This is a genomic window from Myxococcus sp. CA056 (genome assembly GCF_013336715.1).
Lineage (GTDB): Bacteria > Myxococcota > Myxococcia > Myxococcales > Myxococcaceae > Myxococcus > Myxococcus llanfairpwllgwyngyllgogerychwyrndrobwllllantysiliogogogochensis.
Map to the genome: position 1 here is coordinate 747,114 of NZ_JABUMT010000003.1, position 56,585 is coordinate 803,698.

Genomic DNA, 56,585 nt, shown 5'->3' on the forward strand with positions numbered 1-56,585 from the left:
ACGGATTGACCGACGTGCTCCTTCCCCGTCGCGGGCGTAAGGCCCGTGGCCCATTCCCGAGGTGCGCATGGCAGGCCCTTACTCGTATTTCTTCTTCAAGCCCGACAGCGTGACCATCCTGGAAGGCTTCAGCACGAAGCTCTCGGTGTGGGGCGTCCCCACGCAGTCTCCCGACAAGCTGGAGAACGTGACGGACCAGATGACCTTCCGGGTGGAGACCGGAGATGGCTCCATCGCCATCTCCCAGCCCAACCCGTCCGTCGTGGAAGTCACCGGCCTGGTATCCAGCGAGAAACACTCCTGGGTCATCGCCCAGCCGAAGCCCAAGGACTCCACGTTCCCGCCCATCGAGGCTCGCGCGGAGTGCGTCGTGGACCAGTCGGACCTGCTCATCTACGCGCCCGATGGGAATCTCTACTGGGTGAAGCCGGAGATGTGGCAGAGCGCGGAGAGAATCTCCCTCGACAGCGAGAGCCTGAGCAGCGCCCTCAAGCCGCTGCTCGAGAACGAGGCGGTGGTGGCCAACCTGCCCGAGCCCCGGAAGCCCGCCACGAGCAGCGAGAGCCCCGTGGGCGGGAGGGCCGAGCCCATCACCTGCTTCCTGCTCAACCTCAACAGCATCCTCCTCAGCTACTCGCCGGACATGCGGCTCAAGGCTGGCCAGCAGGACCCCGTCTCCCGCCCGCCCACCTCCCGCCTCTCCGACTCCAAGCCTTGATGCGCACCGCGGCCCTCGACTCCTCTTCCCCGTCCGCCTCCTCCGGGACGCCCAAGCCGTTCCGACACGGGACACATCGGGTGATGTCGCCCGAGCAGACCCTGGAGCGCGTGCGACGCCTCATGCCCGTCCTGGGCATCACCCGCATCGCCAACGTCACGGGGTTGGACACGATTGGAATCCCCGTCGTCATGGTGACGCGGCCCAATGCGCGCTCGCTGGCGGTGTCCCAGGGCAAGGGCGTCACGCTCGCGGCGGCGAAGGCGTCCGGGGTGATGGAGTCCGTGGAGGGCTACCATGCCGAGCACATCTCGCTGCCCCTGAAGCTGGCCACGTACAACGAGCTGCGCTTCCGCTCGCCCGTGGTCGACGTGGCGGGACTGCCGCGCCTGTCGGTGAGCCTGTTCCATCCCAACTGGCGCATGCTCTGGGTGGAAGGCGTGGACCTGCTCGGCGGCGGTCCGCTGTGGGTGCCGTTCGACATGGTGCACACCGACTTCACGCTGCCGCTTCCCACCGGGAGTGGCGCGTTCCTCATGAGCAGCAACGGGCTGGCCTCGGGGAATCACGTCCTCGAGGCGACGCTCCATGGGTTGTGCGAGGTGGTGGAGCGTGACGCCACCGCGCTGTGGCACGCGGGTGGAGAACGGAGCCAGGCCGCCACGCGGTTGGACCTGGGCACCGTGGACGACGCGGCCTGTCGCGAGGTGCTGGAGACCTATGCGCGCGCGGGCATCGCCGTGGGCGTCTGGGAGACGACGAGCGATGTCGGGGTGCCAGCCTTCGCCTGTTACATCGTCGACCGGGAGTCGGAGCCTTTGCGTCCCGTGGCGGTGGCGGGCGGCATGGGCTGTCACCCCTCGCGGGGCGTGGCGCTGCTGCGGGCTCTGACAGAGGCGGCGCAGAGTCGGCTCACGCGCATCAGCGGGGCGAGGGATGACCTGCACCGCAAGGCGTACGAGGAGGCTCGGGAAGGCGTGGTGGCGGAGCGGCTCCGGACGCGGCTGCGCGAGGAGCCGCCGGTGCGCCGCTTCCAGGATGCTCCCCATCAGGATGCGGAGACGTTCGAGGAGGACCTCGAGTGGGTGCTGGCGAAGGTGCGCGCGGCGGGAGTGACACAAGTGGTCGTGGTGGACCTGACGAAGCCGGAGCTGGGGTTGCCCGTGGTGCGCGTGGTGGTGCCCGGACTGGAGCCCACACATGAAGCACCGGGCTATGTCCCGGGCCCTCGCGCACTGCGCGCCATGCGAGGGGATGGGGCATGAAGGTGTTCATCTTCACGGGCCCCACGCTGCGCCCCGAAGAGGCGAGCCAGGAGCTGGACGTGGTGTACCTGCCTCCCGTGCAACAGGGTGACGTCTACCGGGCCACGTTGGAGAAGCCGGTGGCCATCGGCATCATCGACGGCTTCTTCGAGCATGTGCCCGCCGTGTGGCACAAGGAAATCCTCTGGGCCCTGGCGGAAGGCATCCACGTCTTCGGCGCCGCGAGCATGGGCGCGCTGCGCGCCGCGGAGCTGACGTCCTTCGGAATGGAGGGAGTCGGCGCCATCTTCGAGGACTTCCGGCGAGGCGTGCTGGAGGACGATGACGAGGTGGCGGTGGCGCACGCGAGCGCCGAGGACCACTGGCGGCCCCTGTCCGAGGCGATGGTGAACATCCGCGCCACGCTGGCGGCGGCTCGATTGGGCAACGTGGTGAGTGAGAGCACTCGCGCGGCGTTGGAGCGACTGGCCAAGTCCCTCTTCTACGTGGAGCGGGTGTGGCCCACGGTGTTGACGCGAGCCGCGCAAGAGGGGCTTCCTGGCGCGGAGCTGGAGGCGCTCAAGGCCTGGCTGCCGCGGGGCCGGGTGGACGCCAAGCGCGCGGATGCGGTGGCGCTGCTGCGCGAGATTCGGGCGCGGATGGAGGCGGGGCTCTCGCCCAAGCAGACGCGCTTCCCCTTCCAGCACACCGACGCGTGGGAAGAGGCACGGCGGCGCGCGGGCAGACAGCCGCTGCGCTACGCGGCGAATCCCCTGGAAGGAGTGTCGTCCGAGGCGCTGCTCGATGAACTGCGACTGCGTGGCGGGCTGAAGGAGGCGCAACGGTCGAGCATGGCGCGTGCGCTCGCCGTGGAGGAAGCGCGACGGCTGGGCCGGGAGCCGGGCGTGGCGGAGCTTCGCGCGACGGAAGAGGCGTTGCGGCAGGAGCGGCAGCTCACCCTCGAGACTTTCGAGCAATGGAAGTCGGAGCAGTACATCGACGATGCCCCTCGCCTTCTGCGCGACGAGTCTCATGTGCGCTGGGTGGAGACCCTCTTCGAGCCAGATGTCCTGCGCCACCTGGCGGACCACCTGCGCCTGACGGGCGAATACGGCGCGCTGGTACAGAGAGCCCGAGACAAGGAACAAGTGCTCACGGAGGCGGGCCTGTCAGCGCCACGCCTGGAGGACGCGGGCATCACCGAGGGCGCCCTGTGGGCCTGGTACTTCGAGGAGCATCAGGGACGGATGGTTCCAAGTCCCATCCAGCAGGCCGCACGCGACGAGGGATTCCCGGACGTGGACTCCATGCGACGGGCCGCGTTGCGTGAGCTCTGCTACGTGCTCGCGAAGGCGGGGGCGGACGCCTGAACACAGACCCAGCCTTCGCTGGGTCTCGTTTCGCCAGGACTTCAGCGCCCGCTCCGGAGGCTTCGTCCGTGACGAAGCCAGTGCCTGCTTCGGAGTCAGCTTCGTCGGCGGGTCGGCTTCTTCGTCGGAGGAGTCGCATCCGGCGCCGTAGCCAGCTTCTTCGTCGGAGGAGTCGCATCCGGCGCCGTGGCCAGCTTCTTCGTCGGAGTAGTCGCATCCGGCGCAGTGGCCACCTTCTTCGTCGCGGCGACCTTCCGCGCCGGAGAGGTCTTCCTCGGCGCAGCCACCTTCTTCTCCGGAGTCACCTTCGCTGCCGGCTTCTTCGCCGCGGCGGCGACCTTCCGCGCCGGAGAGGTCTTCCTCGGCACAGCCACCTTCTTCTCCGGAGTCACCTTCGGTACCGGCTTCTTCGCCGCGGCGACGACCTTCCGCGCCGGCGCGTTCTCGGAAGCCCCCTGCTCCACCGAGCCTGCATCCGGCCGCAGCACGAAGACACGGTCCAGCCGCCGACTGCCGCGTGCCACGGGTGAGCTCACGTCGTAGTCGAAGTCATACGCGGCCACCACGCTCAGCCCCGCATCGCGGAACAACTTGCCCGCCTGCGCCGCGTCGTACGTGCGGAAGAACCACGTCGTCTCGATGAGCCAGTCCTTCCCTGGACCGGTGATGCGCAGTCGGTTGCGCATGGGTGAGCGCCGCGCGCGCCGGTCCGGCAGCCCCTCGTGGGTGTTGCAGACGACCTTGTCCTTGCCCACGCGCCCCAGCCACCTCTCGTGCTCGGGCACGCTCCGCGAGTAGTCGGTGAGGTGGAAGCCGAGCACATAGATGCCGTTGGGCTTGAGCAGCCGTCGCGTGCCCTTCAAGTGCGCGAGCGCCGCCGCCTCGCTGTCCAGGTAGCGGAAGGTGGAGACGAGGTTTTGCGCGACATCCACCTTCCCCTCCAGCGCGGGCTCGAAGAACTCCTCCATGCGCGACGGGGCCAGCTTCACCCGACGACGCTCCGCCGGAGTCAGCCGATTGCGCGCATGCGCGAGCATGGCCTCGGAGATGTCGTAGCCCGCCACCTTCATGCCGCGACTGGCGGCCTCGGCCACCAACCGTCCCGCGCCACACGCGGGCTCCAGCCACTGCGAGCCTCCCGTGCCATGACGCGCGCTGAGCGCCTGGAGGAAATCCGCCTCCCGCACGGTGTCCGTGCCGAAGATGGCCTCGTAGTACTCCGGGTGCTCGTACCAGTCAGTGCGTTTTTCCATGGATGGGTGCCCGCTCGGGCGCGCGCATCCTCAGGTCCCGCGCGGCGAAAGCCAAGCCAAAGCGTGTCAGCCCCTCACGCGGTCCGCTGTTCTGACGACACCACGGGCGAGGCCGACGACTCGGACCCCGGACTCGACATCGCATCACGCAGCCGAACCCCGAGCATCCGACGCAGCAGCACCACGCCCAGCGGCAGCGGCAACCACAGGGTGAAACCTCGCAGCAACATCACCGCCGTGAGCCCCACCTCCACGGGCACTCCCAGCGAGGACAGCGTCCCCACCGCGGTGGCCTCGAACGTCCCCACCCCTCCCGGGATGATGCTCAGGGTCATCACCAGCGTCGCCAGCATGAACGCGGCGAATACATCCGGAAAATCCACCGGGTGCCCCACGGCGAAGAACATGCACGAGAGCGTGAGCGCATCCAGCACGAAGGTCGCGAACTGCAACGCGCTCGCACGCACCAGCAGCCACTTGTTGCGCACCAGCTCGGGCGGAACCTGGGAGATGGACTCCAGCAGGCCACTGAGCCCGGGGATGCGCCGAGCCCAGCGCGGCGGCTGCCAGCCTCCGTGCCGCGTCAACCAGAGGATTCCGAAGGGCACCGCGCAAGCGAGCGCGGCGAACGCCGTGGCCAACCCCAGGATGGCCGCGTGGAGCTGCGCGCGGAACCAGATGATGAGGATGGAGATGACCACGGCCACCGCATGCGCCGCATAGAAGGACACCATGTCCACCAGCAGCGCGGCGGTCGCCACCCGAGGGGGAGCCCCTTCCTTCTGAAGCCCCTTCATCACCACCACCGAGCCACCAATCCCCGCCGTGGGCACCAGTTGGTCGAAGGAGAGCTTCATCAATGCCAGCCCCGCGGTGCGCATCCACGGCGCCTTCACCCCCGCCGTGCTCAGCGTCACCAGCCAGCAGCCCGCCATCGTGAGATACGAGAGCACCTGGAGCACGGCACCGGCCAGCAGCCACTCCGGCCGCGCGCGCTTCAGCATCTGGGCAAACTGTCGCTCCTCTCCGAAGCGCAGCACCACGAACGCGATGAACGCGCCCAGCAGCACCACACCAGGAAGCCAGCCCCATACGCTGTGATGTCGCGACGAGCCTTCCGCCGACGCGGAGGGCGGACCACCACCTGAGACGGCGTGTCCGTCATGCATGCGCCCACCCTCCCGTTCAAGGAGCGGAGACTCCCGCCGAGTCATCCCTGCGCGCCGAGGCCGCATCCAGCAGCCGCGCCGCCATGCGCATGAAGTCGGCCTCGGTGACGATGCCCACCAGTCGCCTGTCCCTGTCCACCACCGGAAGACAACCGAAGCGGTGGTCCAGGAGCTTGTAGATGCCGTCCCGCACGGGCAGGTCCGACCTCACCATCTCCACATCCCGCGACATGATGCGCGCGACGGAGATGGGCTCCGACTGATGCGCCGCGAGCTGACGCGCCAACGCGCGAATCAAGTCACGATGACTCACCAACCCCACCAGCCGTCCCTCGCGCACCACCGGCAGGTGACGGATGTGGTTGAGCTTCAGCAGGTCATCCACGCGGACCAGGTCATCGGTCTCTTCCAGCGTGACGACATCCCGGGTCATCAGGTCGCCCACGGTGAGCATGACAAGGCCCCTTTCGCCGCGGTCCACGAGCCTCGCGCGCACCATGCGCCGCTCGGGCCGAGTCCCCTCAAGGGTGCGCCCGCGCCCCGGTTCGCGCAGCGACAGGGCGGGCAGGCGGGCGGGGGCCGGCGTCCCTTCATGCCCCGGGCGTCACGCGCTGGAAATCAGACGGTCATCCCGCGCCAGCTCACGCAGCCGCTCCTTCAGGCTCTTGAACTGTTGACGAAGGACGGCCGCCTTCCGCTGGAGCCCCTCCGAGGACTGGGTGCCCCCCAGCTCCCGAGCGACGTCGAGCCAGGACATCCGACGGTCCACGCGCAGCAGCAAGAGGTTGCGCTCTCCCGGCTCCAGCTGCGCGCGCAAGGAACGGAAGCGGTCCTTCACGGAGGTCTGGAGCCAGGGTGCCGTGCCTGAACGCTCGACGTGCATGAGGTCGACCATCTCCCGGCTCGCCACCCGCTCCCGCCCCGGCGAGAAGGCGGTGGCCATCCGGTACGCGACATTCCGCGCCACGCGATAGGCCCACGTCCTGAAAGTACTCTCCCAACGAAAGCCTGGCAGGTCCCTCACCAGGCTCTCGCAGAAGATGCTGAAGGCCTCTCGCGCCTGCTCCGGCTCTCGCAACAACGTCCCCAGGAGTCTTCGTATCTCCGGGCCATATCCCTCCACCGCGGCTTCCACGGCGCCCGCCGTGTCCTCCAGGGTGCAGCGCTCGCGAATCCTCTGCTCCAGCGCCTCTCGTTCCTTCGGCGACATTCTTCACACCTCCGAGCGGATGGAATGGCTTGCACCGTCATCGTGACGAACGCGGAGTCCCGATGAATTCACATCCATGTCGTCGCGTCCCCATCCCAGTGGAACAGCGGCATGGCCGCCTCACCCCGAGACACCCGCATGCCTCTCATCCTCCTCGTCGACGATGATTCGACCCTCCTCGAAATCTACACCGAGGCTCTCGGAGAACTGGGCTGTGAGGTCGCCTCCGCGCCGAATGGTGAGGTGGCCCTGTCGCTCGCGCAGTCGCTGAAGCCAGACCTCATCCTCACCGACGTGATGATGCCGGGAATGAGCGGCCTGGAGCTTTGCGGGAGGCTGCGCACCGATGAACGGCTGTGCCGCATTCCGCGCATCGTCCACAGCAGCATGGAGTGTGGACCTGGCGCCGCGGATGAAGTCTTCCTGCGCAAGTCCGGTGAGCTGTCCGAGCTTTTGCGGTGTGTCACCAGGTGTCTCGCGCATGGCGACCCGCCGCCCTCCGAGCTGTCATCGGCGGCGTGAGCCGTCAGTCCCACTCCGCCAGCAGCGCACGCGCGGCCCAGGCATCCGCGAGCGCCTGGCTCCCTGAAAAGACTTCCTTCAGCGACTCCAGCAGCACGCGCGCCTCCGCCGCTTCGTCGGTGTGCCGCGCAAGCCTCGCCAACTCCACCGCCGCGCCCAGCTCATGCAGTCGCGCGCCCGTGTCTCGAGCCACCGCGAGCGAGCGTCGGAAGCACTCGCGCGCCTCGCCCATGTCCCCTCGCAGCAACAAAAGCTGCCCGTGGACTCGCAACAACGTCGCCAGGGGATGGCGCGCCACGCGCCCTTCCACATGGACCCGCGCCTGACTCAAGGCGGCCAGCCCCTCGTCGACCTTCCCTCCCGCGAGGTATGCGCGAGCCAGCGTCGTCAGGCACGCGCCCTGGAGCAGCGTCGCGCCCAGCGAGTTCATCAACGCGATTCCCTCGTGGACACGCGCGACGCCGCCCTCCGCGTCTCCGAGGACCGCCAGGGAGAGCCCGTGCAGGCAAATGCTCCCCACCAGGGGCAACGGAAAGCCGTACTCGACACAGAGGCCCACGGCCCGCCCTGACACCTCCAGCATTGTCGCCGGGTCTCCACGCTCCAGCGCCAGCATCGCTCCGAAGACGGACACCGTGGCGATGGCATAGGGATGGCTCATGGACTCGGCGAGGGCGAAGGCCTGCGCCTGCGTCGCGAGCGCGGTGTCGGTGTGCCCCAGCACCAGCTCGCTCACCGCCAGGTACATCAGCGCATGCAGGCACTGCTCGGAGGCATGGCCCAGCCGCCCACCGCGAATCTGCGCGAGCTGCTCCGCCACTCCCTCCCGGCCCAGCAGGGCCTTCACCTCCAGGCCATGGCTTCGACACGACGTATAGTCCGCGCGCCAGAACGCCTGGCTGTTGAGCGCGCCGTGCAGCACCACGCGCGCCTCCAGGTCCGCGTGCTCGTCTCCCTGACAGCGGAAGAGCTCCGCGAGACGGTCCATGCCTTCACCATCCCCTCGCACCAGCGCGATGTTCCACAGTCCCCAGAAGAGGGACGTGGGGATGCACTGAGACGGGTCACACAGCGCGGCGGCCCGCGTGAAGGCGTCCTCCACCTCGCGCGTTCCGAAGCCCTTCGAGGCCACCAGCGCCTGTCCCAGCTCGACGCGCAGCACGATGTCGAACTCATCGCGCTCGCGAGAGGGCGGCAACAGCTCCAGTTGTCCCAGCGCCCGCGAGTAGTGGCTGATGGCCTCCGGGAAGGCCGACTTCGCGCCCGCGAGCTGGCCCGCGCTCCGCCAGAACTCCGCGGCCTGGCGCGTCAGCCCCGCGAGCGTGGCGTGGTGGGCCACCAGCTCCGGCTGCTCCTCCACCACCTCGGGGAACTGCTCGGAGAGCACCTGCACGACACGACCGTGGTAGCGCTGGCGCGTGCTGCGCAGGAGCGACTGGTAGGCCGCTTCCTGGATGAGCGCGTGTCGGAAGGCGTACGTGGTGCATGGCGGCTGGCCCTGCCGGAAGAGCAGTCCCGCCTCTTCCAGTCGCTCCAGCTCCGGCTCCAGCTCGTCTTCCCGGAGGAAGGACACCGCGCGCAGCGTCTCGTAGTTGAACTCTCGCCCCAGCGTGGCCGCGAGCTGCACCTGGGAGCGCTGCCGGGGAGGAAGCTGGTCCAGGCGCGCGAGGAGTAGCTCGTGCAACACCGCGGGCACCGCGGAGAGCGTCTCACCCGAGTCCCCTCGCACGGCCTCCTGCTCCACCACCACCCGCGTCAGCTCCTCGACGAAGAGGGGGACTCCGTCAGTCCGTGACACCAGTCGCGCCACCGTCTTCGGCGTCAGGGCGCGCTGGCCCGCGACCTCGCGCACCAGCGCCGCGGTGGCCTCGGGAGGCAGGGGCTCCACGTCCAGGAACTGGAGCGCCGCGCGCTCGCTCCACACCTGCGTGACGCCCGGGCGCGCGGTGAGCAACACACACAGGCGAGTCCCCTCCAACCGCTCCAGCAGCACTCCGAGGAACTGGAGGGTGGAAGGGTCCGCCCAGTGCAGGTCCTCCACCACCAGCACCACCGGCCTGCGCACGTCCTCGTGACGGAACACCTCCACCAGGGCCTTCATCATCGCGGCCCGCTGCCGCTCACCGGACAGGTGCAGGAAGGGCGAGCCTTCCGGAACAGGCAGCGACAAGAACGAAGCGAGCGGACACGAGAGCTCCACGTCCAGCACGCCCAGACGCTCCACCAGACGCGCGAGCTTGCGCTCGGGAGCGTCATCACGGGCGAAGCCCAGGAAGCGATGGAACCAGTCGATGAGCGGATGGAAGGCGCTGCCCGTTCCCCGCACACCACACTGACAACGCGCCCAGGTGCTCGTCCCCGGTGCCTCCCGGTCATGCAGCTCCTGGACGAGTCGCGACTTGCCGATGCCCGCGTCCCCTCGCACCAGGACGCCCACGCCGCGTCCACTCAGCGCATCGGCCCGCCACGTCGTGAGCCGCTGGAGTTCCCGCTCGCGGCCCACCAACGGCGACAACGCGCCGACCACCAGGGCCCGGTCGAACCGGCTCGCGCCCGGCCGCTCTCCCAGCGCTTCATGCACGTCCAGCCATGACGTGCCCGACAGTCCCTCGAAGGCCCAGGCCCCCAGTGAGCGCGTGCGGATGCGGCCTCTCACCAGCGCATGCGTGCCCTCGGTGAGCAGCACCGCGTCGGGCCCTGCCTGCGCGGCCAGCCATGAGGCCACCTTGGGCGCCTCGCCCTGCATGGGAGGCGCCGTGCCGTGCAGCAGCGGCGAGGCATCCGCCAACGCCACGCGGTCCGTGTGCAGCCCCACCTTCACCACCACACCCGGAGGCCCCAGCCCCGCGAGCTCACCGGGAAGCACCTCTTGCAGCCGCAGCGCCGCGCGCACCGCCCGCTCCGAATCCCCCTCGCGCGCCACGGGGAAACCGAAGCACGCGAGCACCTCCGCGCCCACCGCGAGCGTCATCGCGCCCTCGTGCTCGTGGATGATGCGCGTGCAGCCCTGGTGGAAGGCGCCCTCCAGCTCGCTGCAATCCTCCGGATCCAGGCGCTCCATGCCACCGCGTTCCTGCGCGAGCCGGCACGACACCAGCGTCACCAACCGACGACCGGAGATGCTCGAGCGCGAGGCCGAGTTGACGTCCAGCGCCAGCAGCCGACGCAAGCCGCGCAGTCGCTCCAGCAACTCGCCTCCATTCGCCGGCCGCTCCGCCGGGTCCTTCGCCAGCGCCGAGGCCACCAGACGCACGAGTTCCTCCGGCAACCCGGGACATCTCCAACTCACCGAGGGCATGGGTTGGGAGGAAGGGATGTGCAGGCGCAGCTCGGCGGCCTTCGAGCGCGGCAGCGGGTGCTCGCCGGTGAGCAACTCGTAGAGCAACAGCCCCGCGGCCCACACGTCGGCCCTCGCGTCCGGAGGCTCGCCCCGCCACTGCTCCGGAGCCATGTACGCGGGAGTCCCCGCGCGCGCGGCTTCGGGCGCCAGGGCGGGTCCGGCCGGTGAGCGCGCGAGGCCGAAGTCGAGCAGCTTCGCCCTGCCATCCGCGAGCACGAAGACGTTGGCGGGCTTGAGGTCGCGATGCACCAGGCGCCGCTCATGCGCATGCGCGAGCCCCGCGGCCACGTCCGTCATCAGGTCCAACGTGCGCCGCAAGTCGGGCCGCTCCCGGCGCAGCATTCGCTGCAGCGATTCGCCCTCCAGGAACTCCATCACCAGGAAGGGCACGCGCAGCGGCACCTCCTCGCCTTGCGCCAGCGTCCCGGTGTTCCACGCGGACACGTCATGGATGCGGACGATGTTCTCGTGGTCCAGCCGGGCAATCGCCTGCGCCTCCTCGCGCAATGCGGCCAGCAGCGAGGGCGTCGCGAGGCCCCGGTGCGCGGCGAGGAACTTCAGCGCCACCGTGCGCCACAGCTCGTGGTCCACCGCGCGGAACACCTGCCCCATGCCGCCGCCGCCCAGCAGACCGAGGACCTCGTACCGACGGCCGTCCAGGCCTCCCAGCCTGTCTCCCGGGAGAGGCACCGGACTCGCGGAGCCTCCATGGATGAGGCCCTGGAGCACCGCGTCCTCGAACTCCGAGCCCGCGTGCGTGGGGGCATTCCCCGCGCCGGGGGAGACCATGCCCGGGCCCTCCGCCACGCCACTGGGTGTGCTCATCGCTTCCGGCCCTCCGTCGAGGCACCGTCCGCCTGGCCGTCAGCCCAGGCGCGTGCGGCCCCTCCTTGGTGGAGAGAGCACCGAAGGACTGTTTGTGACGAAACTCCGGAGCGCGAGGCATTAGCGCACGAGCGACCAGGCTCAGTGCGCCGGATGCCCCATCAGACGCGCGAGCCCGAACATCAGGGCCAGTCCCACGAACAGCGCCAGCACGTTGCGGCCCGGCTGGTCCTTGCCGTGTCGATGCACGTGCGGCAGCAGGTCCGACACGGCGATGTAGAGGAACGTGCCCGCGGAGAAGGCCAGCGCCTTGGGCGCCATGCTCTCGAAGCGCAGCACCGCGTCGAAGGCGAAGTACAGCAGCGCGCCCGCCGGCACCATCAACCCGTACAGCACGGAGAGCAGGAGGATGGAGCTTCGCGAGCGCCCCTCCGTCTTCAGGATGGAGGCGAGCGACAGCGCGGAGGGGACCTTGTGCGCGACGATGGCCAGGAGCGCCATCAACCCCACGCCCTCCTCCACCGCCGAGCCCAGGGCGATGCCGTCGAACAGCGTGTGCGTGGACAGCCCGAGGAACGCGGTGAGCCCCAGCACCTGCCCGGCCTGCGCGGGGGAGCGCCCGCTGCCGGACATGTGGTCTCCGGGCAGGTCCTCACCCGCGTGCGCCACCAGGTAGCGCTCCAGCACGAGCAGGAAGACGAAGCCCGCGGGCACCAGCGCGAAGGCCCACCAGCCCCCGCCCTCGTACGCCTCCGGCAACATGTGGAAGAAGGCCGCGCCCAGCATGACGCCCGCGGCGAAGGCGAGGAAGCGGACCAGCTGCGTGGGCCGCTGATTCCACAACACCACCATCGCGCCAAGCAGCGCGCCGATGACGACGATGAGGGAGTAGAGGGCCACCGTGGCCAGGACCGACATGGGGCGCGCACCCTACAACAAAACCGCCACAACAAAACCGCCGACTCAGTAGCGCCGCACCACCACCAACCCTACCCGGCCCGGCTTCACGTCCACCGTGTGCTCCGACACCCGTCCCCCCGCTTCTACACGGACCGTGTGGCTCCCCGCCGGCACCCGGAAGCGCGCCACCTGGAACTCAGCGGGCAAGGAAAGCCAGGAGCGCAGGTCTGGCGCATTGCCAGCGTTGAGCAGGAGGAAGGCCAGCACGCCCAGCTCCTCGCTCTTGGTCGCGGCGCCGAGGCCCGCCGCCAGGCCCGCCTTCACCGCCACGCTGGCGAGCTGCTTGGCCAGCATCCCGCCGATGCGGGTGTCCAGGTGGAGCCGCGCGACGTCCGCCAGGGACGTCACCGTCACCGCCCGCTCGTCCTGGTCGCCCAGCTGCACGCGCACCGACGGCGCGCTGCCCCGGTCCCGGTAGACGGGCACCTCGATGAGGTTGCCGCCGGTGCCGTAGTCGCGGGACGTAGGCTGCTTCTCCGGCGACAGCCCCGCTTCCACCACCACCACGACCTGGGACTCGTCACGGGCCAGGGGCGGATGGGCCACCTCCGGGTACTTCTCCTTCAGCGCCGTGTAGACGTCATCGCGGCCGGTGTACTTCGACAGCCGCAGCAGGGGCTCCACCAGCGCGCCCAGCCGGGGCTCCAACTCGTACGCCTTCGCGTAGTCGATATAGGCCGAGTCCCAGTCGCGCTGGTCCTCGCGGATGACACCGCCCAGGTAGCGGGCGATGGCGAGCTGCTGGTACGGCTTCTTCTCCTCGGTGACCATCTTCTGGAGGCGCTCGTTGACCTGACGCACCTCCACCATGGCCGCCTCGTCGTCTCCCAGCTCCGCGTAGTTGAGCGCCTGGACGACGGAGATCATCAGCTTCTCGAAGTCCTCGCCGCGGTAGGCGCGCTGACGCTCGTTCGTCACGAGCGCCCCCGCCTCCTCGCTGACGGAGACGCCGTCGAGCCGTGCGCTGAGCTGCTCCGCCTCCTCCATCACCTTGTTGCTCTCCGCCCACTCGCCAGCGGCGTGCAGCACCATGCCCTTGTCCAGGAGCACGAGCAGCGCGTCCTTCTCCGAGCCCTCTTTCGAGACGGCGTCGAGCCCCACCAGCGCGCCCGGATAGTCTTCCGACTGATAGGACACGCGGACGCCGCGCGTGCGCGCCACGTAGTCGCCCGCGCAGCCAGTCAGCAGGAGCACGCTCGCCAGCGCGAGCACGCCCCCACCTCGAGGGCGCGCCAGGTGGCGGAGAAGAGAGGTCATGAGCAGTCGAGCCTTCGCGTGGAGCCAGCGGCTTGCGTCAGCCTGCTACCAGCTGACGCCGCGCTTCTCGAACTTCTTGCGGATCTGCTTCTCGTCCGTCCACTCGATGAGGCCGGTGCGCACGTTGCTCAGCTTCGCCGTCATCTTGTAGTACACGAGCTTGTCGCGGCCGACCTCCTGGATGATGGAGGCCAGGTCTCCCGTCATCATGAAGTCCACGGACACCTGCGCGCCCGGGCCCTTGGCAGCGTTCGGGTCCACGTAGCCCGACTGCTGGTACTCGTACTCCTCCGCGATGTCCTGGCGCGCGGCCTGGTCCACCATGGCGAAGCGGCCCGTCTGCGCGAGCGCCGTCTGAATCTTGTCGCCCAGCGAGCGCATGTCGATGTGCTCGGACGTGCTGTTCTTCAGCTTGCCCACGAGGACGATGGGCAGCGAGCCGTCCGGACGCGGCGTGGAGAAGCGCGGCGAGTTGGCCAGCGACTCCGCCATCTTCTTGGCGATGAGCTGCAGGTCGTTCTCGTTGAACTGGTCCGACAGCATCTCGATTTCGTTCGGGTCTTCGTACGACCCGCGCGTGTACGCGCGCGGGCCAGTGCACGCGACGAGCGAGGCGGCGAGGCAGGCGGTCAGGATGAGGCGATGGGTCTTCATGGTGCGTATGACTCCTAGTTCCATTCGCATTCGAAGCGGCTGCCCTCGAAGTTCCATTTGTAGTTGAGCACCGCGTCACGGCGGTACCCCGCCGTCAGGCGGCACAGGCTCATGAGCGAGGCGCGGGGATAGTCGAAGGTGTAGCTCTGCGACTTCGCCCGTTCCTGCGGAGTGAGCTGGGAGGGATGGGTGAGCGTGGGGCTGGCGCTGGCGACCACCAGCACGTTGTGCTTGCCGTACGTCTTCAGCGGCACCCGCCCGGAGAGCTGAACGCGGCGCACCGTGCGCGCGACGAGGATGTCGCTGCGGTCCACCGTCGTCTCGTGGCGGTTGCGGCGCTGGAGCAGGTCCGTGATGTTGGCGCTGAAGACGCGGGTGAGGTCCCCGTCGTCGACGAAGAAATAGAGGAACGCCTCGCGCGCGACACGGCTCTCACCCGTGAAGTCCATCGTCACCAGCAGCTCCAGCTCCCGGTTGGGCGCGATGCCATGGCGCGACACCGCCGCGAGCACGTTCTTGTCCACCCCGGCCTTCTTCAACTTGATGAGGCCGTCCGCGCTGGCGTCACATGCGCAGCGCCGCTCTTCAATCATCTTCACCAACTGCGCGGGCTCGAAGCCGGCCTGGGACAGCTTGGTCAGCTCCTCGTCCGTGAGGGGAAGCTGGTCCGAGCGCTCGTAGATGCGCGGCAGCTGGTTCGGGTCCCACTGGATGATGTTGTAGGTCTGCGTGGTGCCCGTGGGGAAAGGCAGGGAGACCTGCGGACCTCCTCCCGTGGAGGAGAGGCTGACGGGGGCCTGACTGGAGGCCAACGCCAGCGTGGCTGCGAGCACTTGGGCAATCATGGCGAGCGACCTCCCCTAGAACCTGTAACCGATGGACATGCCCAGCCGGTGCGTCACGCCGCCACCGCCAATGGGGATGTCCGGGTTGTAGTTGAGCCCCAGCAGGATGTTGTCCCGGTGGCCCATCAGAATCTCGGCGCCCACCTGGGGGGAGATGCCGAAGCGCAGCCCCTCCGCCTCGGGAATCACGATGGCGCCAGCCCTCAGGCCCGCGGTGAACACCAGCGGCCAGCCCCAGGTGCGGAACTTCGGTCCCACCATGCCGATGAAGCGCCCACCGTCGAAGACATAGGCGGCGCTCGCGTCGAGCGAGAACCAGTCCGCGCCCCACAACGACAGCGTGGCGCCCACGTACAGCGGCGGGCCCGACGGCGCGTCCTCGGGGGGCTCCTTGTCATTGATGGCCGCACCCCAGTCGAGCTGGAGCGACACGCCCTGGCTGTTCGAGCCCGAATAGCCGCCCTTGCCATACTCGGATTCCTCGGGCCCATCCGTGCGGCCCCGGTCCTGCGCGGCCGCGGTCAACGGCGCCGCGACGGCCAGCGACAGAAGGGCTCCGCACAACCTGGAATGACGCTTCATCTCGAAGACTCCCACATGCGGTAGGTGCGAAAATTCCAACGCAACGACGGTGCGGCATCACCAATATTCAAAACACCCTTCCGGCAGGCAAGGGCTCCCTGTCTCTGTCGCACCCTCTCAGGAGGTGCGAGGGCCCGTGGGAGGGAGGTCCTGGGGGGCATCCGGCTGGGGGTCCCGAGCCTCCGGGGGCGGCAGCGCGGTGGGGGCCTGCCGGGACTCGGTGCGAGTGAAGGGCAGCCACTCGGGATGGGCCCGCAGGAAGGCGACCAGCCGCTCGCGGACGAGGGCGCGCAGGTCGAAGAGCTTGTCCGGGTTGGCCGCGCTGACGAGCGCGCGGACGGTGAGCGTGCGGTCCTGGGCCTCCAACACGACGACGGACTGGAGCCGCCCGTCCCACAGGTGCTTCGCGTCCTGCTCGACGATGCGCCGCAGCTCCCCGCGCACCGCGTCCACGTCCGTGGAGTAGTCCACCTGGAGGGTCACGGCCCCGAGCATCTCCGTGCTGGACTTGCTCCAGTTCTGGAAGGGCTTGTCCAGGAAGTAGGTAATCGGGATGACCATGCGGCGCTGGTCCCAGACGCGCAGCACCACATACGTGAGGGTGATTTCCTCCACGGTGCCGAACTCGGTCTCCACCACCACCTGGTCGCCAATGCGCACCGGCTGGGTGATGGAGAGCTGGATGCCGGCGAGCAGCGTGGCGATGGACTTCTGCGCCGCGAGGCCGATGACGATACCGGCGATACCGGCGGACGCGAGCAGCGACACGCCCACGTTGCGCACCACCTCGAACTGCATCAGGAGCAGCGCGGCGGCCACCACATAGGTCGCCGCCTCGAAGACGGCGCGCAGCACCGCGAACTGGGTGCGCAGCGAGCGGGCCCGGCCCGCGTCGCGCATGTCGCCCGACACGCGGTTCTGCACGAAGTTGGCGAACACCCGCAGGAAGCGCAGGATGAACCACGCCACCGCGATGATGATGAGCGAATAGCTCAGCCGGTTGAACAGCGTCTGCACCGGGCGCGGCAGCAGCAGCAGGGACGTGCCCGCCGCCAGGAGTATCGCGAAGTACGGCAACCGCAGGGGCCCCCGCCCCGCCGCCACCAGCTGGTCATCCAGGGTGAGGTGCGTCCACTTCGCCAGTCGCAGCCCGAACGCGAGAGACAGCCGCTCCAGGAGCAGGGCCAGTCCCACCGAGCCCAGGAGCGTCACCAGCAGGCCCAGCCACTGCCAGGGCTCCAGGCCGAACACGGTGCCGGAGAAGAAGAAGGGCGGCAGCCACTCCGCCACGCGGGGGCCGTAGGTTTCGAAGAGGGGGTCCACCATCCGCACGGTGGACTCGCTGAACACCCAGACCAGGGAGCCGTCCTGGGCCACCCGCTGGACTCGGATGGACACATTGGCGCCCTCCAGCGGGATGATGCCCAGCAGGTCGAAGCGGGGGTCGGCCGGGTCACCCTCCGCGACCTTGCTCAAGAGGGACAGGTCGATGGAGAGCTTGCGGTCCAGGACGAACTTGAGCCGGCGGGCCAGCTGGGCGCCCCGCTCGGGCTGCTGGGCGCGGGGGATGAAGTCCAGGTCCAGGTAGTGCGCCGCCGTGGCGTAGTCCCCCCGGTGGGCCGCGGCCAGGAACCCCTGGGTGGTGGAGTGGGGGGACTGCCGGTCCACGGGGGACGAGGGGGACCCCAGGCCCGAATTGAGCGCCGCTACGGGCAGCGTCCAGAGGAGACTCCCCACCAGGAGAAGGGCCGTCCAGGCTCGGCGGTCTGGGTGCATCATGGCGCCCTGCATACTCCTTTTCGGTGGGTTTGCCGGAAGAAGTCAGGCCCCGCCCCCCGCCCGGACGACCGGGAGGGGGACGTCCACGACACCACCCCGTCTTACCCCGTGGGAAAGGCGTTGGTGCGCCGGGTGGGGGTAGGATAGAAACGGAGCCCAAGGAAGGTCGACGTGTCCGAGAAGCGAAGAATCCTCCTGATTGACGACAGCGAAATCACGCTCGCCATGGAGAAGGCCGTGCTGGAAGCGCGCGGCTACGAGGTCGTCGCCACCTCCACGCTCATGGAGTTCGAGAAGACGCTCCAGAGCTGGCGGCCGGACCTCATCCTCACGGACATCCACATGCCCGAGGCCAAGGGCACCGACATCTGCCGCACGCTGAAGAACGAGTACGGCACCCAGGACATCCCCATCGTCCTGTTCTCCAGCCTGCCCGACGACGAGCTGTCCAAGCTGGCCGAGCAGGTCGGCGCCGACGGCTTCCTGTCGAAGATGAACGGGCTGGAGGCCATGGGCGAGAAGATCGACGAACTGGTGCAGAGCATCCTCTGGTGAACCGCATGCCGCGCCCCGCCCTCCTCGCCGCCCTCTGGGGCCTGGTGCTGGTGCTCGGTGGGTGCATGCGCAAGGAGCCGCCGCCCCACCCGCCCGAACCCGAGGCGGGTGTCGGCACCGCGTCCAGTTCGGCGCCCGGCGCCATCCTCTTCGTCTCCGCGGATACACGCGGCTACCTGGGCCCCTGCGGCTGCAGCGAGAACATGCGCGGCGGCATCGCCCGCGCGGCGTTCCAGGTGCGCGAGGCACGCCAGGGCACCACCCTGCCCGTGCTGTACGTGGACGGCGGCAACAGCCTCTTCGGGGAGACGACCCTCAAGCCCGGACAGGTTCCCCAGGAGGAGCTGAAGGCGAAGGCGCTGGCGGATGCCATGCGGCTGATGGGGCTGTCGGTGCGCGCCACGGGGCCGCTGGATGACACACGCGGCGCGGACTTCCGCCAGGGGCTGGGTCTGCCGGAGGTCGCGGACGGCGCAGTGAAGCTGTTGCCGGCGGGCGCTCGCAAGGTGGGCGTCGTCGCGGGGGAGACGCCCGCGCAGCTCGTGGCGGCCAGTGCCAAGGCCCGCGCGGAGGGCGCGGACTTCGTGCTGGGGCTGCTGGATGCGCCGTTGGAAGAGGCGCAGAAGGCCGCGGAGACGCCGGGGCTCGCGGTGGATGTGCTGGTGGCCACGCGCTCCGCCACGGAGATGAGTGGTGAGCAGAACCGGCTGGTGAAGGCGTCGGTGCCCGTCGTCGCGCCGCAGAGCAAGGGCCGCTCGCTGGTGCGCGTGGACCTGAGCTACGCGCCGAACCCGGGACGCTTCGCGCTCCAGAAGGGACAGGCCGACCTGGAGCGCGAGGTGGCCGCCCTGGAGCAGCGCACCGCGCTCCTGGACAAGGACATCAACCTCCCGGGCATCGACCCGAAGCTCAAGGCGCTCAAGCAGGCCAAGCGCGACGAGTTGGTGGCGCGCAGGCAGGCCCTGGTGACGGCGCCTCCCGCGGCGGCCACGGACGTCAACGGCTTCACGGTGCGCTTCGTGCCGCTGGAGTCGGGACTGCCCTCGCTGCCGGACGCGCAGGCGCTGGTGGCGCGCTACGACGCGGAGGTGGGCAAGCTGAACCTCGCCTGGGCGAAGGAGCACGGCCAGGATTGCCCTGTTCCCGCCAAGGGTGAGTCGGGCTTCGTCGGCAACGAGCCGTGCCGCGCGTGCCACGAGGAGTCCTTCCCGGTGTGGGAGAAGTCCAAGCACCACCACGCCTGGGAGACGCTGGAAGAGGTCGGCAAGCAGCACCACCTCAACTGCGTGGGGTGCCATGTCACGGGCTGGGAGCAGCCCGGTGGCGTGTGCCGGCTGGACAAGGTGGCCGGACGCGAGGACGTGGGGTGCGAGAGCTGCCACGGGCCTGGCTCCGCGCACTCGGACGAGCCGAGCGCCGACAACATCCTCGCGTCTCCTGGTGAAGCCGTGTGCGTCACCTGCCACAACCCGGAGAACTCGCCCCACTTCGACTTCGCGACGTATCTGCCGCGAATCCTGGGGCCGGGGCATGGCAAGCCGGTGGACGCTCAGCCGTCGAGCAAGCCAGCGGACACCCGGAAGCCCGCCAAACCGTAATCACGCGTCAGCGCCTGGCAGGCCGCACCCACGGAGCGTGCAGAGTTCGGCCATACCGCGCGACTCCTTGTTTGACTGTCAAGAAAAAGGGCGAATACTTCGGCCTTCGCCTGCTTCTGGGCGCACTCTTCCTGCGACCAAATGCTGCCTCTCTGCCTGCTCGTGCTGAACCTGGCCTCGCTCCCTCTCTCGGAGGGAGTGCCACCGCCCATGCCCCCGCCTCCGCCCGGCATGCGCGTGCTCGCCGCGGATGAGACGCGCGCCGTTGCCCCCACCCCTTCGACGGTGAAGGACACGCCGCCCACCACGGGCGGCAGCGTCACGAAGGCCCAGCCCACGAACACCGGTGCGGTGAAGACCGAGGGCTCTGCTTCCTCGCCTGCTGTTGGCTCCACCGCCCAGGTCGATGCGCCCACGGGCGCCGGCACTGTCTCTGGCAACTCCGTGAAGGCTCCTGCCTCCGCGAGTGCTGGTGCTACCGCGAGCCCGAGCGAGAACAACGCGGTGAAGGCCCCGGCCGCCGCGAGTGCTGGTGCTGCCGCGAGCCCGAGCGCGAACAACACGGTGAAGGCCCCTGCCTCCGCGAGTGCCGGCGAGGCAACGAGCCCCGTCGCTGGCAACGGGGTGAAGCCCGCGACGCCCACGAACTCCGGTGGCGAGAAGACGCCCCCCGCCACTGCGAACTCGGCGCCCACGAATGGAGAGAAGACAGCCCCCGCCACTGCGAACTCGGGCAACGCGGCGAAGACGCAGGCCGCGCGCACGACGCCGGTGCCCCCGAGCACGGCGCAAGCCGCTACCGGCAACACGGTGTCCGCTGAAGAGAAGTCGTCGACACCGGGCAACAGTGATGCGCCGGAGCTCGACGACAAGCGCGCCATCGCGAACGGTCAGGACGCGGAGGACGCGGACGGGGAGCCCGAGGCGACGCGCGAGGTGGTGGAGTCCGAGTCCGCGGAGATGGAGGAACTGCGCGCGCTGGAAGGCGTGACGCTGGACCCAGCGGCCCGGCCGAGCGCGGAGGTGATGCAGTCCCTGCGTCGACTGGGGCTCGCGAACCCGCTGCGCATGCGCATGCTGGACGCGCTGGAGGAGCCCACCTTCCGCGAGGACGACACGCCGGAGCAGCTGCCGCTCATCACCAACCTGGCCGCGTTCGACGTGGGGCTGATTCAGGACCGCTACGACATCCCGGTGGAGATGCAGCCGCTGGTGGCGCAGTACATCCAGTTCTTCCAGGGGCCCGGACGGCGCTGGTTCCGCAAGTGGATGTCCCGCTCCGCGCGCTACCTGCCGGTGATGCAGCCCATTCTGGAGAAGCACGGCCTGCCTCGGGACACCGTGTACCTGGCGATGATTGAGAGCGGCTTCTCCGCGCACGCGTACTCGTGGGCGCACGCGTCCGGTCCGTGGCAGTTCATCTCCAGCACCGGCAAGCAGTACGGCCTCAAGCAGGACTTCTGGGTGGACGAGCGCAGGGACCCCATCAAGGCGACCGGCGCCGCGGCGACGTACCTCAAGGACCTCTACAGGGAGCTGGGCCACTGGTACCTCGCGTGGGCGGGCTACAACACCGGCTCCTACCGCGTGCGTCGCATGGTGGAGCGCCACGGCACGCGCGACTTCTGGGTGCTGTCGGAGGAGAAGGGCCTGGCGAAGGAGACGAAGCACTACGTGCCCAAGCTCATCGCCGCCGCGCTGGTGGCGAAGAACCCGTCGGCGTTCGGCTTCTCCGAGCAGGAGTTCGACTACGAGCAGCCCCTCGAGTTCGACGTGGTGGAACTGACGGACGCGACGGACCTGGACGTGGTGGCGCGCGCGGCGGGGGTGAACATCCAGGACGTGCAGGACCTGAACCCAGAGCTGAAGCGCTGGTGCACGCCTCCGGCGAGCGCGAAGAACCCCTACAAGCTGCGGCTTCCCCCGGGCTCGTCGCCCCGGTTCGTGGAGGGCTTCAAGAAGCTCTCGCCGGCCGAGCGACTGACGTTCCGGGTGCACACCGTGAAGCGGGGCGACACGCTGTCGCAAATCGCGGAGCGCTACGGCACGGCGTCGGAGGCCATCCTCCAGATGAACCGGCTCAAGAGCGCGCGGACGTTGAAGCTCGGCACGGATCTGGTGATTCCGGTGCCGGCGAGCAAGGCGGGCCCCACGAGTGGCGGCGCGCTGGCGAGCAAGGTGGCGCAGGCCCGCCGCAGCGGCGTGGTGGTGCACCGGCCCGAGGACGAGGTTCCCGCGGGGACTCCGAAGGGCCCCGTGGCAGCGGGTCCGGTGAAGACGGAGACGCTCAATGGGCGCAAGCGCGTGACGTACGGCGTGCAGTCCGGCGACAGCCTGTGGGTCATCGCCACGAAGTTCAACGTGTCGGTGGATGACCTGAAGAAGTGGAACAACCTGCGCCGCCGCAACCCGACGTTGCAGGTCGGCTCGTTGGTGTACGTGTGGCCCGAGGGCACCTCCCAGGTGCAGGAGCGCGCGGGCACGGTGGTGGTGGCGAAGCAGGTGGCCGCGAACGTGGGGACGCCGGGCGGAAAGGTGCACGCGCTGGCCGAGGGCGAGACGCTCTGGTCCGTGGCGCAGCGCTACGGAATCACCGTCGAGGACATCATGCGGTGGAACAACATCAAGGACCACCGCTCCATCCCCACGGGGAAGGTTCTCTCGCTGAGCGCACCCTAAGCCTCCGAGCGAGGACGTCTTCGGACGTCCCGCCGTGGGACGCGTCGTTGCCATGTGGCGAGGGATGACCTCGACGATTCGCTGAGTTCACCGTGGGCATCCCGCGAGGGCAGATTCGGATCTCCCCTCCTCGGTCGCGCGGTTGCAGGTTGACGGGGCTCACGTCGCCCCTTCGTTCAGCGCGCCCTGGGCATCCACGCGAGGGGTGCATCGGGCTTCCCATTGTCGGGCGAGTGAATTGCACAGGGGCTGGGGATGACCTCGCCCATTTCGCGGAACGACTCACCCACCCTGCCCTTCTCGCTCGACGCCGACGACGTCCCTCTCTCGAGGGATGTGGATGCCGGATGGGCTCACACGCATCCCCCGACGCGAGCCCGAGACAACTCCGTGGAGACCGCCCCACGCGCGGCGTTCTCCGTCCAGGTCTCGCGACGCCCGTCCCACGAAGTCCGGACGGCACAACGTGGTGAAGGGGCCGGTAAGCTCGCCCACGATTTCGTAAACATCCCGCTGGGTTCGAGCAGCACACTGGCAAAAGACTCGGCCTCACTCGGGACGACAGAGCGAGCCATCACCACCGCCCACGACTTCGCTAACACCCCGCTGGGGCCGAGCGGAGCACTGGCAAAAGACTCGGCCTCACTCGGGACGATAGAGCGAGCCATCACCACCGCCCGCGACATCGCGACCTCACCACGACGTCCGAGCAATCCGGCAACAGTCGCGCCCCCTTTCGGGACACCAGAGCGCACCAGCACCACCGCCCGCGACATCGCAACCGCTCCACGAGGCCCGAGCATCCTCGCAACAGACTCGGCCTCACTCAGGACTCCGGAGCGCACCATCCCCTTGCGCGGCGACGCCCTCGTCAGCGGCAACGCGGTCCTTCCCACTCCCGTGCAGCCCACCACCACGAACGGTTGGGGAAGCTCATCCTGGCTCTCGGTATCCCCGCCCCTCGGCAACGCCCGCTTCACCGGGCTGCCCCAGCTCGTAGACGTTGCGTCCGGACAACAGGTCCTCGGTTCGGGCTCGCGAGGTGACGGCCCGCGCGCGGTACAGACAGCGCTGCTGAAGATGGGCTTCGCGCTCCACGGCGGCGCGGACGGACAGTTCGGTCCGCAGACGGTGCGCGCCCTGCGCAACTTCCAGGTCCACGCGCGTCGCGACTTCCCCTCGGTTAAACCCACGGGCGTCCTGGACGCCCCCACGCTGCGCGCGCTCGATGCCCTGGCCCCCGAGCCCGGCATGCGCGGCCAGTCGCGCGGGACGCCTCCCGCCCTCTATGACGGCCAACCCGTGCGCGTCGTCGTCGCGCTGCGCGAGCACCGCACGTTCCTCTACGACGCGGAGGGCCGCCTGCTGGACATCTTCCCGAATGCCTCGGGCACGTCCGCGACGCCCACGCGCGCGGGACTCAAGGTCATCCGGGCCCGACTGGACCAGGCCGCCGCCGAAGCAGCGGGCGCGCGCCTGTGGAACGACCGGCACGTCTTCGGCACACGCATCCTCGACCTGTCCTGGGCCGACGGCCGGCACTCCGCCGAGGAGCTGCATGGAACCAACGCCCCCGCCCTCTTGGGCGCGGACGTGTCCCATGGCTGCATCCGACACTCGAACGAAGCCATCATCGTGCTCCACGACGCGCTCTCCGCGGGAGACCGCGTGGCCATCGTGGAGCACGTGGACGACCCACACCTGGGCGGAACCCGGGTGCCGGTCTCCTGAGGTGCTACCCCGCTTCGAGCAGCGCCTTCAGCTCGCGCACGCGACGGGTGATAGCATCACGGTCCACCGAGCGGTAGACCTCCGGCAGCAGCTCCCGGCTGGTGCATTCCTGCACCGCGACCAGGTTCTGGAGCTCGATTTCCAGCGGGTAGCTGGGGGGCACGAAGTCCGCCAGCACCGCCGCCAGGTCCTCCTTCGCCACGGACTCCCGGCCCTCCGCCAGCGCGCGGAACTTCGAGCGCACCATGACGGCCTCGATGTCCGCGCCGCTGAAGGCCCGAATCCCCTCCGGAATCATCTTGGAGAAGGAATCGATGCCCTCCACCGACACGCCCGTCTTCTTGGACATGACCTGGAACAGCTCGTCCCGCTCCGCGTCCGTCTGCGGATAGAAGAGCGCCAGGTGCTCCTCCGCGCGCCCCTGACGCTTGAGGTCGATGGGCAGCAGGTCCGGCCGCGCCGTCATCAGGAACCAGACAATCTTGCCGCGGTACTGCGTGTTGCCCATGAAGGAGGCAATGGAGCCGAACACGCGGCTGCTCGTCCCCGAATCTCCACCCGAGTCACGGTTGCCGAGGAAGGTGTCCGCCTCGTCGATCATCACCGCCACCGGCCACAGCGCCTTGAGGAGGTTGAAGATCTTCTCGAGGTTCGCCTCGGTGACACCCTGCCACTGGCTGCGGAAGTTCAGGAACTTCACCACCGGGATTCCAATCTCCCCGGCGAAGCAGCTCACCATGAACGTCTTGCCGGTGCCCACCGGGCCCGACAGCAGGTAGCCCATGGGCATGACCTCGATGCGCCCCTTCTTCAGCGCGGAGGCCGCCTGCCGCAGCATCTGCTTCGCCTTGGCATGTCCGGCGACCGCATCCAGCGTGTGCGTCGGCTCGATGAACTCCAGAAGGCCGTGGCACTCCGCCTGGATGATTTCCTTCTTCTTCTCCTTGAGAAGGTCGGAGGTGATGCGAATCTCCCGCTCCAGCGCCTCCGTCAGCACGCGGTCCAGGTTGATGCGCGACAGACCGGCCGTCATCTTCGCCAGGCCCGCCAGCGGCACCTCCGACAGCGACTGGAGCCGCTTGCCCTCCAGCTTGTAGCGCACGTACTCCAGCCGCTCCTCCTCGGTGGGCAGCGGCAGTTCAATCGGCGCCACGTACGGGTTGCGGGAGATGCGCGGAGAGATGTCCGCCAGGTTCTCCGCCAGCAGCACCACGGACACGTCGCCCGCGAGGAACTGCGGGTCATGCGCCCACTTGTCCAACGTGGCCAGCACGAAGCGGTCCTCGGACGACAGGTGGGAAATCTCCCCGCCCGGCACCAGCGTCTCCGCGAAGTCGATGATGAGCGCCAGCGAGCGTCCCTCGCTCAGCCGCATCCGCAGGAAGTTCTCCAGAATCTGGAGCGCGCGGCCTGGGTCTCTCGGCGTCACCTTCGCGTAGTCCGTGCCGTACATCGCGTCGTAGCCGGACATCGTCCGCGCCAGGTCCTTCTGCGTCTCCGGCGTGGCCGAGCGGATGCCCGACGAGCGGTCGTAGAAGAGGACGTGGTCCCGCCCGCCGAACAGCTCCTCGGAGAGGAAGGTCTTCAGCGTGCCGAAGCCCCGCCCGCCGTCCTCCAACTGGAGCGGCTGGAGGTCCCTCACCGCCCCGTAGAGCAGGAAGGTGCTGACCGTCTTCGTGTAGTACTTGCGGGCCAGTTGCTGCGCCCAACGGGGGAGGTCCGCCAGCGGATCTTCCTTGTGAACCTTGCGCACCTTGCTCACGGACACACGCCTCCTGTCGCTCCCCGGTTCGAGGAGCTGACGCACCCGCTTCCCACGAGGGAAGCGGGGCTCGATTTCATGAAATCTAACGGCAGCGGGGCTGACGCTTGAGGGAAACCGTCGCCGTGGCGATGGATTCTCCGGCCTCCGGCGCGGGAACGTCCACCTCCGCGTCGTTGTGGCACTTCAGCTTCAGGGTGAGCTGACGCACGTTCGGGGACACCAGCACCGTGGCCGGCGTCTCCCCCAGCTCCTGGCCACCCGCGAAGATGACCGCGCCCGCCGGCTTGGAGTCGATCTTCACTGACACCTTGGACACCACCGGCTCCAGCTTCAGCGACACCTCGAACGGACCGTCACCCGTCAACGGCACGCGCTTGGAGGCGGGCTTGTGCTGCGGCGCGCTGATTTCCACCACCCACTCCTGGCCGGAGATGGGGACGCCCTTGATGAACGCGTCCGAAGCGCCCTGCGCCCGGATGACCTTGCCGTCCACCTTCACCTGGGCATCCGAGGGCTGAGTGACGAGCACCAGCGACGCGGTGCGCACCAGGCTCTCCAGTGCGACTTCCACCGGCTCCACGCCCTTGCCGCTGTTGACCTGGAGGGTCCGCGTGAAGGTCTTGTAGCCCTCCGCGCTCACCGTCACCATGACCTGCCCCGCCGTCACCTCGCGCAAGAGCGTGGTGCCACCGCTCTCCACGGGGATGGGCTGGGTGTCCAGCGTCACCTGCATCCGACCTCGCACCTCGGGCGGCACGCGCTGGAGATCCAGCATGACGTAGCCAACCCCTGGACGCGTCGCCACCCACCCCACGAGGAGGAGCACCAGCAGCGCCACGGCTCCGCCCACGCCATAGAGCACCCGCTTGTCCAGGCTCCGTCGGCCCAGCGCGGGCACGGCGGCGGTCGGCCGGTCCTCCTGGTCGTCGTCCTCGTCCTGCTCGACGTGACGCGGCGGAGGCGGCCTCGGCGGAGTCCCCGCGCCGAGCATGGGAGGCGGACGCGAGTTGTTCTGCAGCCCCTCCGCCAGCGCCGCGCGGGAGAGCCCCTGCGAGACCTCCGGCGGGAGCGCCGAGCGCGAAATCCCCTGCGAGGTGTCCGGCGCGGGCCCGTCCCGGACGATGCGGGGCAGCCCATCATTTCCGCCACGGCTGCTACGCGGCCCAGGGGCCGACGCGGCGACTTCCGAGGGCATCAGCGTGGGCACCGTCACCGAGGGACGTGGCGGCGCGCCCGCGGGCGTCAGCACGGGCATCGGCTGGGACATCCTCGGGGGGGCCTGGGGTGGGACGATCGACGTCTTGCCCGTGGTGGGCTCCTCGTCCTCGTCGCCCTGGGACTGGGCGCGCGTCTCCAGCGGAGTGACGGTGCGGCCCACCGTCGCTCCAGGCTGCGTGGTCGGCTCCGGCCTGTCGTCGAAGACGTGGTCGCTGGACACCAACTGCGTGGCCTGGATCTCGTCCTCCTTCGGCGCGGGCGCGGCGGTGGCCGCCGTCAACCGGGGCAGCGCGGCCAGCGTGGGCGAGCGCCGCACGCCGGTGGGCGACACGGACCCCATCGTCGCGGTGGCCCGGGGCGGCGCGGCCATCGGCTGCACCACGGGAACCGCCTGCGGAGGCGGAGGCTGCGGAGCCGCCGCGGGCATGGCCATCATCCCGCCCGAGCCTCCCGTGCTGAAGCCCGTCGCCGCTTCGAGCGCGGCGAGCATGCCATCGGGAGGACGGATGTCGGCGTAGTCGGACAGGCGCTGCTTCTCGCGCTCCACTTCCTCCGCGAAGGTGGACTTCATGTACTGCATGAGGTCCTTGCGGCCGAAGATGGTCTCGCTGGTGATGAGGAAGCGCTGCAGGTCGTCGCCCAGCTCGCTGGCGTACTGGTAGCGCTCGTCCACGTCCTTGGCGAGCGCGCGCATGACGATCTTCTCCAGCACCTCCGGGATGCGCCGGTTGTACGTGGACGGCGGCGGCACCTCCGCCTTGCGCACCTTCTCCAGCACGCTGAAGTCACTGTCGCCCACGAAGAGCCGCTCGCCGGTGAGCATCTCGTAGAGACACACGCCGATGGCGAACACGTCCGAGCGCCGGTCCAACGGCAGGCCGCGGATCTGCTCCGGGCTCATGTAGCCGAACTTGCCCTTGAGGATGCCCGCCTGCGTCTTGGTCGCCTTGCCCGCCGCCTTGGCGATGCCGAAGTCGATGACCTTGACCTCGCCCTCGAAGGAGATGAGGACGTTCTGCGGCGAGATGTCGCGGTGGACGATGTTCATGTCCCGCCCCATCCCGTCCTTCTTGCGGTGGGCGTAATCCAGGCCCTCGCACATCTTCGACAGGCAGAAGGCCACCAGCGGCACGGGCGCGGGCTCACCCTTCTTCCGGCACCGGTCGAAGATGGCCCGCATGTCCTTGCCGGGGATGTACTCCATCGAGATGAAGTAGCTGCTGGCGATCTGCCCCAGCTCGTAGATCTGCGCGATGTTGGCGTGGCTCAGCTGAACGCTGATCTTCGCCTCATCGATGAACATCGAGATGAACTCTTCGTCCTCCGCGATGTTCGGCAGGATGCGTTTGATCGCCACGAGCCGCTCGAAGCCGCTCGCGCCGAACTGCTTGCCGCGCCACACCTCCGCCATGCCGCCGATGTTGACGCGGTCCAGTAGGAGGTACTTCCCGAATGGGATGGGCTGACGCTTCGGTTGAGAGGTCGTCACGTGGGGGAGGGTCCGTTCGACGGGAGCCTAGCGATCGCCCCTCTGTAGGGTCAACCTCGCGGCGACCCTCACGCGCTCTCCAGGCGAGCAGGCAACAGGCGCGTAGCAGCGCCATTTTTCTCAAGGTTGAAGACTGGAGGTGCCGCCGTCCGTGCCGTCCTCGGCCGCGGGCCCCGGAACCTCCCGGAACGCGTCCCCCGGTTCGGCCTGTTCCTCGTCGGAAATCGCGGGCTGGACGAGCAGGAAGCGCAGCTTGCCGCCCGCGGACAGCAGCTCCGGCGCGCCGAAGCGATTCTCCTCGGCCAGGCCCACCATCGTCACCCAGGCCCCCTTGCGCTCCGGCGCGACACAGTACAGCAGCGTTCCGGGCCGCACCCCTGGGGCATCCCGCACCGGGCCCTCGCAGTCCTTTCGGACCTGGAGGGCATAGGCCGTGAGCGGCTCCCCACGCACCAGGTAGGGAGGGCGGCCGAGCTCTTCCAGCAGGGGCTGGAGCACGCGAGGGTCCTCGGCCACCGCGTCCTGGGTGGACAGCGCCTGGGCGAGCTTGTGGAAGCGCTGCAGGCTCATGGACGCCATGTCCGTGGAGTCGATGGGGATGCGGCTCTCCGACAGGACCAGGTCCGCGAAGAGCGCACCGACCAGGAGGATGGGCAGGAGCCGGTAGCCCTTGAAGTCCTCGACCTTGCCCCGCGCCAGTCCGCCCAGGACAACGACGGCGGTCGCCAGGGCGGCCAGCGCCAGCACCACCGCGGGGCGCACGGGCGAGGGCAGCTCGACGAGGGCCGAGACATCCGCGGTGCGAGCTCGCAGCGCGTCCGCGAGGTCCCCTCCGTAGATCCAGGCGATGGCGGCCAGGCTGAGCACATTGCCCAGCAGCGTCTTTCGGGAGGGAAGCTTCATCCGGCGAGTGTCCGTGCGGGGTCGGTGGCGGCGGCGCGGCGGCTGGGAAAGTAGGCCCCGGCCAGCGCGGCCAGGAGTCCCAGCACCACTCCACCCAGCACCACCGGCCAGGGGAAGGAGAAGAAGCTGTCGGGCTTGTACGGGAAGTTGGGCAGGTAGCCCGCGGCGAAGTGGTTGACGCCGAAGGAAGTGAGCAGCGCCACGGCGGTGCCAATGGCCCCGCCCGCGAGTCCCACCACGGCGGCCTCGGCCAGGACGATGGCCCGGATGTCCGAGCGCGACGCCCCCACCGCCTGCATCACACCAATCTCCTTGGCGCGCGCGCGCACCGAGGCCGACAGCGCGTGGGCGATGTTCACCGCCGCCAGGATGCAGATGAGGATGGACAGCAGCGCCAGCGCGGAGGTCGTGAGCGCGACGGCCGCGCCCGTGTTCTCCGCCATGCGGCGCTCCTGGTCGTCGATCTCCAGGCCCATGGCCTTCACCGCGTCCACCAGCGCGGGCACCTTGGACGGGTCCGTGGCGACGAGCGTGACACCCGTGAAGGTGTCCGCGTCCACGCCCGCCTCGCGGTTGATGCGCATCGCTGTCTCCAGCGGAATGGTGATGCCGGCGAACATGGCCCGGTCCGACGCCCCCACCACCTGCGTCTGCGCGGAGCGGCTGGGCCCGGACGCGGAGTTCGCCGCCACGTAGGAGCGGTTGAACTCCACCGGGAAGCCGAAGCCGACAAGCATGCTCGCGGAGAGCTGCGGCAGCTTGCGCGCCGGGGCGAACGTCTTGTTGTACAGCTCCAGGAGCCGCGTGGAGACGAGCGCCGGAATCGGCTGACCCTCACCCGGGTCCTTGAACTCGCCCATCTGCACGTCGCCCTTCACGAGCGCCGGCTCCACGCCCACCGCCAGCACCTCCATGCCCATGCGCAGCTTGGTGCCGAAGAAGGCCCCGTCGTAGCGGGTCACCGCGGGCACGCGCACGCTCATCTTCCGGTGCGCCGCCTCCACTCCGGGCAGCGAGCGCAGGCGCTCCACCGCCTCCGCGTCCAGCTTGCCGCCCCCCAGCAGCGAGCCCAGCGACACCGCCGGGGGCACCACGTCCAGCAGTCGCGCGTCGGTGGGGAAGATCTTCTCGCGGATGACGCGGCCCACGCCCAGGCCCAGGCCGATGAAGAACACGAGCGTGCCCACGCCCATGGCCACGCCGAACGCGGAGAAGAAGGCCCCCCGGCGCTCGCGCGCGAGGCTCAGCCGCACCAGTCGAGACAGCGCGTCCAGTCTCACGGAGCACCTCCCAGGGCCGCGCGCTCCGGTGCGGGCTCTTCCACGAGCTTGCCCTCCTTGAGTCGCAACACCCGCCGCGCGGCCGCGCTCATCCGTTCCTCGTGTGTGACGGCGAGCACGGTGAGTCCCTCGCGGTGCAGCTCACGGAAGAGCTGGATGACCCCGTCGCCCGTGGTCGCATCCAGATTGCCGGTGGGCTCGTCACACAAGAGCAGCCGAGGTCCACCGTAGAGGGCGCGGGCGATGGCCACACGCTGACGCTCTCCGCCGGACAGGCGCACCGGGGCGCGGTCCTTCTTCGCGCCCAGGCCCACGCGCTCCAGCAGGGCCTCCGCGCGCTTGACGGCGTCGGGAGTGCGCGGCCCGAAGTACGAGGGCAGCAGCACGTTCTCCAGCGCCGACAGGTTGGGGATGAGGTGGAAGGACTGGAAGACGAAGCCCACGTGCGTGTTGCGGAAGCGCGCCAGGTCCTTGTCCTTCAGGCCCCCGAGCGTCACTCCGCCCACCTTCACCTCGCCCCGGTAGTCGACATCCAGGCCGCCCAACAGGTGCAGCAGCGTGGACTTGCCGCTGCCGGACGGGCCCACCACCGCGACGAAGTCCCCGGCTTCGACGTCCAGGGTCATTCCGTCGAGCACCCGCACCCGGGTGCCATCTCCATCCAGATATTCCTTGGTGACGTCTCGAGCGTGAATCACGGAGTGGCCGGCTGGGTCGTGGTGGAAGACGGCGAGGTGGGGGTGAGGCGCAGGGACATCTCCGCCTGGAGCGCGCGCTCCTTGCGAGACACGGACAGCGTCACGGCGCGAAGGTCATCGGTGGCCTCCAGCCAGCGCACGGTGGTGGCCTTGATGGCGAAGCCGCCAATGCCCCACGCCTCAGACGGGAGGTTCTTCACCGAGTCCGCCAGCCGGCGCAAATCCAGCACCGCGCTGAACGCGGCGTCCTGGCCCACGTCCTTCAGGTCCGAGGTCAGCGGCCCCTCGCCGGCCTTCGCCGCGAGGGCGGTGAGCGAGGCCTCCAACTGCGACTGGGGCGAGGCGACCAGCAACTTGCCGTTGGGCCCGAGCGCGAAGTGGGCGCCCTCCCCCGCGCGATACGAGGTGAGGTACACGCGCTGGCCCTTCAGGTCGGAGGCCTCCACCTTGGCGCCGAAGTCGCTGGAGATCTGCGGCAGCTTCTCCAGGAGGGCCTGCGTCCGCGTGGCGTCCTCCAGCTCCGACAGGGCCACCAGGTTGACGAAGCGGAAGGGGTTGGTGCGGCGCAAATCGAGCGCGGGCATGCCGGAGCCCAGCTGCACCTTGGGCGACAGCGACAGCCCCAGCACCGTGCCCGGCTTGAAGTTGTCGAGCACCTCCGCCTTCACATCGAGCCCGCTCTTCTGCACCGCGCGCGTCAGGTAGTCGCCCACGAGGTAGGGCCACACACCGTCGAGTTGGGACGGGTCGCCCCGGAAGCGCGCCACGAAGAAGCTGTCCGGAGGCAGGAAGCCGCGCAGGTCCGCCGCGTCCTTCACCGGGTCCAGCGCGGCCAGCGACTCCTTGGTGTCCGGCCACGGCGCGTCCGCGTGGACGGTGACGGCACGGTCGTCGACGAGCCCGGTGAGCGTGAGCCCCTGCACGGTGCCCGCGGGGAGCAGCAGGCCCGCGCCGCCGGGGATGAACACGTGGAAGTCTCGCTTCGACGGCAGGCGCTGGAGCGAAGCGGCCAGCACGGGCTCCTTCGCGAGCGACTTTTCCTCGGCCTGGCTGGCCAGGGGGCGCAGCGACGCGACGGAGGGCCCCGCGCCCAGGAGCGCGAACTTCCCGCCGCTGATGAAGAGCAGGCCCAGCGCCGCGGCGGGGTGGCCCGGGCGGTTGAAGGTGACGAGCTTGCCGCCCACGCCGCTCTCCTCCTTCTTCTCGGAGGCTCCAAGTCGGGTGCGCGCGAAGCCGGCGAACGTCGCCTCGAGCTTCTCCGCGTCCCTGACACCCACGACGGAGATGGCGCGACCGTCACCGAGGAAGGCCGCGCCAGCGCCCAGCTCGGGAGCGAGGCCCGCGGCCTCCAGGGCCTGACGGCTGCGCAGGTCGACGCCCACCTGCCGCATCACCGCATTCACATAGCCCTCCGCCGAGGAGAAGCTCTGGAGCTGGGCGGCGAAGGAGGCGACCTTCAGGTTCTGGAAGCGCGCCAGCTTCTCTCCGAGCGCTCCCAGGTCGTGGATGACGACGGAGGCTTGCGCATCGCGAGGCAGGTAGCGCGCGGGGCCGGAGGCCGTCGGGGCGACGGGCCCCTCGTCCTTGCCACAGCGTGAGCAGCCCGCGATGGCGAGCACGAGGAGGAGGGTCGGAAGCCAGGCTCGGCGGAACATGACGGCAGGACAGGACGGCTGGGGCGGAGAGTCAATGTATTCCTGTGCGCGGCGTACGTCCGCCTCCCGGCCAAGGGACCCGGATGATGGGCAGGCAACTTCCACGAGACTCGATGCCCGCCACAGAGGCTTCGGAGGGGAGGCCCCACCAGCAACCCGCGACGTCAATGCGACAGCAAGCCATGCCGCCAGATTGCCAATCTGACGGAGTCCCGAGGGCCACTCCAACGTGACCCGTCACGGGGCGCGAGGGCACGGCGCTTGAAACACGAGCGATGCCCATTCGCCGAGGAGTCCCCATGACGCTCATCGAGATGCTGGTGATTCTGAGTGCCCTCGCGGGCGCCGTCGTCGGAGCCGTCTTCGGGTGGCGTATCCATCCCGCCGTCAGCCTCGTGGGCCTCTTCGTCGGCGGAGGGCTGGGCATCTACGCCTGCCAGGGACTTCTCATGGGGGCAGTGACCGTCGGCATCCTCATGACGGAGGGCCCCCGCGGAGTCATTGCGTTCTGGAAGAAGCCCCTTCCTCCGCGAGACAGAGGAAGGGACGAGCAGCCCCCATGATGCGCAACCCAGGCGAAGCTCCTCGACGACGCGTCAGCGCACCCGCGAGCCATGCGGCAGCGGGCCGCGAGTCTCCTCGGTGAACTCCAGGAACTGCTCCATCTGCCGCACGGACTCGTCGGTGGCCTCGGCCTCCGCGCTCAGCATGGTGAGCTGCCGGTTGACGACCTCCGGGTCCCGGATGGCGATCGACTGCTCGTGCGTCAGCCGCATCATGTCTTCGATGCCCGCGAGCTGGTGGCTGACCACTTCCCGGCTCTCGCTCGCCTGTTCGAAGCGCGCCAGCCGCTTGCGAAGAATATCCACCCGGTTCTGCTTCACGTCCTTCAGCCGGGGATTCGTCTCGCGCGCCACGTCCTCTTCCAGCTCCCGCACGTCCTTCTCCAGGTGTCCCCGGTCGGAGCTGTTGAGGTACGAGCGGTACTGGTTCAGCGTGGAGATGAGCCGCAGGAACGACGTCAGCAGTGCGTCCAGGCGCGGCTCGCTGTCGGACTCCAGCACCTTGCCGCCCGGCAGCTTGCGGTAGTTGGCGAGAATCTTTTCCTTGAGGCCAACGAGCTGCTGGTAGTGCTCGCGCTGCGACGGCGCCAGGTCCGCCAGCAGCGAGTCCACCGCCTTGCGCGCGGCCTCCGGGTCCGTGGGCTCCCGCGAGCGGATGGCCCGCTGAAAGCGCGGCATGGACGAGAAGAGGCCCAGGTACAGCCCCTCCAGCCCGAGCGCCAGCAAGGCGGGCAACGGCTCGCCCGTCAGCGCCGCCGAAGCGGCCGCCGTGCCCAACCCCACCAGGTTGGCCGGCAGCATGAATGCGGCCTTGATGTAGTTCGGCGACTTCTTCGCCACGTCCGACCTCCCCTTCCCGGCGCCCGGTCGACTTGCCTCAGGGACCGCGCGCCTCCGACACGTACTTCAACGCTCCCAGGTCCCTCGTATCCTCCGCGAGTGGCACCTGAGGTCCCTGCTTGAGCTTCTGGAAGAGCGCGGCGGCGCTCTGGTACAGCTCGTCATAGGTGACCGGCGCCTCGCCGGAAAGGCCGAAGAACGCTCGATTGTCCGCCAGTGTCGCGGGCGGCGCGCTGCGGATGGCCTCTATCGGGTCACCCAGGTACGGCGCCACCTCGCCCAGCATCCGAGCCCCCGCCGTCGGGTCCTTCAGCACGCTCTGCCCCGCGTCCAGCATCCCGCGCAGCACCCGCCTCACCGCGTCCGGATAGCGCGCCGCGAAGTCCCCCCGCGCCACCAGCACCGTCGCCACCAGGTGCGGCGCATCCGCCGTCGTCGCGAGCACCGCGCCGCCCCGGTCCTTCGCCGCCAGCTCCACGTCGCCCCACAGCCCCACCACCGCGTCCGCGCGGCCCTCGCGCAGCGCTCGCCCGGCATCCAGCGTGGAGGGCAGGTCCACCCAGCGCACGTCCGTCGTCCGCAGCCCCGCTCGCGCCAGCACCCACAGCGCGAAGTAGTGCGTGGAGCTGAACGGATAGACGCCCACGCGTTTGCCTCGCAGGCTCGCCAGGTCCGTCACGCCCACCGCCGCGAGCGCCTCCTGCCCCCGGCTTCGTCCCGCCAGCAATATCGTCCTCGGCGCCGCGTCCCGCAGGCCCGGGGCCCACGACGCCAGCCGGTCCACCGACAGCATGGCCATGTCCACGCCGCCGTTCTCCGCGCCAATGGCCAGGGCCTGCCGCAGCTCCTCCTCGCGGCCGAAGAGCACCGCCCGCGCGTCCAGCGCATAGGCCGTCTTCAGGAAGCCCTGCGCCGCGTTCGGCGGGGGCGCGGGGTTGTCCAGCGTCGTCGCCCCACCGGCCGCCACGAGCAGCCCCGCCGCCGAGCCGCGCGGCGTGAAACCGATGAGCACCGGCCGCAGCGGCACGGACGCCACGTCCGCCACCGGCGCCGACACGCCTGCGGGAAAGTCTCCGGGAGACAGGCGGATCGCCTCGCGCACGGAGGGAAAGAAGCGCGCCTGGAGGGTGTCCAGATATCCCATGCGGGATGCGAGCACCCAGCCCGCGCCCAACGCGCACAGGAACAGGAAGAGAAAGAGACCTGGCCCACGGTGGAGCTTCATCCGTCAGTTCCCAGGTCTCTTCCCTTCATCATGATGCCGACCGCCGGGGCCTACTCGACCCCGACCTTCTTGCCGATGGTCTTCCCCGTCTGTCCACTCACGTCAGACACCGGGGCGGGGCTCTCCATCAGCCCCATCTCCATCTTGAACTGCTTCACCAGCTCGTTGGCCTGGATCTTCTCGGCCTCTTCCTCAATCTGCGCGGACTGGTGGTCCACCGACTCGAGCGCCATCTGCATGCGCGCCTCGTTCACGGCGGTCCGCTCCTCCACCTTGCGCAGCATCTCGTCGTGCGTCGAGTCGATGCCGGCGACGGTGAAGGACTCCATCGTGTCGGCCACCTTGGCCTGCCACTTGGCGCGTCGCGCGTCGCGAATGGCCGTCATGGCCTCCGCCGTCTTCTTGTCCTTCTCCCGCATGAACGCCTTCTTGACGTTCAGCGCCTTCTCGTACGCCAGCCGCGCCGTCTCCAGCTGCGCCTCGTTGCGCGCCAGCGCTTCCTTCTCCACCTGGAGCTTCGTCGCGTACTGCGCCGCCAGGTCGTCGCGACCGGCCTGGATGGCGGCCTTCACCTTGGCCGTCAGCCCGCGCACGTCGTCCTTGTACTTGGTGTTCTCCTTCTCCAGCAGCGTCACATTCGCCCGGACCATGGCGATGGACTCATTCATCTTCGGGACCTGGTCGTTCAGGTCACGGATGTTCTGCTCGAGGATGAGCTCCGGATCCTCGATGGAGGAGACGAAGAAGCCCGCGAAGCTGCGCAACGCCCTCTTGAGTCTGTCCCACATATCGCCGGTCTACCTCCGTCCAGACCTACTTCCAGACACCTTACACGAACTCAGGGGGGAGCAAGCAGCCGCATCCACCCCTCTGATCAGTGCTACGCGAACTCACCTAAGGCGATTGCCCACCACCCACAAGTCCCATCGCGCCTCCCTGCTCGCACGCCGCCAGTGAGGGCCCGCGAGCCGTCCCCTGGCGGCCTCCCCCAAGTGGGGGACTTGCCCCGGCGCCGGGAAGCGGGGAAAACCCTGACCCAGTGGACAGTGCGTTGGGTTGGACCCACTCCTCCTTCGATGACTCGCTGGCGCGCGCCGTGGACGCCCAGCGACGAAGCGTGCTGGGCACGGGCGCGGCGGTGCGGCTCGTCGGCGCGACGCTCTTCCTGATTCTCACCACCACGCTGTGGCTGACCGGCGGCGAGGACTGGAGCCCCTACCCGCTCCTGCTGGTGCCCTATGTGGGCGTGGCGACGGTGCTCTTCGTCGTGCGCAACCGCCCCGAGGCCAGCTGGCTGGGCATCGTCCAGTCCCCCGTGGACGTCGCCCTCGTCTACGGCCTGCAGCACCTGGCCCTCCCCATCTCGCCCTTTCCGGCCGGGGTGGCGGGCTTCAGCCTGGGCCTCTTCGCCCTCGTGGTGACGCTCAGCGGGCTCGCCCTGCGCCCCACCGTCGTCTACGGCACGGCCGCGCTGTCGTCGGTGGCCCAGGCGGCGCTGATGCGCGAGGCGGGCGTCGGCTGGGGCGCGGTGGTCATCGCCGTCGTCACCCTGATGATGGTCGCGGCGGTGAAGCACTACGGCACCGGGAGGGTGCGCGTGCTCGCGGTGGCCCTCACCCGCGCGGAAGTGGACAGCGCCCTGGAGGCCCGCCGGTTCCAGGAGGTCGAGGAGGCCCGGCGCATCATCGCCAGGATGCTCGACGAGGAGCACGCGAAGAACGACGAACTCCGGGCGCTCCAGCACGACAAGGAGCTGCTGACGCAGTTCCTCGTCCATGACCTGCGCTCGCCCCTGTCCGCGCTGACCATGACGCTGGCCTGGATGGAGCAGGAGCTCCCCCAGGGCCACCTCCACGAGTCCGCGCGCACGGGCCTGGCCGTCACCGCGCGCCTGGACCGGATGATCACCGACATGATGGACGTGCCCCGGCTGGAGCAGGGCCGGCTGGAGCCCCGCAAGGTGCCGCTCGACATGGGCCGCCTGCTCGAGGACGTGCGCCGCTCGCTGGAGAACGTGGCCCGCGCCCGCAAGCTCACCCTGGACGTCGTCGCGCCCCGAACGCTGGCACTGAACGGAGACCCGGAGCTGCTCGTCCGCGTGGTGGAGAACCTGGCCACCAATGCCCTGCGCTACGCGCCCACGGGTGGCCGCGTGCGGCTGGAGGGCGGCACCGACGCCCAGGGCGCGTGGCTTGCGGTGCGCAACGACGGCCCGCCGATTCCAGGCGAGCTGCGCGCGCGCCTCTTCGACAAGTACGTGCAGGGCGACCAGGAGCGAGACACCCGCCGGGGCTACGGCCTGGGACTGTACTTCTCCCGACTGGCCGCGGAGGCCCACGGAGGAACGCTCTCCGTGGAGGACACCCCGGACTGGCCCACGTCCTTCGTGCTGCGGCTACCGACCGCCTGAACCCCGGGCGCGCTGCCGACGGCGGAGGATGCGCTCGACGTTGGACTTCGCGCTGGCCATCACCGACGACGCGTCCAGCGTGGTCAGCACACCGTCCTTCAACACTGGCTTGCCGTCGATGAAGACGTGCGTCACGTCACTGCCGCGCGCGGAGTGCACCAGCGGGGCCAGGATGTCCTCGGCCGAGGGACCGCAGTGCAGGCCGCTCACATCCACCACGGTGATGTCGGCGCGCTTGCCCTGCTCGAGCGAGCCCACCTCGTCCTCCAGCCCCAGCGCCCGGGCGCCGTTCAGCGTGGCCATCTCCAGGACGCGCAGGGGCGTCATCGCGCGAGGCCCCACGCGAGGGTTGTGCAGCACCGCCGCGAGCCGCATCTCGTGGAAGATGTCGAGCGTGTTGTTGCAGGGCGCGCCATCCGAGCCCAGCGCCACCGTCACGCCGGCCTCCAGCAGCTCCGGCACCTTGGCGATGCCCGAGGCGAGCTTGAGGTTGGAGCCGGGGCAGTGGCACACCACGGTGTGCGTCTCGCGGATGATTTCCTGCTCCTCCGCGGACAGCCACACGCAGTGGGCCAGCGTCACGTGCCGCCCCGTCAGCCCCAGCGTGTGGAAGAAGTCGACGTTGTCCCGGCCGCCCGAGTACTGGCGCACCGCGTCCGTCTCCTTCGCGTTCTCGCTGGCGTGGGTGTGGATGCGCACGTTGTGCTCGCGCGACAGCTTCGCCACCTCACGCATCAGCTCCGGCGTGCAGGACAACACGAAGCGGGGCGCGAAGGCGTAGCGCAGCCGCCCGTCGTGCGTGCCGTGCCAGCGCTCCAACAGCGCCAGGCTGTGGGCCAGCGACTCCGCGGTGGATTCGCGCAGGCCGTCGGGCACGTTGGCGCCCGCGTCCATCATCGCCTTGCCACCCACCAGCCGGAAGCCGGAGTCCCGCGCGGACTCGAAGACCGCGTCGTAGTGATGCACGCTGCCCATGTCGAGCGCGGCCGTGGAGCCCGAGCGGATCAACTCCGCGAAGGTCAGGTCCGCCGACGCGCGCATGGAGGCCGCGTCGTGGGACGCCTCGAAGGGCCAGATGCGCTCGCGAAGCCAGTCGAGCAGCTCCATCCCATCCGCGCGGCCCCGGAACAGCGTCTGGCAGGCGTGCAGGTGGCCATGGATGAGGCCCGGCAACACCACCTTCCCCGCCACGTCCACCACGCGCCGCGTTCCACGGGCCTTCAGGCCCCGTCCCACCTTCGCGATGCGCCCGTCCTGGACGAGCACATCAGCGCCCACGAGCACCTCTCGCTCGCGGTTCATCGTCACCACGGTGCCGCCGGTCAGAAGCAGATCCACGGGTGCTCAGGCTCTCTTAGAGGAAGTCCTTGGTGAAGGCGTGCGGCAGCAGCTCGCCCAGGGAGTAGCGCATCTCGTCCCCTCGAGGGGTGCGGCTGCGCACCTGCATTTGCGGCGTGCCGAACTCGGCCATCACCTGCCGGCACATGCCGCACGGCGGGACGGGTGTGGCCGTGTTCGCGACGACCGCCACCGCCACCGGCTGGGAGCGGCCCTGCGCCACGCCCGCGGCGAACGCATTGCGCTCGGCGCAGACCGTCAGCCCGTAGGTGGCGTTCTCCACGTTGCAGCCGGACATCACGGAGCCGTCCGCGTACAGGACGGCGGCCCCTACCGGGAAGCGGGAGTACGGCACGTGCGCCCGCTCGCGCACCCGGGTGGCCTCTTCGAACAGCCGCTCCCAGGGAATCTCATCCGCCATGTCGCCGCCTTCCTAGGTGACGGGGTGGGCCTCAGCGAGGTTCGCCCGCGAGCCGCATGTCGTCCAGGTGGCGGGCGATGGCCAGCTCCGCCTCCACCGGCAGGTCCACGAAGCGCACGTGCGCGGCGGGGCCCTGCGGGCCATCCGTCACGTGGAGCACTTCGCCCTTCGCCTCCACTTCGTCGGGAAGGATGGGCAGCGTGAAGCGCACCTCCACCTGCGCGCCCGCCTCCAGTCCGGGGCCATTCCAGGCGCAGCCGCCCAGGGACAGGTCCCCATCCCGTGCCTCGAAGTCCGCCGAGCTGCCCGCCCGGCGCACCTTCAGGCGCATGGGAATCCGGGGGGAGTCGCGCCGGTCCTCGGCCTTGTCGCTCATCGAGTTGTTCCTCTCGGCCATCGCCGTTCCAGTCCTGCCGCTCATGCCCGTACCACCGCCGGAAGCCCCTTGGAGGTGGCCCGCCCCCGGGGCCACGCGCGCGGCTCACCGGGCCCGGCCGGCAGGGCGTCCTCTGGGAGGTCGAAGCCCACCCTCGGCTCCCCCTTCCAGGTCCCCCGGCGAACGGCCACGGCCGCCTGCGTCACGTGTCCATGAAGCACCATCCGCCACCCATCATACGCTTGCCCACCCGCCAGGGAGGCGCCGAATTTCATCCCCCGCGTGGGTTCCCCCAGGAATGTCCTGTACCAGGAGTGCCCCCTCTTTGCGCCCTGCGTCGAACCCGGCGGCCCCCAGGGCCCGCTCACGCCCCCCGGAACGCACCCCGAGGGCTCAAGGGGGGACATCCTCGTTCCGGGTGTCCCACCACTCCTCGCCGTAACTGATGAAGATCTGCTCGCCGGGGTGGATGTCCCTCAGGGCGTAGAAGGTGAAGATGTCGCGGTCCACCGCGCGGTAGTACGCGGCGGTGGGCTCCTTCGCGTGGTTGTAGAGCATGCCGTAGCCCAGCACGAGCGCGACCCAGTCCCCCGCGGGCTGCTGTTCGCGCTCGCCCCAGCGAATCTGGAAGACGTAGTCGTCGAGCGGCGGATGCCGTGTGTGCTTCTGCAGCATCTTGAGGTAGCGACACTCCTCGATGAGTTCGCCCGCCTTGATGAACTCATCGGTGAAGACGCCGAAGCCCCACTCGCAGGGCCGGACCTTCACTCCTGGATGGAGATACAGCGCTTCGCCCGTGTTCATGCGTCCCTGCCGCCGTTGGGGCCAGAAAGATGCCGCGTTCCGGGGCCGACGTGAAGGACCGAGCGAAGCCTCCTCGACCACCGGAGGGGACGGCGAACTTCCTCAGGCGGGCGGCCACGCGAGCAGGGAGGTCCGGGCCACGCGCCGCAGGTCCTCGCGACTGGCTCCCGTGGCGGCCTGGACGGCCATGCCCTGCGAGACGGTGGTGAAGTAGCGCGCCAGGTCCGCGCAGTCGACGTGCGCCGGAACGTCCCCCTCGCGCTGCCCCTGCTCGATTCGCTCGCGAAGGGCCTGCTCTCCCGCCGCGCGCCTCGCCGCCAGCTCCCCCTGGATGGGGGCGGCATCCGCGCCGCTCACCAGCGCGCCCTGCACGGTGATGCAGCCCTTGGGCTCCCGGGGCAGCGTCTGCGCGTCCGCCAGCCCGAGCAGCAGGTGCTCGACGGCGGCGCGGGCCGTGGGCCTCGCGAACGCGTCCCGATAGAGGACCAGATGGCGCTCGACGTAGCGGTCCAACGCCTTGCGGAACAGCGACTCCTTGTTGCCGAACGCCGCGTACAGGCTGGGCCGGTTGATGGCCAGATGCTCCGTCAGGTCCGACAGCGAGGTGCCCTCGTACCCCTGCCGCCAGAACAGGCGCAGCGCACGGTCCAACGCCTCATCCACGTCGAAACCCCGGGGACGCCCCACCTGGGCGGCTGCCGTCTTCGGTTTCATACCGTTCGATACTAATCCCCTTGACGGTTCCGGGCCAGGACTCTACATCTATACCAATCGGTACATATCCCGCGCCCGGGCCCGGGCGGAACCGCGCGGAGCGCGCCTGGGTGTGTCCAATTCAGTACCGATAAGTACACAACCTGGAAGGAATGACGAACATGGCCAAGAAGCTCGCAGGCAAGGTGGCGCTGGTGACGGGGGGTTCCCGGGGGATTGGCGCGGCGACGGCGCGGGCGCTCGCGCAAGAAGGGGCGGATGTGGCCATCAGCTACGTCGCCTCGGCGGAGAAGGCTCAAGCGCTCGTGAGGGAGCTGGAGTCCCAAGGCGTCCGGGCGGCGGCCTTCCAGTCCGACCAGGGGGTACCGGCGGAGGCAGCGAAGCTGGTCCAGGCGGTTACGCAGCGCTTCGGTCGGCTGGACATCCTCGTGAACAACGCGGGAGTGGCCACGCCAGGAGCGGTCGACAGCCCGGAAAGCGATGCGGTGGCGTTCGAGCGACAGCAGAACATCAACGTCCACGGGGTCATCGCGGCCATCCGCGAGGCGGTCAAGGTGATGGGCCAGGGCGGGCGCATCATCACCGTGGGCTCCAGCATCACCGGGCGCGTGGGCATGGCCGGCATGGCGGACTACACGGCGACGAAGGCGGCGGTGGTCGGCTACACCAAGGGCGTGGCGAGAGACCTGGGCCCCAAGGGCATCACCGTCAACGTGGTGCAGCCGGGCTTCACGGACACGGACATGTCCTCCGGCCTTGAGCCGATGAAGCCCGCCATCAACGCGGCCATCGCCCTGGGCCGCTTCGGCCGCCCCGAGGAGGTCGCCGACAGCATCGTGTTCCTCGCGGGCCCGGGTGCCACGTACATCACGGGCACCGTGCTCAACGTCGACGGCGGCCACGGCGCGTAGGCGCACGGGCCATCACCGTCACGAGGGGCCAGGCACCGGACCCCGAGCCGCGCGGGCTCGAGGTCCGAGCCGCCCTACTCCACCCGCTCGCGCACCAGCGGACGGGGGGCGGGGGCGGCATCGCCGAAGTGGTAGGCCGCCAGCAGACGGGCCTTCACGCCCTCCACCGGAGCTTCGTCGTTGTAGTGAACGCGGACCACGGGCTCGCCCTTCACCACGGCCTCGCCCGTCTTCTTCAAGAGGGTGAAGCCCACGGCGGGGTCTATCTTGCTGTCCACCCGCTGACGGCCCGCGCCGAGCGCCACGCCCGCGAGGCCCACGCCCTCCGTGTCGATGCCCGTCACATACCCTCCACGGGGCGCCACCACGTCCACCGTGGAGCGCGCCTGGGGCAGGAGCGAGTAGTCGTCGATGGAGCGCGGGTCTCCGCCCTGCGACAGGACGATTTCCTTCAGCTTGCGCAGCGCGCTGCCATCCGCCACGGACTTGCGCAGCTTCTCGCGCGCCTCGTCCACGGTGGCGGCCTTCTTGCCGAGCACCAGCATCTCCGCCGTCAGCGCGTAGGTGATTTCGGTGTAGTCGTCCGGGGCCTCGCCACGGAGCATGTCCACCGCCTCCATCACCTCCAGGGCGTTGCCGACCTTGCGCCCGAGCGGCTGGTCCATGTCCGTCAGCAGCGCGACGACCTTGCGCCCCATCTCCGCGCCCAGGCCAATCATCGTCCGGGCCAGCGTGCGGGCATCCTCGTCGCGCTTCATGAACGCGCCGCTGCCGACCTTGACGTCCAGCACCAGCGCGTCGATGCCCTCCGCCAGCTTCTTGCTCATGATGGAGGACGCAATCAGCGGGATGCAGTCCACCGTCGCCGTCACATCACGCAGCGCGTAGAGCTTCTTGTCCGCGGGCGCCACCTGCGCCGTCTGGCCAATCAGGCAGCAGCCCACCTCGCGCACCAGCCGGCGGTACTCGGACGTCGACAGATTCACGTTGAAGCCGGGGATGGACTCCAGCTTGTCCAGCGTCCCGCCCGTGTGGCCCAGGCCCCGGCCCGAAATCATGGGCACCGGCACCCCGCACGCCGCCGCCAGGGGCGCCAGGCTGAGCGACACCTTGTCGCCCACTCCGCCCGTCGAATGCTTGTCCACCTTCACGGCCGGGGTGTCGGACAGGTCCAACACCTCGCCCGACTCCAGCATGGCGCGCGCCCAGGCGCCCAGCTCTCGGGAGTCCAGCCCCCGGAAGAAGACGGCCATGCACATGGCCGCCATCTGATAGTCCGCCACCGTTCCCGCCGTATATGCCTGGATGAACGCGCGGATGTCAGCCGGCTCCAGCCGGCCCCCATCCCGCTTCGACTTGATGAGCTCGTAGGGTTGCACGGGGACTGCCCATACCAGGAACCCGGGCCCCCATGCACTTCCGCGAAAGGCGCCTCCGCATCTGGTAGATAGCCAGCCATGACGCTTCGCCTTCAGGTCCTCGCCCTCACGGCGCTCCTCTGTGCCTGTTCCAAGCAGAAGGAAGAGACGCCCCCCTCCGGCGCTTCGGCCCCCGCCTCCGCTCAGCAGGAGGCGAAGAAGCCGCTTCCCGTGGGCCTCGTCATCGACGTGGGCGGCCGGGGTGATCACTCGTTCAACGACGCCGCCCTGCGCGGCCTGGAGCTGTGGGCCGCCGGCAAGCGATACGAGGGCGGCAAGTACGTGGACGCCACGCCCGACGACGTGCGCAAGTCCCTGCCCGGCCACCTGGCCTCCATCGCGTCCACCCTCAAGCCCCTGCCCATCCAGCCCGTCGTCCTCCAGAGCAAGGCCCAGGAGGACTACGTCCCCAACCTCCAGCTGCTCGTGGACCGGGGCTCCCAGCTCACCATCGGCAACGGCTACCTGCTGGCCAACGCCGTGCGCAGCTCCGCCCAGGAGAACCCCCAGGCCCGCTTCCTGCTCATCGACAGCCAGGTGCTGGATGCCCAGGGCAAGACGCTGCGGCTGCCCAACGTGCGCACCGTCCTCTTCAAGGAGCACGAGGGCAGCTTCCTCGTCGGCGCGCTGGCGGGGCTGGTGACGAAGACGAACAAGGTGGGCTTCGTGGGCGGCATCGAGGTGCCCCTCATCCAGCGCTTCGAGGTCGGCTATCGCGCCGGCGTGAAGACGACCAAGCCCGAGGCGGCCCAGGCCCTGATGTCCGTCTACACCGGCAGCTTCAACGACATGGCCGCGGGCAAGCAGGTGGCGCAGGACCTCATCGCCAAGGGCGCGGACGTCATCTTCCACGCGGCGGGCTCGGACGGCATCGGCGTCATCCAGGCGGTGAAGGAGGCGCGCGCGGCCGGCAAGAGCGTGTACGCCATCGGCGTGGACTCCGACCAGTCGCACGTGGCGCCGGAGGCCATCCTGACCTCCATGCTGAAGCACACGGACCTGGTCGTCTACCAGGCCGCCAAGGACCTGGTGGACGGCAAGTTCACCGCCACCGAGCAGGTGCTGGGCCTCAAGGAAAACGGCGTGGCCATGGCCGAGGTCCGGGTGGACTTCCCGGGCAAGGCGGAGGCGCTCCAGAAGGTGGAGGCGCTGCGCCAGCGCGTCGTCTCCGGACAGCTCCAGGTGCCTTCCGTCCCGGCGGACCTCGCCACCTTCCAGGCCGCCGCGCCCTGATTTCCCTTCGACACATCCAGAAGCGTTTCGGCGCCGTCACTGCGCTGGATGACGTGTCCCTCGATATCGGCGCGGGCGAGCTGCTCGCGGTGGTGGGAGAGAACGGCGCGGGCAAGTCCAGCCTGATGAACGTCCTCTACGGGCTCTACCATCCGGACTCGGGCGAGGTGTTCGTGGACGGCAGGTCCGTGCGCCTCAAGAGCCCTCGGGACGCGATTGCCCTGGGTATCGGCATGGTGCACCAGCACTTCATGCTCGTGCCCACGCTGACGGTGGCGGAGAACGTGGTGCTCGGCCGCGAGCCCACCCGCCGGGGGCTGTTCGACTGGGAGCGTGCCGTCAGGGAGGTCGCCGCCACCTGCGAGCGCTTCGGCTTCGTGTTGGACCCGCGCGCCCGCGTGGACACGCTCACGGTGGGCTCGCAGCAGAAGGTGGAAATCGTCAAGGCGCTGCACCGGGGCGCCCAGGTGCTCATCCTCGACGAGCCCACCGCCGTCCTCACCCCCCAGGAAGCCGACGAGCTGGCCCGCGTCATGCGCGGCCTCGTCGCGCAGGGGCGCACCGTCGTGCTCATCAGCCACAAGCTGAAGGAAGTGCTCGGCGTGGCGGACCGCATCGCCGTCATGCGGCGCGGCCGACTGGTGGCGGAGGTGAGGCCCTCGGAGACCTCGGCGACGGCCCTGGCCGCCCTCATGGTGGGAGAGAGCCAGCGCGCCGTGACGGGCCACGCGGCCTCGGGTGAGAAGCTCCCCAGCGACGCCCTGATGGAAGCGGTGGGGCTCCCGGTGCGAGGGGACGACGGAAGGCCCGCGCCAGGCGGCGGTGAGAAGCCCGGCGACGTCCTGCTGGAGGCAACGGGACTCCAGGCACGAGGCGACAACGGGTGCCCCGCGCTGCGCGGCGTGGACATGACGGTGCGCGAGGGAGAAATCGTCGGCATCGCCGGCGTGGACGGCAACGGACAACGCGAGCTGGCCGAAGTGCTCACCGGCCTGCGTCCACTGACCGCGGGTGGCGGCACGCTGCTCGGAAGAGCACTGACCGGGCTCACGCCCGCCCAGGCGCGAGCGCGCGGCGTGGGCCATGTGCCCGAGGACCGGCTGCGCCGCGCGGTGGTGAAGGCCCTCAGCGTGGAGGAGAACATCGCCCTGGGACGCCACACAGGGCCGCCCTTCGCGCGGGGCCTGTGGATTGATTTCGCCGGGCGCCGCGAGCGGGCCCAGACGCTCCTGGCCTCATACGACGTGCGCCCGCCCGAGCCGACCCTGCCCCTGCAGGCCCTGTCGGGTGGCAACCAGCAGAAGGTCGTCGTGGCGCGGGAGCTGGATGCCCGGCCGCGCCTGCTCGTGGTGGTGCAGCCCACGCGAGGCCTGGACATCGGCGCGGTGGCGCAGGTGCATGCGCGGCTGCGCGAGGCGCGGGCCCAGGGGACGGGAGTGGTGCTGGTGTCACTGGACCTGGAAGAAGTGCTGGCCCTGGCGGACCGCGTCTATGTGCTCTTCGAGGGCCGCGTGACGGGCCAGTTCACCCGGGCCGAGTACGACGAGCGGGAGATGGGACGTCGCATGCTGGGAGCGGAGCAGGCCCATGGGTGAGCGGACACGGCAGGCCCTGCCCTCGGTGCTGTCGGTGCTGTTGTCGCTGGTGGTGTGCTGGCAGCTCATCGCCCTCACCCGGGACACGGACGGCACGGCGGTCGCGACGGCGGCCTATCTCGAGATGCTCTGGGGCGGCATTGGCGACTGGCCCCGGTTCCTCGAGGGCGCCGCCGTCACCGTCCTCACCCGGCCCCTGGGCGAAGCGGCGATGAAGGCGGCGCTGCTCACCCTCACCGGCCTGTCCGTGGCGGTGGCCTTCAAGGTGGGCCTGTTCAACATCGGCGCGCAGGGACAGATGCTGCTCGGAGCGCTCGCGGCCGCGGTGGTCGGCGCGCACGTGGCCCTGCCGGGCGTCCTGCACATCCCGGCCGCGCTCCTCGGCGCGGCCGTGGCCGGGGCCGCCTGGGCGGGGATTGCCGGCGCGCTCAAGCTGTACCGGGGCGTGCACGAGGTCATCTCCACCATCATGCTCAACTGGGTGGCGGTGCGACTGGTGGACAACTGGCTCGTCGTCGGGCCGTTGCGCGGCGTGGCCGAGGCCGGCGCCTCCATCTCCGGCACGGCGGAGATCCACCCCACCTCGCAGCTTCCTCGACTGCTGGGTGACAGCTCCCGCCTCAACCTGGGCTTCATCCTCGCCGTCGTGGCGGCGGTGACGGTCTGGGCGTGGCTTGCGCGCACCCGCTCCGGCTTCGAGACGCGCGCGGTGGGCCTGGGTGACGAGGCGGCGCGGGCCGCGGGCATCCCCGTGGCGCGGCGCGCGGGGCTCGCCATGGCGCTGGCCGGAGCGCTGGCCGGACTCGCTGGCGCGGTGCTCGTGCTGGGCACCGAGGGCCGCTATCCGGGCACGCTGGGCGCGCCCTACGGCTTCGACGGCATCGCCATCGCCCTCATCGGCAACAACCATCCGCTGGGCGTGGGCGCAGCGGCCCTCTTCTTCGGTGTTCTGCGAGCGGGTGGCACGCGCATGCAGCTGCTCGATGTGCACAAGAGCTTCCCCGAGCTCATCCAGGGCCTCGCGCTGCTCTTCGTGGCCGGACGCCTCATCTGGCTGGCGGCGCTGCGCCGTCGAAGCACCCCGACAGTCGCCACGGCCGCGCCGCCTGCTCCGGCCGCGCAGGTGCCCCATGCTTGAAATCATCCACCGGCTCCTGTTCGCCACGCTGGACGCGGCCCCCGCGCTCGTCTTCGCCGCCCTGGGCGCGGTGCTCTCCGAGCGCGCGGGCGTCGTCGCCGTGGGCGTGGAGGGGATGATGCGCGTGGGCGCCTTCTGCGCCGCGGTGGCCGCGCTCGTCATGCCCACGCCGCTGGCCGTGGGCGTCGGAATGCTCGCGGGCGCGACGCTGGCGGCGGTGCACGGCTACCTGTGCATCCGCTGGCGCTCGGACCAGGTGGTGTCCGGCATCGCCCTCAACCTCGTGGCCCTGGCGGGCGGCACCTTCCTGCTCGAGACGCACTTCGGGCCCAACGGGACGCCCCCCATCCAACAGCTCGCCCCCTGGAACTGGCCCGAGCTCGCCTCGGTGCCCGTGCTGGGCGCGCTCTCCGGCCACGCCGCGCCCACGTACCTGGCGCTGCTGTTGCCGCTGCTGCTCCAGGGGATGTTGACTCGCACGCCCCTGGGACTCCGCCTGCGCGCCGTGGGCGACAAGCCCCACGCGGTGGCCACCCTGGGACTTTCCGTTCCCGCTTTGAGGTGGGGCGCGGTGCTGGGCGGTGGACTGCTCGCGGGCCTGGGTGGCGCCGTGCTCTCCACCACCGTGCTGGACCGCTTCGAGCAACACACGCCCGCGGGCCTGGGCTTCATGGCCCTGGCCGCCATGGTGTTCGGCCGCTGGACACCCCTGGGTGCCTTCTTCGCCGCGGCCTTCTTCGCCTTCGGCAACGCGCTGCGAATCGGTCTCGCTTCCAGCGCCCCGGGCCTCCTGGACGTCGTTCCCCAGGGCGTCCTGCTCGCGCTGCCCTACCTCCTCACCCTCCTGGTCCTCGCCTTCCAGGGCCAGCGCAACAGCACCCCTGCCTCACTCGGCGTCCCATACGAGCAGGAGTCCCGCTGAGGTCACCAAACCAGTGCGAGTCATTCCGTACCCGGGTATGGAATGATTCCTGGTCAGGAGTGACCCCCAGGTGTCTGGTGGCCAACGTCCTCTCCTTCGGATGATGGAGAAAGACGACACTCCAACCCCCTGCCGTTATTGGATGGAACTCCGGGTTTCTCCGGGATTGAGACACGGGGCGTCGGAAATCACGACGGCACGCGCCTCGCATAATGAGGTCAGGTCGGGCCGCGCCGGATTGGAATCAGGCCACCGGGGGGGAGGCTTCATCCAATCTGTCGCAAGGTCCGGAGGGACTCCTTGTGAAACCCGGGCCCGGTCGGTCCGGTCAACACGGCGGGGGTGGGTGATGCTGGATACGACGGGAACGACCGAGACGTACAGACCCCGCGTTTTGGCGGTGGACGTGGAGTCAGAAGGCATGGAGCGGCTGTGCTCCATCCTGGCCCCCGCGGGCTACGACGTCCTGCCAGCGCGTGGGAGCGGGGCCCGACAGGCCGCGGACCTGGTGCTGCTGGACGTGGAGCGTCCGGGGACGGATGGGCTGGCGGCGTACCGACGGCTCCAGGCGGAGCTGGGTGCGCTGTCTGTGCCGGTGCTGATGCTGACCCGCAGGGCGGACCGCCAGACGCGGCGACAGGTGCTGGAAGCCGGAGTGGATGATCTGCTGACCACGGAGCCGTTGGATCCGCTGGAGCTGAAGGTCCGCGTGCACACGCTGCTGGAGCTCAAGGCGCACCGCGACCGCGGTGGGCAGCGGGCCGAGGAGCTGTTGGATCCACGCACCCGCTGGGTGGAGATGGAGCGACTGGCGCGCGTGGGCACGCTGGCGGCGGATGTCGCGCAGAACCTGGGTCACATCGGCGAAGGACTCCAGCGGGCGCTGGGGCACGTGCGCGAGCGCGCGATGCAGGGCCTGCCACCGGACGTGGAGGAGCTCAAGAAGCTGGGTGTCGCCGGCGAGCAGATGCGGCTGTACGGCCAGCACCTGCTCTCGCTGGGCCCCACCAACCCCAAGGACATCCAGCGCTTCGACCTGCGGGAGCTGGTTCCCGGGGTGGTGGAGCGGGTGCGGGGCAACGGCCGTCTGGGCGCCGCCGAAGTGACGGTGGTGCTGCCGGAGGACCCCATCGCCGTCGTGTTCAACCGCCGCCAGTTGGAGCAGGTGCTGGTGGAGATCCTCGCCAACGCGGCGGAGGCCGTGGAAGACGTGATGGACCGGCCGCGTCGCATCCACGTGGGCGTGGAGCTGCCGGACATGTTCGGCGACTTCGGCCCGCGCCTGTTCGTGAAGGACACGGGCATCGGCATCTTCGAGGACGAGCTGCAGGCCGTCTTCGAGCCCTACTACACGACGAAGCCGCCGGAGAAGGGCGCCGGGCTGGGCCTCACCGTGGCGCGCGCCCTGGTGGAGTCCATGGGCGGCAAGCTGACGGTGCAGAGCCGCGTCAACCTGGGCAGCACCTTCACGGTGGAGCTGCCCGAGCAGACGTCCTCCTGGTAGGCCCGAACCGGCGCGTCGCCTAGAAGCGGTAGGCGATGCCGAAGAGGGCTTCCATGGCGAACTCGCTCTCATCCCAGTCGGGGATGAGAGAGGGGCCCATGCGCAGGTTGAAGGTGGCCGCCAGCCGGCTGTCGATGAAGTACTCCAGCCCGCCGCCCACCAGGATGGGGATGACGGGGCCGATGCCCTCCCCGAAGTAGACGTGGAAGGGCATGTCGATGCCCACGTTCACCATCAGCGCGCTGGACACGGGGATGCCCACGACGAAGGCCACCGGCAGCGCCAGGCCCACGTCCGTGTCGCCGTCGTCGAAGTAGAAGAGCGGCCCGGGCTGGAAGGTGAGCGCGAAGGAGACCTGGTTCGTCTTCGCCAGCTCCAGCCGCATCCACGCCTGCAGCTTGATGCCGGGCGAGGTGTGGCGCACCCAACCCTCGCGGCCCCAGTTGAAGCTGAACTTGCCGCCGATGTCGAAGCGCTCCGAGCTGCCGTGGAGCACGCCCAGCGTGAGGCCGGGCCAGCCAATCTGGCCGGAGAACGCCGTATTGCCCCGCCCCAGCGTGTCGGCGGCGAGCACGGACCAGCCCTGCCCCCGCGCCAGCGCGGTACCAGGAAGGGCCATCAGACAGCAGGCGAGGAGGACTCCAGGAACGAGGCGCTTCACACGAATCCTTTCGACGGGGGCCACGCGAGGCGCGGCCAGGGGGAAACCGAGGCGCGAGATGAGGTGTGAATCAAGACTCAGGTGGGTTGTCCACGCTCACGTGCGAGCGCGACAAAAGCGTCGATGAAGGAGGTCAACCGGGCCTCGGCGCGAGCACGAGCCTGGGCCAGGGGCTCCCCGGCACCCGGCGTCTCCTTGCGCTCGAAGTAGTACTTGATCTTCGGCTCGGTGCCGGACGGACGCAGGGTGACGCGGCCCCCGCCCTCCAGTTCCAGCGCGAGCACGTTGGACGGCGGCAGGCCATTCACGCCCCGCTGGTAGTCGAGCACGGCCCGCACGGCCTCCGTGCCGATGTGGGAGGGAGGCCGGGCACGGAAGGCGTCCATGATGCCGCGGATGACCTGCGCGCCCGCGGCGCCGGGCAGCGTGACGTTGCGCTGGGCACCGACGTAGAGGCCGTGCCGGCGCTGGATTTCCTCCAGGTAGCCGAGCACGGTGGTGCCGCGCGACTCGCACCACGCGGCCAGGTCCGCCATGACGAGCGCCGCGCCGACGCCGTCCTTGTCCCGCGTCACGGTGCCGGCGGTGTAGCCCAGCGCCTCCTCGTAGCCGAAGACGAACTGAGTGCCTTCGGCGTGCTCGCGTTCCAGCGCGCGGTTGGCGATCCACTTGAAGCCCGTGAGCACCTCGTCATACGCCGCGCCGAGCGAGCGGGCGATGTCCCCCAGCTGCGTCGACGAGACGATGGTGGTGACGACATGTGGCCGAGCGTGCTTCGTCCCCTGCGTCAAAAGGTAGTGGCCCAGCAGCACACCCACCTCGTTGCCGGTGAGCATGCGCAGCCCACCGTCCGCCTCGCGGGCCATGACGGCCAGCCGGTCCGCGTCCGGGTCATTGGCCAGCACCAGGTCGGCCTTCACGCGCTCGGCGGTGGCGCGAGACAGGTCCATGGCGCCGGGCTCCTCCGGGTTGGGGAAGCGCACCGTGGGGAAGCGGCTGTCGGGCATCTGCTGCTCGGCCACGGGCGTGAAGCGCGGGAAGCCCGCGTCGCGCAGGGCCCGCTCCGCCCAGACTCCGCCCACGCCGTGCATCGCCGTGTAGACGATGGACAGCGTGTCGGAGCCCTTCTTGTGCACGCGCAGCCCGAGGATGGCGCGCAGGTAGTCCTCGCCCAGAGAGTCCGGGATGTCGCGCCACAGGCCCTGCTCGCGAGCCTGGGCCACCGTCAGCAGGGGCACGCGGTTGGCGGGCTCCACCCGGGCAATGGCGGCGGCGATGCCCGTGTCGTGCGGCGGGATGATTTGAGCGCCGTTGCCCCAATACACCTTGTAACCGTTGTACTCGGGTGGATTGTGGCTGGCCGTCACCATGATGGCGGCGGCGGCGTTGAGGTGGAGGCAGGCGTACGCGGTGAGCGGCGTGGGCACCGGCGGTGAGAAGACGTGGGCGGGGATGCCCTCGGCGGCGAGCACGGCGGCGGTGTCCTCCGCCAGCTCCGCGCTCAGCCTGCGCGCGTCACGGCCCACCACCACGCCCCGGGTGGCGGCGTCCGGCACATGCTCCTTGAGGTAGCGCGCCAGGCCCGCGGTGGTGCGGCGCACCACGGCGCGGTTCATCCGGTTGGGCCCGGCGCCCAGCACGCCACGCAGGCCCGCGGTGCCGAACTCCAGGTCTCCGGCGAAACGGTCCGCCAGTTCAGTGAGGTCTCCCTGGGCGAGCAGCCGCGCCAGTTCGTCGGCGGTGGCGGGGTCGGGGTCCGCCAGGCGCCACGCCTCCGCCCGCTCTCTCAGTCCGGTGTCGTTCATGGAGCCTCGAAGCCTCGTACGGTCTGGGCGCGCGCGGAAGACAAGCCTCGCCGCGCCGGTGGAGTTTTTCAGCTGTAGTCGGTGAGCTTGCGACGCGTGGCGCGGCCCTTGGGGCCGTCCTTGCCGCCCTGGCACGTCACGCACAGCTCCGCGTAGGGCATGGCGCGCAGCCGCCCGAGCGGAATCTCATCCCCGCACTCCTCGCACTCACCGAAGGAGTCCGGCTCGTCGCGCAGCTTGCCCAGCGCCTTGAGCACGCGGGCCAGCACGCCATCCATGTTCCGGTTCCGGTTGGAGGCGATGGCCTGCATCATCTCGTTGAGGGGCTGCTCGTCCTCGTCGCCGCCGATGCGCGCCTCATCGGTGCGGTTGGGCTCGATTCTCGAGGGCGTCTTCTCGGTCAGCTCGGCATGCAGCGCCAGCAGCAGCGCCTTGAGTTCGTCTCGCTGTTTCGCGTTCACGTCGGCTCCGCCGGGTCAGTACTTCGCGGTGGAAACCTGGCCGGTGACGATGGCCACCGACGCGGAAGCGCCCAGTCGGTTGGCGCCCGCGCGCAGCATGTTCATGGCGTCCTCGGACGAGCGGATGCCGCCGGACGCCTTGACGCCCACGTCCTCGCCCACCATGGCGCGCATCAGCGACACGTCCTCCACCGTCGCGCCGCCCGAACTGAAACCCGTGGACGTCTTCACGAAGGCGGCGCCCGCGGCCTTCGACAGCAGGCAGGCGAAGACCTTCTCTTCGTCCGACAGCAGCGCGGTCTCCAGGATGACCTTCACCGGCAACGGGCTGCTGGCCTTCACCACGGCGGCGATGTCCGTGAACACGAGCGTGTGGTCCTTCGCCTTGAGCGCGCCGATGTTGACGACCATGTCGATTTCGCGCGCCCCGGCTTCAATGGCCTCGCGCGCCTCGAACGCCTTGGCCGACGACAGCGCCGCGCCCAGCGGGAAGCCCACCACGGCGATGGGCACCGTGGAGGAGCCCGCGAGGATTCTGGCGACGGTGGCCACGTGCGAGCTGTTCACGCAGACCGTGGCGAAGCCGTGCTGACGCGCCTCCTCGGCCACCTTCACCACGTCCTCCTGGCGCGCCTCGGGCTTGAGCAGCGTGTGGTCGATGTACGGCGCCAGGTCCGAGGCGGACCGGATGGAGTCCGGGTCCACGCGCCCCGTGCCGTGGCGGGTGAAGGCGTCGGGAGCGGCGTCGGTGGGGGGGGCCTCCCGGGCGCCCGTCAACGCCTGAACGCGGCGGCGGGCCTGGTCGGCGATTTCCTCGACGTACTTGAAGAGGTCCTCGGAGTCGGACATGGCGGCCCCTTAGCCCACTTCGAGGTCCTCGGGAAGCGCGCGGGCGACCCGTGCGTTTCCTGCTCGCACCCGAGGTGCCGAGGGTGGGAACGTGGCGGTAGAGTCCGCACCGTGATGTCCCGTCTTCGGCTGTCCAGCTTCCTCGCCCTCCTGCTCGCCGCGCTTCCAGGCATCGCCGCGGGCCCACCCTCCCCTCCCACTCCCAGCACCGACACCAGGCCGCTCACGGTCCACTTCTTCGACGTGGGCCAGGGCGACGCCGCGCTCGTCATCTCCCCCACGGGCAAGACGGTCCTCATCGACGGCGGCCCTCCCGAAGCCCGGGAACGACTCGCCGCCCGCCTGCGCACCCTGGTGACGGGGCCGCTGGACCTGGTCATCCTCACCCACCCACACCTGGACCACCTGGGCGGACTCACGGACGCGCTGCGCGCCGTCGGCGCCCGGCGGTTCATGGACCCGGGCTTCAACCACCCCAGCGAGGCATACCGGGATTTGCTCGGCTTCGTCGGCGAGTCGGTGGGCCAGGTGATGAACCCGGAGCCCAATCCCGCCACGCCGGACTCCCTTCTCACCATCGGCCTGGGTGAGGGCGTCTCGCTCACCGTGCTATGGCCGCGCGCGCCGAAGGAGCCCTTCCTCGTGGGAACGCGCTCGGACGCCAACTCCAACTCCATCGTCGCCAAGCTGACGTACGGGAGGACGGCCTTCCTGCTCGTCGGCGACGCGGAGCCGGACACCGAGGCCGCCCTGCTCCAGCGCCCCCTGGACCTCACCACCACCGTGCTGAAGGTCGCCCACCATGGCGGACGGCACTCCTCCACGGCCGCGTTCCTCGCCGCGGCGAAGCCCCAGGCCGCCGTCATCTCCTGTGGCGCCAAGAACGACTACGGCCATCCCGCGCGAGAGACGCTGGAGCGGCTCGACGCCGTCGGCGCGCACGTGCTGCGCACGGACCGGGATGGCGAAGTGGTCGCCGCCAGCGACGGCCATACCGTCACGCTGCGGGCGAACGGAGGCACCGGCGCGCTGCTCGTCGTTCCGGGCGGAATCACCCCGGGCCCCATCGCGCTCGGACCCGTCGTGCCTGGCCACTCCCGGCCAGGGCGCGGCACCGTCGAACCGCGAGACGAGGTGAAAGTCCCTTCACCTGGAACCGCACCCGGTGAGCGAGGCTCGACGCCCGCGAACACCGAGGGACAAGGCCCCTACGTGGGGCTCAAGGGCAGCAAGGTGTTCCACCGCGAGACGTGCTCCACGCTGAAGCGTTCCAAGTCTGAACGCACGCTCTTCCTGAACCGCGAAGCCGCCCTGCGCGAGCGTCGCCCCGCCGAGGATTGTCACCCATGAGCCCGCGCCATCTCGCCCTGCTGGGGACCCTGCTGGCCCTGGCGGCCTGCAAGGAATCGCCGGACCCGTCCGCCACGCGTGCCACGGAGGCCAAGCGCTACTTCGGCAACGCCCCCGACGGGAAGCTGCACGTCTACTTCTTCGACGTGGGCCAGGGGGACGCCGCCCTCATCGTCTCCCCCACGGGAAACACGGTGCTGGTGGACTCGGGCCCGGAGAAGGCCGCGGGCCACCTGGTGAACCGCCTCCCGGAGCTGCTCGTCAAGCAGTTGGACCTGGTCATCCTCACCCACCCGCACAACGACCATCACGGAGCGTTGGACCCGGTGCTGCGGCGCGTGGGCGCGCGACAGTTGATGGAGCCACAGTTGCCCTCGGCGCCGCGCGAGTACGACGCCCTGCTCACCTCCATCAGCGGGCGCCGCATCCAGGTCGTCTCGCCCGCGCCGCCGACGTCCACGCCCAATGCCCCCCAGCGCATCAACCTGGGGGACGGCGTGTCGCTGACCATCCTCTGGCCCCGAGCCCCCAGTGAGCCGCTCCTGGAGGCGTCCGAGGCCACGCTGGAGATCAACTCCATCGTCATGCGGCTCTCCTACGGCGAGACGTCGGTGCTCTTCGCCGGTGACGCGCTCGCGCAGACGGAGGAGTACCTGCTCGCGCGAGAGGTCCCCATCCAGTCCACGCTGATCAAGGTGGGGGCCCACGGGCTCGCGGGCGCCACCACCGCGCCCTTCCTCGCCCGCGT

The 56,585-nt window shown here is 69.7% G+C and carries 49 protein-coding genes (2 of these 49 cut by a window edge); 19 read left to right on the forward strand and 30 right to left on the reverse strand.

Features of this window, described 5'->3' with window-relative positions; translation table 11 throughout:
* From HUA76_RS17555 to HUA76_RS17570, 4 genes are all read left to right on the forward strand, one after another.
* Nucleotide 1, forward strand: a 1-nt sliver of a protein-coding gene (locus HUA76_RS17555; protein ID WP_174461520.1) for a serine/threonine-protein kinase PknK. Its footprint begins 3,458 nt before the window's first position; a 1-nt sliver of its 3,459-nt coding sequence is all that appears in the window; its start codon lies beyond the left edge, outside the window; only part of the stop codon is in view: it crosses the left edge, with 1 base visible at nucleotide 1.
* A 66-nt stretch (nucleotides 2-67) separates the two neighbouring features.
* Nucleotides 68-718 carry a hypothetical protein gene (locus tag HUA76_RS17560; protein WP_174461521.1) on the forward strand — a complete coding sequence of 217 codons (651 nt, stop codon included), beginning with the start codon at nucleotides 68-70 and terminating at the stop codon, nucleotides 716-718.
* The gene (locus HUA76_RS17565) at nucleotides 718-1,983 is read left to right on the forward strand and encodes a YcaO-like family protein (RefSeq protein WP_174461522.1); all 1,266 of its coding nucleotides are present in this window, start codon (nucleotides 718-720) and stop codon (nucleotides 1,981-1,983) included. The genes HUA76_RS17560 and HUA76_RS17565 overlap by 1 nt, the downstream gene beginning before the upstream one ends.
* Nucleotides 1,980-3,332 carry a TfuA-like protein gene (locus tag HUA76_RS17570; protein WP_174461523.1) on the forward strand — a complete coding sequence of 451 codons (1,353 nt, stop codon included), beginning with the start codon at nucleotides 1,980-1,982 and terminating at the stop codon, nucleotides 3,330-3,332. Before HUA76_RS17565 ends, HUA76_RS17570 begins: the two co-directional genes overlap by 4 nt.
* Nucleotides 3,333-3,427: 95 nt before the next feature.
* Here HUA76_RS17570 and HUA76_RS17575 read toward each other — a convergent pair whose 3' ends face one another.
* From HUA76_RS17575 to HUA76_RS17590, 4 genes are all read right to left on the reverse strand, one after another.
* Nucleotides 3,428-4,585 (reverse strand): methyltransferase domain-containing protein, encoded by a 1,158-nt coding sequence (locus tag HUA76_RS17575; RefSeq protein ID WP_371823490.1) that lies wholly within the window; start codon nucleotides 4,583-4,585, stop codon nucleotides 3,428-3,430.
* Between the two features lie 74 nt (nucleotides 4,586-4,659).
* Nucleotides 4,660-5,754, reverse strand: a complete 1,095-nt coding sequence (locus HUA76_RS17580) for a lysylphosphatidylglycerol synthase transmembrane domain-containing protein (RefSeq protein ID WP_254614270.1) — start codon at nucleotides 5,752-5,754, stop codon at nucleotides 4,660-4,662.
* A gap of 16 nt (nucleotides 5,755-5,770) precedes the next feature.
* Entirely contained in the window at nucleotides 5,771-6,208 is a 438-nt protein-coding gene (locus tag HUA76_RS17585) for a CBS domain-containing protein (protein ID WP_141647889.1), read from the reverse strand.
* 150 nt (nucleotides 6,209-6,358) lie between these two features.
* Nucleotides 6,359-6,964 carry an RNA polymerase sigma factor gene (locus tag HUA76_RS17590; protein WP_174461525.1) on the reverse strand — a complete coding sequence of 202 codons (606 nt, stop codon included), beginning with the start codon at nucleotides 6,962-6,964 and terminating at the stop codon, nucleotides 6,359-6,361.
* Between the two features lie 138 nt (nucleotides 6,965-7,102).
* Between HUA76_RS17590 and HUA76_RS17595 the strand changes: the two genes are divergently transcribed.
* Nucleotides 7,103-7,486 carry a PleD family two-component system response regulator gene (locus HUA76_RS17595; RefSeq protein ID WP_174461526.1) on the forward strand — a complete coding sequence of 128 codons (384 nt, stop codon included), beginning with the start codon at nucleotides 7,103-7,105 and terminating at the stop codon, nucleotides 7,484-7,486.
* A 4-nt stretch (nucleotides 7,487-7,490) separates the two neighbouring features.
* Here the strand turns inward: HUA76_RS17595 and HUA76_RS17600 are convergent, their stop codons facing one another.
* From HUA76_RS17600 to HUA76_RS17630, 7 genes are all read right to left on the reverse strand, one after another.
* Complete coding sequence (locus HUA76_RS17600) at nucleotides 7,491-11,651, reverse strand: protein kinase (RefSeq protein WP_174461527.1); 4,161 nt, start codon at nucleotides 11,649-11,651, stop codon at nucleotides 7,491-7,493.
* A 141-nt stretch (nucleotides 11,652-11,792) separates the two neighbouring features.
* Nucleotides 11,793-12,569, reverse strand: a complete 777-nt coding sequence (locus HUA76_RS17605; RefSeq protein ID WP_141647885.1) for a ZIP family metal transporter — start codon at nucleotides 12,567-12,569, stop codon at nucleotides 11,793-11,795.
* 45 nt (nucleotides 12,570-12,614) lie between these two features.
* Nucleotides 12,615-13,868, reverse strand: coding sequence for a COG3014 family protein (locus HUA76_RS17610; protein ID WP_174461528.1), 1,254 nt, complete (start codon nucleotides 13,866-13,868; stop codon nucleotides 12,615-12,617).
* A 45-nt stretch (nucleotides 13,869-13,913) separates the two neighbouring features.
* Nucleotides 13,914-14,522: a penicillin-binding protein activator LpoB gene (gene lpoB / locus HUA76_RS17615; RefSeq protein WP_174461529.1), complete on the reverse strand. Its 609-nt coding sequence runs from the start codon at nucleotides 14,520-14,522 to the stop codon at nucleotides 13,914-13,916.
* Between the two features lie 14 nt (nucleotides 14,523-14,536).
* Nucleotides 14,537-15,367 carry a hypothetical protein gene (locus HUA76_RS17620; protein WP_174461530.1) on the reverse strand — a complete coding sequence of 277 codons (831 nt, stop codon included), beginning with the start codon at nucleotides 15,365-15,367 and terminating at the stop codon, nucleotides 14,537-14,539.
* A gap of 15 nt (nucleotides 15,368-15,382) precedes the next feature.
* Nucleotides 15,383-15,949: a hypothetical protein gene (locus HUA76_RS17625; protein WP_141647881.1), complete on the reverse strand. Its 567-nt coding sequence runs from the start codon at nucleotides 15,947-15,949 to the stop codon at nucleotides 15,383-15,385.
* A gap of 117 nt (nucleotides 15,950-16,066) precedes the next feature.
* Entirely contained in the window at nucleotides 16,067-17,728 is a 1,662-nt protein-coding gene (locus HUA76_RS17630) for a mechanosensitive ion channel family protein (RefSeq protein WP_174453082.1), read from the reverse strand.
* A 171-nt stretch (nucleotides 17,729-17,899) separates the two neighbouring features.
* Here HUA76_RS17630 and HUA76_RS17635 point away from each other — a divergent pair, with 171 nt between their 5' ends.
* The 4 genes from HUA76_RS17635 (at nucleotide 17,900) to HUA76_RS45375 (ending at nucleotide 24,291) form a co-directional block, all read left to right on the forward strand.
* A complete protein-coding gene (locus HUA76_RS17635) occupies nucleotides 17,900-18,283 on the forward strand; it encodes a PleD family two-component system response regulator (RefSeq protein ID WP_015351808.1) in 384 nt (127 codons plus the stop codon).
* A 5-nt stretch (nucleotides 18,284-18,288) separates the two neighbouring features.
* Nucleotides 18,289-19,881: a cytochrome c family protein gene (locus HUA76_RS17640; protein WP_174461531.1), complete on the forward strand. Its 1,593-nt coding sequence runs from the start codon at nucleotides 18,289-18,291 to the stop codon at nucleotides 19,879-19,881.
* A gap of 141 nt (nucleotides 19,882-20,022) precedes the next feature.
* Nucleotides 20,023-22,560 carry a LysM peptidoglycan-binding domain-containing protein gene (locus HUA76_RS17645; protein ID WP_217439755.1) on the forward strand — a complete coding sequence of 846 codons (2,538 nt, stop codon included), beginning with the start codon at nucleotides 20,023-20,025 and terminating at the stop codon, nucleotides 22,558-22,560.
* A gap of 900 nt (nucleotides 22,561-23,460) precedes the next feature.
* Entirely contained in the window at nucleotides 23,461-24,291 is an 831-nt protein-coding gene (locus HUA76_RS45375) for a L,D-transpeptidase family protein (RefSeq protein ID WP_371823495.1), read from the forward strand.
* A gap of 4 nt (nucleotides 24,292-24,295) precedes the next feature.
* On the opposite strand, the gene HUA76_RS17655 is transcribed toward HUA76_RS45375, so the two are convergent.
* From HUA76_RS17655 to HUA76_RS17680, 6 genes are all read right to left on the reverse strand, one after another.
* Entirely contained in the window at nucleotides 24,296-26,053 is a 1,758-nt protein-coding gene (locus tag HUA76_RS17655; RefSeq protein WP_174453079.1) for an AAA family ATPase, read from the reverse strand.
* Nucleotides 26,054-26,138: 85 nt separating this feature from the next.
* Complete coding sequence (locus HUA76_RS17660; protein WP_174461533.1) at nucleotides 26,139-28,763, reverse strand: serine/threonine-protein kinase; 2,625 nt, start codon at nucleotides 28,761-28,763, stop codon at nucleotides 26,139-26,141.
* Between the two features lie 120 nt (nucleotides 28,764-28,883).
* A complete protein-coding gene (locus tag HUA76_RS17665) occupies nucleotides 28,884-29,666 on the reverse strand; it encodes a hypothetical protein (RefSeq protein ID WP_141648165.1) in 783 nt (260 codons plus the stop codon).
* The gene (locus HUA76_RS17670; RefSeq protein WP_174461534.1) at nucleotides 29,663-30,946 is read right to left on the reverse strand and encodes an ABC transporter permease; all 1,284 of its coding nucleotides are present in this window, start codon (nucleotides 30,944-30,946) and stop codon (nucleotides 29,663-29,665) included. Before HUA76_RS17670 ends, HUA76_RS17665 begins: the two co-directional genes overlap by 4 nt.
* Nucleotides 30,943-31,644 (reverse strand): ABC transporter ATP-binding protein, encoded by a 702-nt coding sequence (locus HUA76_RS17675; RefSeq protein WP_174453077.1) that lies wholly within the window; start codon nucleotides 31,642-31,644, stop codon nucleotides 30,943-30,945. Before HUA76_RS17675 ends, HUA76_RS17670 begins: the two co-directional genes overlap by 4 nt.
* Complete coding sequence (locus tag HUA76_RS17680; protein ID WP_174461535.1) at nucleotides 31,641-33,299, reverse strand: hypothetical protein; 1,659 nt, start codon at nucleotides 33,297-33,299, stop codon at nucleotides 31,641-31,643. The genes HUA76_RS17675 and HUA76_RS17680 overlap by 4 nt, the downstream gene beginning before the upstream one ends.
* Nucleotides 33,300-33,598: 299 nt before the next feature.
* On the opposite strand from HUA76_RS17680, the gene HUA76_RS17685 reads away from it, so the two are divergent.
* The gene (locus tag HUA76_RS17685) at nucleotides 33,599-33,862 is read left to right on the forward strand and encodes a hypothetical protein (protein ID WP_174453075.1); all 264 of its coding nucleotides are present in this window, start codon (nucleotides 33,599-33,601) and stop codon (nucleotides 33,860-33,862) included.
* 33 nt (nucleotides 33,863-33,895) lie between these two features.
* Here the strand turns inward: HUA76_RS17685 and HUA76_RS17690 are convergent, their stop codons facing one another.
* From HUA76_RS17690 to HUA76_RS17700, 3 genes are all read right to left on the reverse strand, one after another.
* Nucleotides 33,896-34,663 carry a hypothetical protein gene (locus HUA76_RS17690; protein ID WP_141648175.1) on the reverse strand — a complete coding sequence of 256 codons (768 nt, stop codon included), beginning with the start codon at nucleotides 34,661-34,663 and terminating at the stop codon, nucleotides 33,896-33,898.
* A 76-nt stretch (nucleotides 34,664-34,739) separates the two neighbouring features.
* Nucleotides 34,740-35,927 (reverse strand): ABC transporter substrate-binding protein, encoded by a 1,188-nt coding sequence (locus tag HUA76_RS17695; protein ID WP_141648170.1) that lies wholly within the window; start codon nucleotides 35,925-35,927, stop codon nucleotides 34,740-34,742.
* A 50-nt stretch (nucleotides 35,928-35,977) separates the two neighbouring features.
* Complete coding sequence (locus HUA76_RS17700; protein WP_141648171.1) at nucleotides 35,978-36,715, reverse strand: PspA/IM30 family protein; 738 nt, start codon at nucleotides 36,713-36,715, stop codon at nucleotides 35,978-35,980.
* Nucleotides 36,716-36,978: 263 nt separating this feature from the next.
* Here HUA76_RS17700 and HUA76_RS17705 point away from each other — a divergent pair, with 263 nt between their 5' ends.
* The gene (locus tag HUA76_RS17705; protein WP_254614271.1) at nucleotides 36,979-38,337 is read left to right on the forward strand and encodes a sensor histidine kinase KdpD; all 1,359 of its coding nucleotides are present in this window, start codon (nucleotides 36,979-36,981) and stop codon (nucleotides 38,335-38,337) included.
* On the opposite strand, the gene HUA76_RS17710 is transcribed toward HUA76_RS17705, so the two are convergent.
* The 5 genes from HUA76_RS17710 to HUA76_RS17730 form a co-directional block, all read right to left on the reverse strand.
* The gene (locus HUA76_RS17710) at nucleotides 38,323-39,675 is read right to left on the reverse strand and encodes a 5'-deoxyadenosine deaminase (protein WP_174453073.1); all 1,353 of its coding nucleotides are present in this window, start codon (nucleotides 39,673-39,675) and stop codon (nucleotides 38,323-38,325) included. The genes HUA76_RS17705 and HUA76_RS17710 overlap by 15 nt on opposite strands.
* 16 nt (nucleotides 39,676-39,691) lie before the next feature.
* A complete protein-coding gene (locus HUA76_RS17715) occupies nucleotides 39,692-40,096 on the reverse strand; it encodes a cytidine deaminase (RefSeq protein ID WP_174453072.1) in 405 nt (134 codons plus the stop codon).
* A gap of 31 nt (nucleotides 40,097-40,127) precedes the next feature.
* Nucleotides 40,128-40,493: a PilZ domain-containing protein gene (locus tag HUA76_RS17720; protein ID WP_141648176.1), complete on the reverse strand. Its 366-nt coding sequence runs from the start codon at nucleotides 40,491-40,493 to the stop codon at nucleotides 40,128-40,130.
* A 372-nt stretch (nucleotides 40,494-40,865) separates the two neighbouring features.
* Nucleotides 40,866-41,276 carry an SET domain-containing protein-lysine N-methyltransferase gene (locus tag HUA76_RS17725; RefSeq protein ID WP_141647622.1) on the reverse strand — a complete coding sequence of 137 codons (411 nt, stop codon included), beginning with the start codon at nucleotides 41,274-41,276 and terminating at the stop codon, nucleotides 40,866-40,868.
* Between the two features lie 102 nt (nucleotides 41,277-41,378).
* Nucleotides 41,379-41,990 (reverse strand): TetR/AcrR family transcriptional regulator, encoded by a 612-nt coding sequence (locus HUA76_RS17730; RefSeq protein ID WP_174453070.1) that lies wholly within the window; start codon nucleotides 41,988-41,990, stop codon nucleotides 41,379-41,381.
* Nucleotides 41,991-42,151: 161 nt separating this feature from the next.
* On the opposite strand from HUA76_RS17730, the gene HUA76_RS17735 reads away from it, so the two are divergent.
* On the forward strand, nucleotides 42,152-42,901 hold the full coding sequence (locus HUA76_RS17735) for an SDR family NAD(P)-dependent oxidoreductase (protein WP_174453069.1): 750 nt from the start codon (nucleotides 42,152-42,154) through the stop codon (nucleotides 42,899-42,901).
* A 74-nt stretch (nucleotides 42,902-42,975) separates the two neighbouring features.
* Here the strand turns inward: HUA76_RS17735 and HUA76_RS17740 are convergent, their stop codons facing one another.
* Nucleotides 42,976-44,280: a thymidine phosphorylase gene (locus HUA76_RS17740; protein ID WP_141647625.1), complete on the reverse strand. Its 1,305-nt coding sequence runs from the start codon at nucleotides 44,278-44,280 to the stop codon at nucleotides 42,976-42,978.
* 78 nt (nucleotides 44,281-44,358) lie between these two features.
* On the opposite strand from HUA76_RS17740, the gene HUA76_RS17745 reads away from it, so the two are divergent.
* From HUA76_RS17745 to HUA76_RS17765, 5 genes are all read left to right on the forward strand, one after another.
* Nucleotides 44,359-45,552 (forward strand): BMP family protein, encoded by a 1,194-nt coding sequence (locus HUA76_RS17745; RefSeq protein ID WP_174461537.1) that lies wholly within the window; start codon nucleotides 44,359-44,361, stop codon nucleotides 45,550-45,552.
* Between the two features lie 53 nt (nucleotides 45,553-45,605).
* Nucleotides 45,606-47,147, forward strand: coding sequence for an ABC transporter ATP-binding protein (locus HUA76_RS17750; RefSeq protein WP_174461538.1), 1,542 nt, complete (start codon nucleotides 45,606-45,608; stop codon nucleotides 47,145-47,147).
* Nucleotides 47,140-48,285 (forward strand): ABC transporter permease, encoded by a 1,146-nt coding sequence (locus tag HUA76_RS17755; RefSeq protein ID WP_174453066.1) that lies wholly within the window; start codon nucleotides 47,140-47,142, stop codon nucleotides 48,283-48,285. Before HUA76_RS17750 ends, HUA76_RS17755 begins: the two co-directional genes overlap by 8 nt.
* On the forward strand, nucleotides 48,278-49,207 hold the full coding sequence (locus HUA76_RS17760; RefSeq protein ID WP_174453065.1) for an ABC transporter permease: 930 nt from the start codon (nucleotides 48,278-48,280) through the stop codon (nucleotides 49,205-49,207). Before HUA76_RS17755 ends, HUA76_RS17760 begins: the two co-directional genes overlap by 8 nt.
* 421 nt (nucleotides 49,208-49,628) lie before the next feature.
* Nucleotides 49,629-50,711, forward strand: coding sequence for a sensor histidine kinase (locus HUA76_RS17765; protein WP_254614272.1), 1,083 nt, complete (start codon nucleotides 49,629-49,631; stop codon nucleotides 50,709-50,711).
* Between the two features lie 19 nt (nucleotides 50,712-50,730).
* On the opposite strand, the gene HUA76_RS17770 is transcribed toward HUA76_RS17765, so the two are convergent.
* The 4 genes from HUA76_RS17770 to deoC form a co-directional block, all read right to left on the reverse strand.
* Nucleotides 50,731-51,372 carry a hypothetical protein gene (locus HUA76_RS17770; protein WP_174453063.1) on the reverse strand — a complete coding sequence of 214 codons (642 nt, stop codon included), beginning with the start codon at nucleotides 51,370-51,372 and terminating at the stop codon, nucleotides 50,731-50,733.
* Between the two features lie 77 nt (nucleotides 51,373-51,449).
* Nucleotides 51,450-53,177 carry a phospho-sugar mutase gene (locus tag HUA76_RS17775; protein WP_174461539.1) on the reverse strand — a complete coding sequence of 576 codons (1,728 nt, stop codon included), beginning with the start codon at nucleotides 53,175-53,177 and terminating at the stop codon, nucleotides 51,450-51,452.
* 68 nt (nucleotides 53,178-53,245) lie between these two features.
* Nucleotides 53,246-53,638: a TraR/DksA C4-type zinc finger protein gene (locus tag HUA76_RS17780; protein WP_141647633.1), complete on the reverse strand. Its 393-nt coding sequence runs from the start codon at nucleotides 53,636-53,638 to the stop codon at nucleotides 53,246-53,248.
* Nucleotides 53,639-53,653: 15 nt separating this feature from the next.
* On the reverse strand, nucleotides 53,654-54,487 hold the full coding sequence (gene deoC / locus HUA76_RS17785; protein ID WP_174461540.1) for a deoxyribose-phosphate aldolase: 834 nt from the start codon (nucleotides 54,485-54,487) through the stop codon (nucleotides 53,654-53,656).
* Nucleotides 54,488-54,601: 114 nt separating this feature from the next.
* Between deoC and HUA76_RS17790 the strand changes: the two genes are divergently transcribed.
* Both HUA76_RS17790 and HUA76_RS17795 read left to right on the forward strand, forming a co-directional pair.
* Entirely contained in the window at nucleotides 54,602-55,837 is a 1,236-nt protein-coding gene (locus tag HUA76_RS17790; RefSeq protein ID WP_174461637.1) for a ComEC/Rec2 family competence protein, read from the forward strand.
* Nucleotides 55,834-56,585, forward strand: the 5' portion of a protein-coding gene (locus tag HUA76_RS17795; protein WP_174461541.1) for a ComEC/Rec2 family competence protein. 544 nt of this gene lie beyond the right edge of the window; 752 of the gene's 1,296 nt are visible here — the first part of the coding sequence; its start codon is at nucleotides 55,834-55,836; its stop codon lies beyond the right edge, outside the window. Before HUA76_RS17790 ends, HUA76_RS17795 begins: the two co-directional genes overlap by 4 nt.

Coding starts and splice junctions, on each gene's coding strand:
- HUA76_RS17630 (WP_174453082.1), bottom strand. CDS start 17,728: ATGATGCACCCAGACCGCCGAGCCTGGACGGCCCTTCTCCTGGTGGGG.
- HUA76_RS17645 (WP_217439755.1), top strand. CDS start 20,023: ATGCTGCCTCTCTGCCTGCTCGTGCTGAACCTGGCCTCGCTCCCTCTC.
- HUA76_RS17620 (WP_174461530.1), bottom strand. CDS start 15,367: ATGATTGCCCAAGTGCTCGCAGCCACGCTGGCGTTGGCCTCCAGTCAG.
- HUA76_RS17765 (WP_254614272.1), top strand. CDS start 49,629: ATGGAGCGGCTGTGCTCCATCCTGGCCCCCGCGGGCTACGACGTCCTG.
- HUA76_RS17700 (WP_141648171.1), bottom strand. CDS start 36,715: ATGTGGGACAGACTCAAGAGGGCGTTGCGCAGCTTCGCGGGCTTCTTC.
- HUA76_RS17575 (WP_371823490.1), bottom strand. CDS start 4,585: ATGGAAAAACGCACTGACTGGTACGAGCACCCGGAGTACTACGAGGCC.
- HUA76_RS17610 (WP_174461528.1), bottom strand. CDS start 13,868: ATGACCTCTCTTCTCCGCCACCTGGCGCGCCCTCGAGGTGGGGGCGTG.
- HUA76_RS17580 (WP_254614270.1), bottom strand. CDS start 5,754: ATGCATGACGGACACGCCGTCTCAGGTGGTGGTCCGCCCTCCGCGTCG.
- HUA76_RS17565 (WP_174461522.1), top strand. CDS start 718: ATGCGCACCGCGGCCCTCGACTCCTCTTCCCCGTCCGCCTCCTCCGGG.
- HUA76_RS17775 (WP_174461539.1), bottom strand. CDS start 53,177: ATGAACGACACCGGACTGAGAGAGCGGGCGGAGGCGTGGCGCCTGGCG.
- HUA76_RS17600 (WP_174461527.1), bottom strand. CDS start 11,651: ATGAGCACACCCAGTGGCGTGGCGGAGGGCCCGGGCATGGTCTCCCCC.
- HUA76_RS17560 (WP_174461521.1), top strand. CDS start 68: ATGGCAGGCCCTTACTCGTATTTCTTCTTCAAGCCCGACAGCGTGACC.
- HUA76_RS17640 (WP_174461531.1), top strand. CDS start 18,289: ATGCCGCGCCCCGCCCTCCTCGCCGCCCTCTGGGGCCTGGTGCTGGTG.
- HUA76_RS17680 (WP_174461535.1), bottom strand. CDS start 33,299: ATGTTCCGCCGAGCCTGGCTTCCGACCCTCCTCCTCGTGCTCGCCATC.
- HUA76_RS17690 (WP_141648175.1), bottom strand. CDS start 34,663: ATGCTGCCGGCCAACCTGGTGGGGTTGGGCACGGCGGCCGCTTCGGCG.
- HUA76_RS17760 (WP_174453065.1), top strand. CDS start 48,278: ATGCTTGAAATCATCCACCGGCTCCTGTTCGCCACGCTGGACGCGGCC.
- HUA76_RS17625 (WP_141647881.1), bottom strand. CDS start 15,949: ATGAAGCGTCATTCCAGGTTGTGCGGAGCCCTTCTGTCGCTGGCCGTC.
- HUA76_RS17590 (WP_174461525.1), bottom strand. CDS start 6,964: ATGTCGCCGAAGGAACGAGAGGCGCTGGAGCAGAGGATTCGCGAGCGC.
- HUA76_RS17725 (WP_141647622.1), bottom strand. CDS start 41,276: ATGAACACGGGCGAAGCGCTGTATCTCCATCCAGGAGTGAAGGTCCGG.
- HUA76_RS17665 (WP_141648165.1), bottom strand. CDS start 29,666: ATGAAGCTTCCCTCCCGAAAGACGCTGCTGGGCAATGTGCTCAGCCTG.
- HUA76_RS17790 (WP_174461637.1), top strand. CDS start 54,602: ATGTCCCGTCTTCGGCTGTCCAGCTTCCTCGCCCTCCTGCTCGCCGCG.
- lpoB (WP_174461529.1), bottom strand. CDS start 14,522: ATGAAGACCCATCGCCTCATCCTGACCGCCTGCCTCGCCGCCTCGCTC.
- HUA76_RS17735 (WP_174453069.1), top strand. CDS start 42,152: ATGGCCAAGAAGCTCGCAGGCAAGGTGGCGCTGGTGACGGGGGGTTCC.
- HUA76_RS17695 (WP_141648170.1), bottom strand. CDS start 35,927: ATGAAGCTCCACCGTGGGCCAGGTCTCTTTCTCTTCCTGTTCCTGTGC.
- HUA76_RS17585 (WP_141647889.1), bottom strand. CDS start 6,208: ATGCTCACCGTGGGCGACCTGATGACCCGGGATGTCGTCACGCTGGAA.
- deoC (WP_174461540.1), bottom strand. CDS start 54,487: ATGTCCGACTCCGAGGACCTCTTCAAGTACGTCGAGGAAATCGCCGAC.
- HUA76_RS17605 (WP_141647885.1), bottom strand. CDS start 12,569: ATGTCGGTCCTGGCCACGGTGGCCCTCTACTCCCTCATCGTCGTCATC.
- HUA76_RS17730 (WP_174453070.1), bottom strand. CDS start 41,990: ATGAAACCGAAGACGGCAGCCGCCCAGGTGGGGCGTCCCCGGGGTTTC.
- HUA76_RS17715 (WP_174453072.1), bottom strand. CDS start 40,096: ATGGCGGATGAGATTCCCTGGGAGCGGCTGTTCGAAGAGGCCACCCGG.
- HUA76_RS17570 (WP_174461523.1), top strand. CDS start 1,980: ATGAAGGTGTTCATCTTCACGGGCCCCACGCTGCGCCCCGAAGAGGCG.
- HUA76_RS17685 (WP_174453075.1), top strand. CDS start 33,599: ATGACGCTCATCGAGATGCTGGTGATTCTGAGTGCCCTCGCGGGCGCC.
- HUA76_RS17755 (WP_174453066.1), top strand. CDS start 47,140: ATGGGTGAGCGGACACGGCAGGCCCTGCCCTCGGTGCTGTCGGTGCTG.
- HUA76_RS17720 (WP_141648176.1), bottom strand. CDS start 40,493: ATGGCCGAGAGGAACAACTCGATGAGCGACAAGGCCGAGGACCGGCGC.
- HUA76_RS17745 (WP_174461537.1), top strand. CDS start 44,359: ATGACGCTTCGCCTTCAGGTCCTCGCCCTCACGGCGCTCCTCTGTGCC.
- HUA76_RS17595 (WP_174461526.1), top strand. CDS start 7,103: ATGCCTCTCATCCTCCTCGTCGACGATGATTCGACCCTCCTCGAAATC.